Origin of the sequence: Parabacteroides sp. PFB2-10 (assembly GCF_029893085.1) — a bacterium.
In the GTDB taxonomy this organism is placed as follows: Bacteria; Bacteroidota; Bacteroidia; order Bacteroidales; family Tannerellaceae; genus QVMG01.
On record NZ_JARXWI010000004.1, the window covers coordinates 115,343 to 173,013 of the forward strand.

The following is a 57,671-nucleotide window of genomic DNA, read 5'->3' on the forward strand; positions in this document are numbered from 1 at the left end:
CATTGTCACCTACCAAACGTACTTCACGGGCACGAATGCGCTCGTTGATCTTGTACTGGTCTTTCGGACTTTCTCTCCTGGGAATTTCTCTCCTCATTAAAAAGTTTTATTCTCCTCGTTATTAGTTGTTTATAGCAGTCGACCTTTGCCAGCGATTCATCATTTCTTCTACTTCTTCAGTCAAAAGCGCTGCAAATGTAGTAATTTTCATCGAACCTTTATCACCTTCGCCCTGTTTTCTTACAGAAACCTCGCGATTTTCCATTTCTTTCTCTCCGACAATCAGCATATAAGGGATCCTTTTCAGCTCATTATCACGGATTTTGCGGCCTACCTTTTCGTTGCGATCGTCTACGACCACGCGGATATCCGACTCTTCCAATTCGCGGGCAATCTCCCAGGCGTAGTCGTTGAACTTCTCGCTGATCGGCAGGATCGCCACCTGGTCGGGTGTCAGCCATAACGGGAATTTACCACCCGTATGCTCGATCAATACCGCTACGAAACGTTCCATCGATCCGAACGGAGCGCGGTGGATCATAACCGGACGGTGTTTCTTATTATCTTCACCGGTATATTCCAGTTCGAAGCGTTCGGGCAGGTTATAGTCTACCTGGATAGTCCCCAATTGCCAACGGCGTCCCAAGGCGTCTTTCACCATAAAGTCGAGCTTCGGTCCGTAGAAGGCAGCTTCGCCCAGTTCCACGCGTGCCGGCAGTCCTTTTTCTTCGCAGGCTTCAATAATGGCGCGTTCCGCCTTTTCCCAGTTCTCGTCCGAGCCGATATATTTTTCTGTGTTATTCGGGTCGCGCAGTGAGATCTGTGCCTCGAAGTTTTCAAAGTCGAGTGCTTTGAAGATAATGGAAATGATATCCATTACTTTCAAGAACTCATCTTTCAACTGATCCGGGCGACAGAACAGGTGGGCATCGTCCTGGGTGAAACCACGTACGCGGGTCAGCCCGTGCAACTCACCGCTCTGCTCGTAGCGATAGACCGTTCCGAATTCCGCGTAACGGATAGGCAGGTCTTTGTAAGAGTGCGGCGTGAGCTTGAATATTTCGCAATGGTGCGGACAGTTCATCGGTTTCAACAGAAACTCTTCCCCTTCCTGCGGGGTGTGGATCGGCTGGAATGAGTCCTTGCCATATTTTTCGTAGTGGCCGGAGGTCATATATAGGTTCTTCCCGCCGATATGCGGCGTCATCACCTGCTGGTAGCCATATTTCTTCTGAATGCGTTTCAGGAAGTCTTCCAGTTTCAGGCGCAACTGTGTTCCGCGAGGCAACCACAAAGGAAGCCCGGCACCCACATTCTGCGAGAAGGCAAACAATTCCAGTTCTCGTCCGATCTTGCGGTGGTCGCGTTTTTTAGCCTCTTCCAATAATACTAAGTATTCGTCGAGCATCTTCTTCTTGGGGAAGGTGATACCGTAGAGACGTACCAACTGCTTGCGCTTTTCGTCGCCCCGCCAATAGGCACCGGCTACATTCAGTATTTTAGCTGCTTTGATATACGAGGTGTTCGGAAGGTGCGGTCCCCGGCAAAGATCCGTAAAAGCACCTTGTGTATAGGTGGTGATCGTACCGTCTTCCAGTTCGCCGATCAATTCTGTTTTATAGGTTTCGCCCCGGTCGCCAAACATCTTCATGGCGTCGGTTTTAGCGATATCACTGCGTTTGATCTCTTCTTTGCGGGCGATCAGTTCAGCCATCTTGGCTTCGATAGTGGGGAAGTCGCCCTCTTTGATGGTCATGCCTTCTCCCGGATCCACGTCGTAATAGAATCCGTTTTCAATCGCCGGGCCGATACCGAACTTAATCCCCGGATAGAGCTCCTGCAACGCTTCCGCCATCAGGTGAGCGCTCGAATGCCAGTAAGCATGTTTGGCCTCGTCGTCTTCCCATTTCAGTAGTCTCACGGTGGAGTCTTCCTCGATAGGACGTGTCAGGTCCCATGTTTCACCATTTACGCTGGCTGCCAATACCTCCTGGGCTAAACGGGAACTGATGCTTTCTGCGATCTGCAACGCAGTAGTCCCTTTTGCAAATTCTCTTACGGATCCGTCCGGAAAAGTAACCTTTATCATATAAATCTTGTTTTCTAAATAATCGGCAAAGGTAGTATTTTTTGGTTGAATATAAATAGTTGAATACTGAAAGTTTTTATTCTTAACCCTTTCACTTATATTTGTAAAACAGCTTCTTATTTTGGAAAAAGATAAAACCATATGAAACTTTAGATTGTTTCACCCGTCCTTTATTTGTAAATGGAGAAAGAATATTTTATAAATACCATCTTACCACTAAAGCAGAAGTTATTTAGAAAGGCGCTTTATATAACAGAATCGGAGACTGAAGCAGAAGATGTCGTCCAGGATGTTATGATGCGTTTGTGGGACAAAAGAACCGAATGGCCTCATATTGAAAACATAGAGGTATACAGTATGGTTTTGACCCGAAACATGGCTGTCGACAAGATCAGGCAAGCGAATTCACAAGGGAACAGGGTGGATATGACGCTCGCCAATTACCTGGCTTCTGAATCATTACATCCTTTGGAAAGGTTGGAAAAGACAGATGAAAAGACGCTGGTCTGGTCGGCAATACGGATGTTGCCCGAACGACAACAGGAGCTTATCCGCTTACGGGAAGTCGAAGAGTTATCTTATCAGGAAATAGCACAACAAATGAATCTGACGGAAAGCCAGGTGAAGACCAACCTCTTCCGTGCCAGACAGAAAATCAAAGAAATATATCTAAAGATCGAACAATATGGACTATAACAGAATAGAAAACTTGTTGGACAGGTATTGGTGTGGAGATACTTCCATAGAAGAAGAGCGCGAATTGAAACGTTTCTTTTCCACGCACACAGACCTGCCGGAAGCACTGGAACAACACCGGAAATGGTTTGCAGGCACATACGGCATAACATCGACTAAATTAAGTGACGATTTCGATTCCCGGATATTGGCAGCTATCGAATCGGAAGAAAATACAATGACAGAAGCGACCGGATCGGCTCGCAGATATAAGATAACCCCTCTGCGTTCCCTCTTATTCGCTGCCGTCTCCGTTGCCGCCATGTTGATTCTATATTTCAGTCTTCCAACAAAAGAAGAGTTTGTAATAAATGAAAATGAGATGACCTATACCGAAGCGCAACAAGCCTTGGAGAAAGTGAAAGAAATGCTCTATTTCACATCGGAGAAGATAAACGAAGCGGAAGAGATGACGCAAAAGAACCTGTGTAAAATAGATGTCATCAATGATTATGTAAATATTAATACCCAATAAGATCATGAGACTACTACTAATCAGTTGCCTATTGGCATTATCGACGCAAATATACGCGCAGGACTTCGTCAACGATTTCCTGAAAGATATCAGTGGGTCGAAAAAAGAGGTGGCGAAGATAAGCATCTCAGGCAAAATGCTGCAATTTGCCTCCCTGGTGAATGATGAGAGCGATGAAGAGTTCAAAGAACTTGTAAAAAACATTGATAAGATAAATATCGTAGAGGGGCTCACCCTGCAGGTGAATGAAAAGAATACCTTGGAAAAGAACTGGGGAGCGTATGACGAACTGATGACCTTTTCCGACGGAGCACAATATATCCGGATGTTCACCCGTGAGAAGCAGGGGGAGATAACCGAGTTTATTATGTGTGTCGAACAGGGAGGAGCCTATACATTATTTAATATCCTGGGAAAGATCGATCTGAAACTATTATCCAAACTCTCGTCCGGGTTGAATATGGAAGGGATGAAACACCTGGAAAAGGTAAGCGATAAAGAGAAAACGGGAAAGTAACCAATAAATACAGACACAATGAAACCATATATTCTATTTATACTGTTTTTGGCCACCTGCCAGCTACAAGCACAAAAAACAATCGAAAATTTCGTGAAACCTTCCCGGAACCAACATACGCCGGATACCTACGTGCTTTTTATTAAAAACGGCCTGTTAGGCGCAAAAAACGGAAAAGGAGAAGTGATAATCAATCCGGAGTACACCTCTATCTACCCATTGCCGGCTCATGATTTCTGGGACTATGTATTAACAGACGAAGGACTTTTTGCCAAACCGCAGTCACGGTCCATTTATGCCGACAATAACTGGCTGATTGTCGAAAAAGACAGCCTGAAAGGATTAGTGGATGATTCGGGACAGCGCATACTGGATGTCGTCTATGAAGAGATCTTCTATTCCGACCGGATGAGCCTGGCCATCATTGTCAAAAAGGACGGATTGTTCGGACTTGTCAATGCCTCCGGAAAGGTACTGGTCGATCCCCAATACAAGGATCAATATGCCTTAAAAGACTCCTACGCTTCAACGGAACAACCGGAAGATATCCCTCAGGTGATCCGAACAGAGTACTCCCATATTTCTCCATTCCGGGGTGTCGACAAAGAATATCTACAAGTCATTAAAAATGGAAAAATAGGCCTGTTGACACAAGAAGGAAACATATTCATATCTCCCAAATATTCAGCGATTGCTATATTCCGGGGGATAGAACAAAAGTATTACCAAGTGATTCAAAATGGGAAAATCGGATTGTTGGATTCCGCCGGAAAAACATTTATCCCAACTATGTATAACGCCATTAATACATTCAAGGGCATCAACCAGAAAAGGTATTACGAGGTAATCGAGAATGGGAAAATCGGATTGTTGGATTCCGACGGGAAAACATTTCTTCCAACTATGTATAACGCCATTAATACATTCAAGGGCATCAACCAGGAGAACTATTATCAGGTAATCGAAAATGGAAAAATCGGATTGTTGGATTCCGACGGGAAAACATTTCTTCCAACTATGTATAACGCCATTAATACATTCAAGGGCATCAACCAGAAAAGGTATTACCAGGTAATTGAGAATGGCAAAATCGGATTGTTGGATTCCAATGGGGAAACTGTTATCCCATCTGTTTATAGTGCTATCGCCATCTTTAAGGGTATAGATCAGAATTATTACCAGATAGTTCAAAACGGAAAAACAGGATTAATGGATGCCAAATGGAAAACATTTATTCCTCCTGTTTATAAAGCCATTGCCATATTCAAGGTTTCAAATAAAGCATATTACCAGGTCATCGCTTCAGGCAAAGTTGGCCTGATCGATGCAAAAGGTAAAGAGATATTGAAAACGGAATACAGAGCAATAAACAAGATCAACGACAAACAACTGCAACTCATCAATTCGGATGGAACTATTTCCATATTAAATCTTTAAAAACATCCTATCATGAAAAGAATAATTCAGACAACAATCCTATTCCTATTCCTTGCCACCACGCTGGTCAAAGGAGATAATTACGTAAAGCAATACCAGAAAATGCGTAAAACAGATAAGGAGTTCGTTCTAACGGAAACCATAAATGAAAAAGGGATAAAACACATGATTGACTCTATCCGGCAGGAGCTCAAGCACTCATACAATGAAGAATCAGCGGGATATCTGGATTTTCTAAAAAACACAAAAGAACTATCCTTCTTCATCGATCCGCTTTTCTCAGAAACAGAGATGGAGGAGAAAGCGAATTTAGACAAGCTGGCTAAAGGATATGAAGAACTTCTGACTGTCGAACAAGACGAATTGTATTTCAAGGCACTGGCAAAAATGCAAAAATCCAATATTAAAGAATTGGTATTGGACATGGACATGGAAGATATGAAGTTTATCGTAAGCATAGATTTTAAGAAACCCATTAAACCGGATCAATGGAAGGCTATAATGGATCAGGTTAAAGTGAACGACGAAAAACTATCTGAGGTTATTGCTGAAGACTCAGGCATCGCATGGCAATTCGATTCATTCGACAATGTGCTTTTATACAATGGAGAAAAAACAGGCATCAAGATCAAAGATGGTTCTTTTTTCATTCCCAGTCCTGAGCGAATTGAAAATATTTCGGAAGAATTTACCCCATTGATTATAAATGATAAACTCGGCTTAGTCGACAAACAATTAAACTTAATCCTTCCCTATGAGTACGATGATATAGATGTGTTCGATGCGCTTTCTGAAGAATTTATATTGCTGGAACAAAAGGACAAATACGGCCTGGCTGACAACTCCGGGAAAATCGTTATACCTGTTGAATACGACAACATAGACAGTTTCGATGAACTATCCGAAGAATTTATCCTGTTGGAGAAGAGAGATAAATATGGGCTGGCTGATAAAAATGGGATTATTGTTATACCGGCGGAATATGATGATATAAACAGTTTCGACTATCTGTCCGAAGAGTTTATCCTCTTGGAAAAGAATGAGAAATATGGATTGGCAAATATAAACGGCAAACTGGTTATCCCCGCGGAGTATGACGATATAGACAGTTTCGACTATCTGTCCGAAGAATTTATCCTGTTGGAGAAGAAAGAGAAATACGGGTTGGCTAACAAATACGGCGAACTCGTCATCCCCGCGGAGTATGACGATATAGACAGTTTCGACTATCTGTCCGAAGAGTTTATTCTGTTGGAGAAGAAAGAGAAATACGGGTTGGCTAACCTGAAAGGAAAAATAATCTTATCCGCCAAATACGATGATATTAGCTCGTTTGATGAATTACCCGATGAATATATCCTGATTGAACTGGACGAAAAGATAGGACTCGCCAATAAAAGAGGCGATATACTGATCAAACCGGCATACAGCGAAATCAATGCAATAAGCGACACAAAGCTGGAATTAGTGAAACCCAATGATTCCACCTCTATTTATACATTGAAAAAGAGATAAAACCGTATATTTTCATTGTGTTTTCATCATTTCTGCTTTGTACAATACCGAAAGTCAACATCATTTTTGGCTGAATCAATTTTGGCTGAATAGTTACGGTGTTTTTCAAAGTGTAAACAAAAGTTAATTTCACCATTTCCAACGAAACCCCCAATTTACGATTTGTAATTTCCGCCCGACTTTGCGCGCAAAAAAGCGGGACTTCGGAGACAAACTCCCGGGAGAAACACTTTTTAACGTATGGGATTGTAAGCAAAATGGCCGTTTTGCTTACAATTGAGTTTTTAACATTTCGGAGGTTGGCGTGCGAAAATGAACGGAAAGATCTTCAGATCGGAGAGAAGTTGAAGATACAAGGTATATCAGATCAGTATCTAAAAGCTCCCCTTCTTAGAAAAGAAGGGGGGGACCGCTGCTTGCAGCGGTGGGGTAATTTGAATTCTTTATAAATGTTTTTCCTATTTCTTTGATAGTCACAAATACACAAAACAGAACAAATGTGTGATTTTAAATACATCAAACTACCCCACCATCGCAAGCGATGGTCCACCCCCTTCTTTTCTAAGAAGGGGAGCCTTGGATAGTGATTTCTATAACCTTCACATATTACAATATTTGAATATCCCTTTCTCCTATTTCCCATCTCCTTCAATTATTACAATATCTGAATCCCCCACTAATCGCTAAGCACCAACCACTACTAAATCCTGTTTTTATTTGCCTATTCATTTATTATTACATATATTTATTGCCAGTTGATTGAACCCTGACCCATGCCTTGACGGAAAATGGTTATATTGCGAACAATGTGTATCATTATTACGCGAAGGATCATTTAGGTAGTAATCGAGTGGTGATGAACGGTTCGGCATCAAAGGTACAGTGGACAAATACGTATCCTTTCGGCATGAGTTATGGCGAAGGTCAATCTCTTGAGCTCCAGCCTTACAAATACACCGGTAAGGAGTATGATAATAAACATGGCTTAAACCTGTACGATTACGATGCCCGCTTCTACGACCCGGCCTTAGGCAGGTTTATGACCATGGATCCGCTGGCGGAGAAATATTACTCCATTTCGCCGTATGCGTATTGTGGGAACAACCCCATAATTCGCATTGACCCAGACGGTAGGGATTGGTACAGACATGATGAGTCTGGAGCTACTTTTTGGCAAGAAGGAAATGCTGTGTCAGTTACCACTAATAATCAGAGCTATCGAAATATTGGGGCAGAATATAGTCAATATAGTGATGGATTACAGATTAATTATCACTACTGTCCGAGTAAATTCTAATCGGATATGTTTTGTGGCATAACCAACTGATATACAGTATTGGTTTTGCCGATTTATAAAACTAACCTCCCCTCCATTAGGACTACCATTGTATTAATAACTGTCCTTTGGGTGGGGATTTCACTTTCTTCTCAATACTTCTCTTTGTTGCTCTTAGTAATTCATACACATCCAACAGACTAATCAGATGTATCCGCACCAAGGTAGCAACAATAGAGAAAGCCTTCTTTGTTCCTGCCTTCCGCTGAAGGACAGTTAGGAACAATTGCACGATCAAAGTGCACCATATCTGTATGCGTATCGCATTTTCGTTTTCACCATAGAAATAATGCAGTTGGAAGTTCTGCTTCATTTTCTTGAACAATAGCTCGATCGTCCAGCGTTTCTTGTAAAGCAAGGCTACTTCTCTGCTTCTATGCCTACCGTATTGGTCAGAAAGACATAATTTCGTTCCATTTCATCCTGGAAACACACACGACGAAGAATGACAGTTTTCACCTCAGTCTCGCCTTCTGCATTTATCTCTTTATATTCCAATTCAATCAGTTCTTCTCTAAGAACCTTTGCTTTTCCTTTTCGTCTGTTATGTTCCCGAAGGGTGGCAATCACCCTGTAAAGGGCATTACTTTTCTGACGGGTAACAAAATAGACGCTCTTCTCTGTCCAACGGGCAAATTGAACGTAGTCATTATAGCCCTTATCAAAGACAAGCATACTATAAGGCTCGGGCTTCAGCTCTTTTAGAAACTTCTGATCGTTCACTTTAGCTCCCGTGACTTTGATAAACTTTCCCACATTCTGGACAGCATCTATAAGCATATGAACCTTTAAGCCTCCTTTCTCCTTCCCATCTCCTTTAGGATCCCGACCAACTCCTTTCATAATGTCACTGAACAAACGAATGGTGGTAGAATCAACCAATAGAACCTCCTTAAAAGTCAATCCGTAGGTTCGGCTGTCCGACAAAAAACTTTGGTAATGACTGACCAAAGCAAAATAGACAGACTCAAAAAAAGAGCGATCCCTATTGCGGTTACCATCACAGGCGGTACTCTTGGCAGGAGAACTTTTCAACCCCAAATGATTAAGCTTGCCACGCATTCCCCGCATCCCTTCACAGATCTCGTGCGTCGAATCACAGCGGGAAAGGATACCGAATAACATCGTTATCAGATGCGTGTAAGAGCTATACTGCTTATAGTAGCGATCCGATTTATGCTTAGCTATTATCCCTTTCAGATCTATTACGCTTAATAAATCTACGATTTGTTTCAAAATCGGCTGTCCGACAAAATTTATTTCACTATTTTTGCTCATAAGGTAACTACAGTTTGTGGTAAAACCAAATTACCTATAAAGGGTGAAACCGCAATGGAAGTAGCCCTTTCTTTTTAAATCGAAAATTTTAGTCGGACACTAGTGAAAGGAAATATTAGAACTTACCATGTATAAATAATAAAAAGAATGAGAACTAAAACGGAAATAGATAATGTAATTGTAGAAGTGCAGAAAAAGCTTTCAGAGAATACTGAATGGATTACTCGCTATAAAGAGTATGCAACACAATTAAAGGAAGATAAAAAAGGAACAAAATATAACGAATGTAGAAAGCGATTTAGAGTTGCCAAGCCTTTATATGTTTACACAAATGTTTCGAAAGCTAAAAGTAGTACATGTGATTATGATCTTCGATTCGGTGGTCAAAGCGTAGGAACTATAAAAGTTCGAAAAGATGATGTTTTCTTTACTACTAAAGATAAGCAGCAAAACAATGAAATGTATTTTGGTTCCCCGGTATTATCCACAGATGACCACAAATGGAACTCTCCAGAGGGGAAGATGTTTAGAAAGCATTTTACGACTGAATTATTAGCTAAAAAGGGGAGTAAGAGTCCGGAACACGCTTTAGAAAATGAACTTTTAGTTGAGTTTTCAAAGAAGAAATCTGTTGATAAAAAGTTGTGCTATATTCAGCCTGTCAAACTGTTAAAAAACTTCTTTCAAATGCCTACACCATTATCCGCGAGTAAAAATGATATTAGCTATCAGCCTAAAGGGGGAGGGATTGATATATTAGCTCGGATAACAATGGATGGAGTAAATAAAAATAATGGACGATTGTCAGTAATTGAATTGAAAGATGAAAATAAAAATAATGAACCACCTGAAAAAGTAATTAAACAAGCCATTGCTTATGCTATCTTTCTCGGGAAGTTACTCTATTCGGAGTCTGGAGAAAAGTGGTATAGCTTATTTGGATTTAAAAGTAAAAGACTAGAAAAAATGACACTTAATGTTGTTGCAGCTATGCCATTTAAAGAAAATCAAAAATGTAGTTTTGAAAATCAAACGATTGATATTGACGAACATATCACATTAGAGTTACATACGCTATTTATTAAGATAGAAGCGAATGATATAAAGGGCTTTTCTGGCTCTTTGGTAAATACAATGCGAAAGAAATGAAAATCACTATTCATCGAGGAACATCCCAGATCGGAGGTTGTATAACTGAAATAGAGAGCAATGGGTACAAAGTGTTTATCGACTTTGGAGAGCAGTTGCCGGGAGCAAAAATAGAAAAAACACAACCAATTGATGGATTGACTTGTGGTGATGTTTCTAAAAGTGCATTATTTATAACTCACTATCATGGAGACCATATTGGAAAAATTGACGAAGCAATTGCTGATTTACCCATATTCGTAGGGAAAACAGCTATTGAAATATATAAATGTCTTGAAAACAGATTATCTTATATAAAAGACTCAAACGAAGCGGAAAAGCATAAGAGAATTGTAGAGCGTATTAAGACAATCAATGCCTTTGAAGCTCTACAACAAGTAACGATTGGGAAGATTACTATTACTCCTTTATTTGTTGACCATTCAGCCTTTGATGCCTATATGTTTATCGTTGAAGCGGATGGAAAACGAGTATTACACACCGGCGATTTCCGTGGACATGGTTTTAGAAGTAAAGGTCTTCTTCCGATGCTGAAAAGATTTGCTAAGAATATTGATTATATCATATCCGAAGGATCCAATGTTCAACGTCCAAAGGCTGCTATACAATCGGAACAAGATCTACAAAAAGAGTTTGAAACTCTATTCAGAGAAAAAAAATATAACTTCGTATTAGTTTCATCCACCAATATTGATCGGATATTCGCATTGTACCATGCGGCAAAAAATGCCGAACGTTGTTTTGTCTGTGATACTTATCAGGCGAAAATAATGAAGATAGTTTCTGAAAATCATAAGCAATACACCTCGTTTTACAATATAGATTATGATCAAGACACAAACCCGGCAGGACGTTTTATCGACTTAGACCGTAGAGGGAAAAGACAATATTCTTTTAAAGGAAAGTTGAAACCCTATTTAGAAGATCATGGTTTTTGTATGCTCATCCGGGCAAACGAAACATTCAAGCCACTTTTAGATGAATATGCTCCATCGCCAAAAACAAAGGTATACTATTCGATGTGGAAGGGATATCTAGACAACAAATTGCCTGCGTCTAATAAGTCTCTATCCGATTTTTTACAATCGTACAAACTCGAATATAAACACACAAGTGGGCATACTAATATAGAAACTCTAAAAGTGGTTTTTGAAACGGTTACTCCGAAAGAAGGAATTATTCCAATTCACACAGAAGCTCCTGAAAAATTTCAAGAATTATTTTCAGAACAAACTATTATCCCGTTGAGAGATGGCGAAATTCTTGAATGTAATCCTCAAAAACAATAACCAATGACTATTCTCCACCTCTCCGACACGCACAATAAACACCACTTGCTAAGAGATTTACCCCCTGCCGACATAATCATTCATTCGGGAGACGTGTCATTCTCTGGTTCGGAAGAAGAAGTTATGGATTTTATAGAGTGGTTTGGTAGCTTGCCATATAAATACAAAATCTTTATTGCCGGCAATCACGATCATTGCTTGTTTGGTACAAACATCAACGGATTGCCCGACAACTGTTTCTATTTGTGCAATTCAGGAGTTACAATTGAAGGAATAAAGTTTTATGGCGTACCTCTATTTATGGAAGACATAATAGCTGGCGATTATGATAAAAATATACAGAACATACCGATTGATATTGATATTCTTATAACTCATCAACCGCCTTATTGCATATTGGACTCTTCTGTAAATACAAACTATGGCGACCGCAATTTATTGCAAATGGTATTAAAAACGCAGCCGAGATATCACCTTTTTGGACATATTCACGATGCTTATGGATTTGAAAAAAGTAATAAGACCTCGTTTATAAATGCAGCAATACTTAACGAGTATTACGAAATATCGAACAAACCAGTCTTGTTGGAAATGCAAGTAAACTGAATTTGGACAAAGCAAGCGATTAGTATTGCTATCCAATTCAAAACTGTTCACTATCCTTGTATGTTCATTGACAATGAACAATACTTCAAAATGAACACAAACGATTAAAAAACGACATGTATGAATTACTTTATCAATCGGGCTTGGAAGGCTGGGTTTCTTTAGGAATACAAAAAGCTGCAAGTAAAGAACTTTTCTATGAAAATATTCCTTCAAAGGCACTCTTATGGCTTCGTAATCGTTCGAGAGGGAGAGAAGAACATGTGTTTTTCCTGCAGGATGAAGAACAGGTATTTGCTTATGATCTCTAAAGGAACAATAAAAATTAGATGTGTTTGCCCTGGGCATTGAATATACACCTTGTCTATTTCGCAAAATTTGTTTTTCTTTGCTGAAAATTCCGAAGGAAGTGAATCTGATCATTGAACAAGGAAATACCGCTACCAAAGTGGCTGTGTATGACAAGGGGCAGGTCAAAGCCTCTTTTATGTATAAAGACTTCAATTGTGAGCTGCTGGCGCCCTTGTTTGAGCAGTATGACTTGAAATATGGGATTCTTTCTTCTGTGATAGGGATTGATACCCGTATGGTGGCATGCCTGGAGAAGCGCTTGATCAGGCTTTTACAGTTGACGCCGGAAACGATGCTTCCCATTCGGATAGGCTACGATACGCCGAATACATTGGGGAATGACCGTTTGGCGGCTGCCGTGGGAGCCTATACCCTGCAGCCCGGAAGGACTGTTCTGGTGATTGATGCAGGAACGGCGATAACCTATGAACTGGTGGAAGCGTCGGGGCTTTATGTCGGAGGGAATATATCGCCCGGCATGGCTACCCGTTTCAAGGCGCTTCATCATTATACAAAGAAGTTACCTTTGGTATCTGAACAGGAAGAAATTCCGCTTATTGCCTCAAATACAACGGCAGCAATACAGGCGGGAGTGGTCAACGGGCTTGTGTACGAAATAGATGGCTATATCGATGCGCTTCAGGCGAAATATGCTGATCTTTTCGTTTTTTTAACAGGCGGGCATTCGTTTTATTTGCAGAGACGCCTAAAAAACCGCATCTTTGCAGACATTAATTTAGTGTTGACAGGCTTAAATAGAATCTTAGAATATAATGTTGAAAATTAGCAGGGTAGTAGTTATAAGTATTCTTATAGTCACTCAATTACAGGTGTGGGCGCAGAATAATACGAATTCGCCCTATACCCGTTTTGGGTATGGTGAGATTGCCGATCGTTCGTTTGCCGCCGGTCGTGCCATGGGCGGGTTAGGCATTGGCCTACGCTCCGGGAAACAGGTGAATCCGATGAATCCGGCTTCGTATACCGGCATTGATTCGATGACTTTCATTTTTGATATGGGGGTTCATGTGCAACGATCCTGGTTTACGGATGGTGAAAACAGCCAGGGCAATTACAATGGGAATCTGGAATATATAGCGATGTTATTTCCTGTACACAAACGGATCGCCTTCAGTGCGGGGATTCTTCCCTATTCCTTTGTGGGATATAAGTTTGGAGAGACGGTGGATAATGACGCTGAATCCAGTAACATTTTTTCAGGATCGGGCGGATTAAACGAAGTGTATGCTGGTTTGTCAATAGATATATGGAAGAAGCGTCTTTCATTGGGTGCCAATGTCGGTTACCTGTTTGGCAAGATTGAACATCAGCAAACAACCTCCTTTCCCAAAGGGAGTACGGCCTGGAGCAGCGTGAATATGCAACGGGTGAAAGTGAACGATGTGAAATTTGATTTTGGTTTGCAATATACTCATCCGCTGAGTGCTACCCAGCAAGTAGTTGTAGGAGCTGTTTATTCGCCGGCAAAGCAGTTGAATTCGACATCTTATAATATATTGCAGGTAGGATCCCTCTCGGAAGGGGGGTATGTGGAAGCCGATACGATCGTCAACCAACGCTTTGATTTGCCTAATACGTTTGGTTTCGGTGTTTCGTATACCAAAAACAATAAATTGACAATTGGCGCCGATGTGAAGTATGAAGAGTGGAGTACGGCCTACTTTTTTGACAAGAATGATTCGTTTGACAATCGATTGCGTGTAGCGGTAGGGGCAGAGATTATACCGGATTTCTACAATCGGAATATCCTGCAGAGATCACGCTATCGCGCGGGTGTCCATTACAGCAATTCGTATCGACAGGCGATGATTGAGAGTAAGCGGTATGGCTTTAGCGAGTATGGTGTAAGTGTGGGTATGGGAATTCCGATTCGTACGGGATATTCGAATGATGAGAATCGCTCTTTGATCAATGTTTCTTTTGAATATGTGAGAGTGCAGCCCGAATTACGCACGATGGTGAAAGAACAATATCTGCGTTTGACGTTAAATCTTACATTTAACGAAATGTGGTTCCTTAAACGGAAAATATAAGAAGACTGAATAACTAAAAAAAGAACAGATATGAAACTACGAGTATTTTTATCAGCTTCACTGCTCTTAATGGGAGTGTTAGGAGCAAGTGCGCAGAAAGGTGTTGACAATGGTACCCCGTTTGGCTCGGGAGAAGATAGTATTCGCTGTATTACGGCAAATAGCTTGTATTATCCCTATGCGAAGGCAGGAAATTATGCCGATGCACTTGAGCCTTGGACTACTGCTTTTACGGAATGCCCTGCGTCGAATTCGAACCTATACCTTTACGGTGTGCAGATTGTCGACTGGCAAATTGCCAATGCTACCGATGCCGCACAAAAAGAGGAATTGATTAATAAATTAATGTTTGTGTACGACCAGCGTGTTAAATACTTTGGAAATCATGCGCGTTACAGTGCCGACTGGATCCTGGCTCGTAAGGCGCAGTCTTATATCCAGCACAAGGGAGAGAATGCTGACCCACAGCAGTTGCGCGACTGGTTAGTGGTAGCTCTTGACCAATATGGAGAAAAGACAGATCCGATGGCCGTTTCTTATTTTATGTTTGCTTCCCATCGTTTGTTGATTAAGGATCCGGAAGCCAATAAAGCACAGTATATTAATGACTACCTGCGTTCGACTGCTATATTAGATGCTCAATTGCTTGAAGCGAAAGCAGCGAACAACGAGAAAGATATCACCACAGTGACTACCTATAAGACAGGTCTCGACGCTGGTTTTGCTAATAGTGGCGCTGCTGATTGCGAAACGTTGCAGAATATGTATGCAGACAAAGTGGAGCAGAATAAAGAGGATATGGAATTCCTGAAAGAAACACTGGCTCTGTTGAAACGGATGCGTTGTACGGATTCCGATGTCTATATTGCTGCTTCCCGTTATATGCACGTGAACAACCCGACAGCGGAATCGGCCGTAGGTTTGGCCAAACAGGCAGTACGTGATAATGATTTCGAATTGGCTGTTAAGTATTTTGAAGAGGCTGCCAGCCTGGATGAAGATCCGGCTTCCAGAGCAGACGATTATTATATGATCGCTGTTATTATGACCAATCAGAACAACTACTCTCGTGCCCGTCAGTATGCGAACAAAGCAATTGAATTGGTGCCCAGCTATGGGAAAGCTTATATCCTGATCGGTCGAATGTATGCTGAAACAGCCAAGTCGGTATATCCGAATGATGGTGTGTTGGCGAAGGTGGTTTATAACGCGGCTATCGACAAGTTTGAGAGAGCCCGTCAGGTGGACTCTGAAGTAGCAGGTGAAGCAAACAGTCTGATTACGGCCTATCGTGCACACCTTCCTTCTACGGAAGATGTATTTATGCATCCCGAAATTGAGAAAGGAAAACAGTTCAAGGTAGGTGGATGGATCAATGAAACAACGACTATCCGATAAGACATGACAAACGAGCGTTTTACTTGTAAAACGAATAATAAAGGCATAACAACTACCTTCGGGGTGGTTGTTATGCTTCTTTTATTATCTTTCTATCCTTCGTGCAGCCGCGATAAAGGAGAGGTCGTTACGGTGGAGTTCGATCCTGAAAATACCTATACGATGCGAACGACAGAGATCTCCTCGCTGATCTCCGATTCCGGGCTGACACGCTACCGGGTGGTTAGTCCTGAGATGCTCGTTTTCGACAAGGCCGCCGATCCCTATTATTATTTCCCGCAGGGGATTTATATCGAGCAGTTTGATACCCTGTTTAACGTGCAAGCAAGCTTCGAGGCGGATACGGCTTACTATTGGACGGAAAAGAATTTATCGAAAGCCATAGGGAATATTGTTGTTGTCAATCTGGATGGAGAACGATTCGAAACCGACACTTTGTGGTGGAATCAGGAGACGGAACGTATCTATTCCGATGCCTTTATGCATATCGTAGAGAAGAGCGGACTGGACTTGTATGGTATTGGTTTTTCCGCAGATCAGAATATGACCAACTGGGTGATACGCCGCCCGACGGGATCAGTGCCTGTAACAGAAGAACAGCCTGCTGATACGACCCAAGTCGATGACGCGGAGGTGATTGCCCTTCCGGAATTGGAAGATGAAGATTCGCCCGAATTGCCTCTGTCCGCAGATCCCCTTTTGAAAGAAATAGAATTAGAACCTGTACTCTTGATGGAGCGAGATGAGTAATCTGCTTATTTATATCATTATATCCCTTGTCTTTTCTGCCTTTTTCTCAGGCATGGAGATTGCCTTCGTCTCTTCGAATAAATTACGTTTTGAGTTAGATAAAGAGAGAAAGACCTTCTCAAGCCGTATTCTGGAGATCTTTTATCGCAATCCAGGACAGTTTATCTCCACGATGTTGGTGGGGAACAATATTGCTCTTGTTGTGTATGGGTTGCAGATGGCTATTTTGCTTGAGCCGACCATTGCCCGGTTGGTGAATAACGAGGCGTTGATTGTATTGATACAATCTATTATATCCACGTTGTTGATCCTTTTTGTGGGTGAATTTATTCCGAAAACAATATTCAAACTGAATCCGAATTTCTCTTTGAATATCTTTGCCGTCCCATTGTTGATTCTTTATGTATTGCTTTACCCGATCTCCAAATTTGCCTCTTTCATTTCCTATATCATCCTGCGGATCGCGCGTGTGAAGGATTTGAATAACTCGGTGCAGCGTGCCTTGGGTAAGGTCGATCTGGATTATTTCATACAACAGTCTATTGATGAGAGTCCACAACACCTGCCGATCGACACGGAGGTAAAGATCTTCCAGAACGCATTGGACTTCTCGAAGGTGCGCCTGCGTGACTGTATTGTGCCGCGTACAGAGATCGTTGCCTGTGATCTTACGGTTGGTGAAGAAGATATACGGGCGAAGTTTATTGAGACAGGATTGTCGAAGATCGTTGTCTATAACGAGAATATCGATGATATAGTCGGCTATATTCATTCGTCGGAACTGTTTAAACATCCGGAAGATTGGAGACAGCAGATTCAAGAGGTGTCGATCGTGCCCGAGACCATGGCGGCCAATAAGCTGATGAAAGCGTTGATGCACGATAAGAAAAGCCTGGCGGTGGTCGTGGATGAGTTTGGCGGTACCTCCGGAATCGTGACACTGGAAGACATTGTGGAAGAGATATTCGGAGAGATCGAGGACGAGCATGATATCAAATCGCATATTGCCAAAAAGGTATCGGATGACGAATACCTGCTTTCCGGGCGTCTCGAGATTGATATATTGAATGAAATGTTTCAGTTAGATATACCCGAAGCCGATGATTATGCGACTGTGGCGGGTTATATATTACATCATTATCAGAACTTCCCAAAGCTGAATGAAACGGTCGTAATCGATAAATACTCTTTTAAGATCATCAAAGTGTCGGCTACCAAGATCGAACTGGTGCGTATGACGCTGCTTTTGTGAAAAAAAAGAAGAGAAATGATGTTGCATTTTCTTTTTTTTGTATCTTCGCACCCTTAAAAGCAGAATACTAAAAAAATAAATAAAATATAATTTAAAGATACATGGCTACGCTGGAAAAAATCAGAAGCAAAGCAGGACTTCTTATTATTGTTGTAGGGGTCGCGTTGTTTGCTTTTATCATTGGTGACTTTTTGAACTCGGGTTCAACGTATTTCCGACAGACTCAGGAAGAGATTGCATCTGTAAACGGTGAAGTGATTTCAATTCAGGATTATCAGACACGCATGGATGAGATGATAGAGGTCTATAAAATGCAATCGGGTAATGCAAACCTGACAGAAGAGTTGAATGCGCAGGTTCGCGAATCTGTGTTTCAGACAATGATCCGTGAGATGGTCTTGGGAGAAGAGGCAGAGAAGCTGGGTCTGACTGTAAGCGCAGATGAGTTGTTTGATATGGTTCAGGGAGAAAATATCTCACCGATGCTTCAACAAATGCCTATGTTCATGAACGAAGCAGGCCAGTTTGACAAAACCACTTTGTTGAACTTCCTGAAGATGATCGACGACGATAATATTGCCGCCTATCCGGTAGAGCAACAAGCACAGCTTTTGTCTTTGCGCAACTTTTGGTTGTTCTGGGAAAAGAATCTTAAGAATCAACGTTTGGAAGAAAAGTATATCGCCCTGATGACAAAAGCGATTTCTGCCAATGCGTTGGACGCGAAAGACCATTTTGAAGCTAATAATACAACCAGCGACATCGAGTATGTGATGCAGCCTTACTCTTCCATTCCCGATTCAACCATCACGGTTTCTAAAGGCGAATTGGAAAAGTTGTATAACCAACGCAAGGAAACCTATAAGCAGGCTGAAGCCAAGGTGATCAACTATATTGCTGTAGATATCGTGCCGAGCGCCGAAGACTTCGAGAAAACCTCTGCCGAAATTGAAGGTATAAAAGGCGAATTCACAACTACGACCAATGTAGCGGAAGTGGTGAATGAATATTCGGATAATCCTTATCTGGATGCCTACTTCTCTGAAACAGCCTTTACGGGAGACGAAGAATTGAAGCATTTTGTGACGACTGCCGCTGTGGGTGATGTAGAAGGTCCTCTGTTTGCTGCTAATACTTATCGTATGTTCCGCTTGGTAGATAAGATTACGGCTCCGGACTCAGTGAATGTAAGCCATATTATGTTGGCAGGCATGACGGAAGAAAAAACAACTGCTTTGGCTGATAGCTTGGTGGATGTTCTGAAAAACAAAGGTGATTTTGCAGCATTAGCAGCTCAGCACTCTGTTGATCAGTCGGCTCAGGAGGGTGGCCTATTGGGATGGTTTACGGAAGCTACCGCTTTGCGTGGTATAAACGAAGACTTTAAGAATGCTGTTTTCTCAGCAAATGTAGGCGACATAAAAATCGTAAAGTCGATATACGGAACTCACCTTGTGAAAGTGAACGAAAAAACTGCCAACGTGACTAAGTATAAAGTGGCCAACATCAGCATGAGTGTTTCTCCAAGTTCTCAAACGTATAGTAACCTCTATAATAGCCTGAATCAATATATCTCGACGAATAATACACAGGCTAAGTTTGATGAAAACGCCCAGGAAGCTGGCTATAACCTGGTGAGCAATTTTAATGTTGGAAAGAACGACGAGTCACTTGGTTTTATTAAAAACTCTCGTCAGGTAATCCGTTGGGCATACCAATCCAAGAAAGGCGATATGTCGGATATCTTTGAATGTGATGATAAATTTATTGTTGCTGTTATGCTCGGAACCATACCTGAAGGCTATCGTTCGTTAGCTTCTGTTACTCCTACTTTGGAAAATGAAATCAGATCGCAGAAGAAGGGTGCTATTATTGCGGAAGAGTTGAAAGCAAAGAATCTTTCCTCGTTGGAAGATTATGCTGCTGCGATGAATGGCTCAGTGGAAGAGGTTAAGTTTGTTGGATTCAATACCAGCCGTATCTCCGGAATAGGTACGGAGCCTAAGATCAATGCTATGGTGTCTGTGTTGCCGGAAGGTAAGGTAAGTGAGCCGATCATTGGTGCGAATGGTGTGTATGTATTAAAGGTAGTTCAAAAGAATAAAGGCGAAGGTGAATACAATGAAAAAGAACAGATGAATGCTGTAAATGAAACAAATGCTTATCGCTTCAGCTACCTGGCTATCCAGGCTCTGACTGATCAAGCGGAGATTATCGATAACCGCGTTCGTTTCTATTAAACCAGACTTACTCTTTTTATATAAAAGGTCGAGATCGGAATTGTTTCCGGTCTCGATTTTTTTTTTGTGTCATAGCATTCATCTTGGGCGTTTTTCGTCGTGATTTAGGTCAGAATCGAGAAATGCAAGTGTAAGCAAAAAGGGGCATTTTTGGCTAAAACTGGACCTGTTTGCTTACACTTCAATTGTTAACAAATGTTTACTCCCGGGAGTTTTTGAAAATACTCCTGCCCTTTTGCTGAAATTCTCCCGGCAAAATATCATTTTGTCATTTTTCACTACCTTTGCACACAATACAGAATAACGTTGTTTTGTTTTTGTAATACGGAATACCATAATGAGTACAAAAAAAGCATTGCTGGGAATGACCCTGGATGAACTTTCGAAGGTCGCCCGGGAGTTTGATATGCCTTCGTTTGCTGCCCGGCAGATGGCCGACTGGCTTTATAAGAAACGTGTACTTTCTATTTCCGATATGACCAACCTTCCCAAGGCGAAGCGTCTTCTATTGGAAGAGGAATACGAGGTGGGGGCAAGCCTTCCGGTTGAATCCATGCATTCCAAAGATGGAACTATCAAGTATCTATATGCGGTAGCCAGCGGGAATTTTATCGAATCTGTATATATTCCGTCCGACGACCGGGCCACCTTATGCGTCTCTTCACAGGTGGGGTGTAAAATGAATTGCCGGTTTTGCATGACAGGCAAGCAGGGTTTCTCGGCCAATCTGAGTGCGGCTGAAATACTGAACCAGATACAGTCTCTGCCGGAATACGAACGATTAACCAATATCGTTTTTATGGGCATGGGCGAACCGTTGGACAATACGGATGAATTGTTCAAGGTATTAGAGATCCTGACAGCTCCGTATGGCTATGCCTGGAGCCCGAAGCGTATCACTGTTTCGACCATTGGCGTGGCAAAAGGATTGGAGCGTTTTCTGGCCGACAGTGATTGCCACCTGGCAGTGAGTCTTCATTCTCCCTATCCGGCGGAACGATTAGGACTTATGCCGGTTGAAAAGGCCTTTCCTATGCAGGATGTATTGCGGAAGATAAAGGCATACGACTTCTCCCATCAACGCCGTGTGTCGTTTGAATATATTGTGTTCAAAGGCTTAAATGATACTCGACAGCATGCATTGGAACTGGCTAAACTTTTGCATGGTATTCCTTGTCGGGTGAATCTGATCCGTTTTCATGCCATTCCGGGTGAATCATTCGAAACATCGGATCTCGGGCAAATGGAGCTTTTCCGGGATACCCTGAACGCGAATGGAGTCGTTTGCACGATCCGTTCTTCCCGGGGAGAGGATATAATGGCCGCCTGTGGCCTTCTCTCTACGACGAAAAAGAATCAAAATATATAGAAAAGGCTTATGGAAAAAGAGTTATATTTGCATCTTATAAAAGGAAACAATAAAAAAGAAAAGATATGAAAACAATGCCGATTATTTTCTCCCTCTTGTTTGTCCTTTTGTTAGGTGCCTGCTCTTCCGGTCCTGTCTTGCCCAACTCAACGGGGCTGGCGTATGAGGTGGTGGTTACTATGACCGAACCGCTCTGGCAAGGAGAGGTGGGCGAAGCTGTGAAAGCCGACCTGGCTTCACAAGTGCCCGGATTGCCTCAGGCAGAAAACTCCCTGCGTATCACATACGCTTCTCCTCAGAACTTTAATGGTTTATTGACATACGTGCGTAATCTGATGATTCTGCGTGTCGATGAAACAGCCTATACGCAGGTCAGCTTGAATATGGAGCGCAACCGCTGGTCGCGGGGACAGTTGATCCTTACGCTGAATGCACTGACAAAAGAGGAGGCGGTTAGCTATTTGGAGGCGAACCCCAAGATCCTTGTCAACCAGTTTGTGAAAGAGGAGATGGCTCGCGCTGTTTCCCAGTTCGAGAAGACCTATAGCATGGTGGTTTACGAAGGGGTGAAAAATAAGTTTGGAGCCGAATTGAAGGTGCCTGATAATATGACCTACTTCCGGGATACGGCCGATTTTTTCTGGGCATCTAATAATGCCGGGACAAGTCGTATGGATGTGGTGGTCTACTCTTTCCCTTACCGCGATGAAAATACCTTTACCAAAGAATACCTGGTCAATAAGCGCGATTCGATCATGAAGCTGTATATGCCGGGTTCTTTCCCTAACTCTTATATGACCACGGAGACGCGTTATGTGCAGCCTCTTTATGCTCCCATCACATTGAAAGGGAAATATTGTGGCGTGTTGCGTGGTTTGTGGCGTATGCAGGGCGATATGATGGGTGGTCCTTTTGTGAGCCATGCCCGTTTGGACGAAGTGAATAACCGGGTCGTTGTGGTCGAAGGCTTTGTCTATGCGCCTGAAACGGATAAGCGAAATATTATTCGTCGTATAGAGGCGGCCTTATATACCTTACGTCTGCCGGGCGAGGAGGAACTGCCCAATGAGGTAGTCATTATCCCCTAATGTGAAATAGAAGAATAAACAAATAAGAAGCATGAGCGAACGAATAATAAAAGTGGGTATCACGCAGGGTGATATTAATGGCATAGGATATGAGGTGATATTGAAGGCTTTTGGCGACGGGCGGTTGGCCGAGTTGTGTACGCCTGTTATTTACGGCTCATCCAAAGTGGCAGCCTTTCATCGTAAGACACTCGATCTGCCTGCTGTAAACCTGAGCCAGATATCCAGGGCGGAAGAGGCAGGAGCGAATCGGGTTAATATCATAAACTGTGTGGCGGATGATACCAAAATAGATCTGGGTCAGTCAACTGAAGTGGCCGGCAAAGCGGCCTTCGATGCGCTGGAAGCTGCCGTGAACGACCTGAAACGCGGGGCAATCGATGTGTTGTTGACGGCTCCTATCAATAAGGCCAATATTCAGAACGACCAGTTCCACTTCCCCGGACATACGGAATACCTCGAAGAACATTTTGCCCGGGAAGAGCAGAAGGCATTGATGATCCTGATGACAAATGATATCCGTGTGGCGCTGGTGACCGGCCATATCCCTTTGGCACAGGTGGCTTCTACCCTGAAGCAAGAAGATATTATCACCAAACTATTGGTATTTAACGCTGCCTTGAAGAAAGACTTCGGCATCGTGAAACCGCGTATTGCCGTGCTTTCGCTCAATCCGCATGCCGGTGATGGAGGCCTGTTAGGCAAGGAGGAGCAGGAACTGATTATTCCCGCCATGCAGGAGGCAGAGCGGAAAGGTGTTATGTCGTTTGGCCCATATCCGGCCGATGGTTTCTTCGGATCGCAGATGTATGAGTCGTTCGATGGTGTGTTGGCGATGTATCACGACCAGGGGTTGGCTCCCTTTAAGACACTGGCGATGGAGGAAGGTGTTAACTATACGGCCGGTTTATCGATCGTCCGCACCTCTCCGGCGCATGGCACGGCTTATGATATCGCCGGGCAGAACAAGGCTTCAGAAGAGTCGTTCCGCCAGGCGTTGTATGCCGCATTAGACGTTTTCCGTAATCGTAAAAGATACAAAGAGGCAACAGCCAATCCGTTGCGGAAACAATATTTCGATAAGGGAGGCGACAATGTAAAGCTCGACCTGACCAAAGACGATGCGGAAACGCTTTAATCGGGCATAGTTTTGTCCGCATTCCGCCCAATGGCGGGAGGTCTCTTTTCCCTGTTTTCTTTTCCGGATAGGAAGTTTTTCCGTATGTTTGCAAGATTAAATAAAAGTTTGGCATGTTTAGAGATAAGACAATTGTATATACTTCGGGAACATTCGATATGTTTCATTACAATCATCTGCGGATGATTAATTATGCCCGTGCATTGGCCGATATTCTGATCGTCGGTGTTAGTTCGGATGAGTTGGTCTCTTCCTATAAGGCGCCTCCTATTATCCCGTTTAACGAGCGCTTGCAGATCATCGAAGCATTGAAAACACCCGATATTGTCATTCCTCAGCATACGTTAGATCATACGGAGATCGTGAAGAAGCTCAACATCGACGCGTTTGTCGTAGGCGATGACTGGTGGGGTAAATACGATTATCTGAAAGAACTAGGAGTACAGGTGTTCTACTTCCCGTACGGCACAGGCGTCTCTTCTTCCAATCTGAAGAAAACCATTCACGACAGTTACGAGGCGACTCTCCAGTCGCAACGCCAGGCCAAGCCTGATAAGATCGAAGGATTGGGCGAGAAATAACGAATCTATGAATAACTATGTTTGTATAACCGGAGGTACCAAAGGTATTGGGAAGGCTGTGGCGTCTTGTCTGGCGCAAGCCGGCTATCCTTTGTTATTGACATACGCTTCCGACGAGGAGGCGGCTGAAAAGGCGCGGGAAGAGCTGGAAAATCAATACGGCATAAAGGTATTGACGCTGAAAGCCGACAGTACCGACAAGGCCTCTATTGAGCTGGTCGGTCAGTTTCTGGAAACAAACGATATCCTACTCGACGCGATGGTGTTTAATGCCGGTATTACCTGCCGCGATCCTTTTGAACAAATGTCTCTGGAAGAGTGGGAGCGGGTCTTCTTTGCCAACGTGCATTACCCGGTATTTCTCCTGCAACGCATCGTAGGCCGTATCCGTAAAGGTGGAAGTGTTGTCTTTACCGGATCGCTTATGGGTGTGCAGCCGCATTCCGTTTCGCTGGCTTACGGCACAACCAAGAGTGCTGTGCATGCCTTGGTGCGCAACTTAGTGAAACATCTTGTTCCCTACGATATCCGCGTGAATGGCGTGGCTCCCGGCTTTGTGGATACCGAATGGCAGAAAACCAAACCGGCGGAGATACGCCGCAATATCGAAAACAAAATCTCCCTCAATCGTTTTTGCGAACCGGAAGAACTGGCCGAGGTCTATCGCATGCTGATTGAAAACAAATACATGAACGGGGAGGTTATTGTTGTCGACGGAGGATACTCCTATAAATAACAACTGAAAATGATTGAAGATAAACGCAAAGAATACGAATCGTCGCTGAAGTCGATCGAAACAGAAAACAAAATAGACCGGATATTCTACCGTCCGATTGGTTTTTCTATTGCCCGCGCTCTCAAAGGGACAGGCATCACACCGAATACGATTACGGTTATTTCCATCTTTGTTGGCGCCGCGGCCGGCTTTTTGTTCTATTCCGAGAATATTTACTACAACTGCCTTGGTATTCTCTGCCTGGTATGTGCGAATATCTTAGACTGTGTCGACGGGCAATTGGCTCGTATGACGGGAATCAAGTCTGAAATAGGGCGCATCTTAGACGGGGTGGCAGGTGATATCTGGTTTGCCTCCATCTATATTGGCTTCGCATTGCGCTTGTCGCATCTGCACGGCACCTATTGGTTCTTCGCTTTAGCCGTATTATCCGCCTTGTCTCATCTGCTTCAGGCCAATATTACCGATTATTATAAAACGCTCCACCTCTATTTTATCAGCAAAGAAAAGGGGAAGGAGTTTCAAACCGTAGACGATGTCGATGCCATTTATGCCGCCATGAAGCCCGGTATTAATAAGGTATTTTATTTTTTCTACCGCTGGTATACGCTTGTGCAAATGAAAGCAACTCCTCAGTTGCAACGCATGCTGGCCAGCCTGAAGGCGCGTTACGGCGATGATATCCCGGAAGAGACACGCCTCTCTTTCCGCCGTCAGAGCAAACATATCATGTCACGCTATATTGACTTATTGACATTCAACGGGCGCACGATCTTCATGTTCCTGGTTGTCTTATCGGGCTTTTGGGTATCGCCAACACTTGTCTGGGTGTATTATGTGTATGAAATCATCGTTTTAAATTGTATATTAATCATTGGGATGCGTAAGCACGAGAAAATGTGTGCATCTTTTGTATAGATCATTATGAAAAAGACTGTAATAGACATCTATGACCTACAGGAAATGGTGCCGTTTTTCAAGTCTACATTCGGTACATTTCTGGGAAAAATATTTCTCAAGTGGTTTAAAATTAATAAAGTGAACAGGGTTCATGCCAACAGCTGCCATCTTCGGGGAGCTGATTTCACCTCCGCCTTGTTAAACGATCCATTGATCGACCTGCACTATAAAGTGCATAATGAAGAGCTCTTGAAAGATCTTCCGGAAGGCGCTTTTGTGACTGTTTCGAATCATCCGATCGGTTCGTTGGATGGGATTATCCTGATCGACCTCTTTGCCAAATATCGTCCCGATTTTAAAGTGATGGTAAACGGTTTTCTGACACGCATAGGGGCGATGGAAGACAATTTTATTTCCGTTGTGCCGGAATCCAGTAAACAGGACGAAAACGCGCCGGTCAATATCAATGGTGTCCGCTTATCTCTGCAACGCCTGAAGGAGGGTCATCCGATGGGCTTCTTCCCGGCAGGAGCTGTGTCGATGTATAATGAGGAAAAGAAGAAGATCGTAGATCTTTCCTGGACGCATAGTGTGATTCGCCTGATCCGTAAGTCCAAGGTGCCTATTTATCCTGTTCTCTTCGACTTTCTGAACACCCGCTTTTTTTATTGGTTGGGTACGATCGATTGGCGGATCCGTACGCTGCGAATGCCGGCAGAAGCCTTTAATAAACGTGGGCGCACCGTCGATGTTTACCTGGGTGAACCGATTACACCAGAACAAATACAAGACATGACGGATGAAGAAGTCGCAGACTTCCTTTATCAAAACACTTACGGCGCGAAGAAATAATCGTGTGAAGCATCTTGTCTTTATCCTGAATCGTTCGATATAAGCCGTTCCTTTTTTATTTTTTTCGTACCTTTGCCCTTCAAAAAAGAAAACAGATGGGCAGAATATGTCTAAAAGATAAAGAATTTGAATTGTTTATTCCGGAACAGCAGATCCGGGAGGCCATCGCGGAGATGGCGTTGGAGATCAGGAAGGATATTGAAGGGTGTGGGAATCCGTTGTTTGTAAGCATCTTGAATGGGGCATTTATGTTTACAGCCGAGCTGATGCGTCAGCTGGACGGTCCTTATGAGATGACTTTTGCCCGTTATTCCTCTTATCGGGGTACTTCTACGACAGGGAAAGTGAACGAAATCATGCCGGTGACGGTCGATGTTCGTGGCCGTTTGGTGATCCTACTGGAAGATATTGTCGATACCGGAACCACGATGCAATATGTGATGGAAAAACTAAAATCGCAGGGCGCCGCCGATGTGAAATTGGCGACGATGCTGTTTAAGCCGGATGCGATGCGGTGTGATTTGGTTCCTGATTATATCGGTTTGCGTATTCCGACTGATTTCATTGTCGGATATGGCTTGGATTACGACGAATTGGGTCGCACCTACAAAGACATTTATAAATTGGTAGGGGAATAGCGGCGACAGGTGATACCTAATTAAACTTATTATATCATGTTGAATGTAGTAATATTTGGTGCTCCCGGATCAGGAAAGGGAACACAAAGCGAAAAGATTATCAGCGAATTTGGGCTGGATCATATTTCGACCGGAGACGTATTGCGGGCAGAAATTAAGAGCGGCACCGAATTGGGAAAGATAGCGGATAGCTATATTAGTAAGGGGCAACTGGTACCGGATGAACTGATTGTGGATATTCTGGCGAAGGTATTAGATAAAAAAAAGAATGAAAAAGGGGTGATCTTCGACGGTTTCCCCCGTACGATTCCACAGGCTGAAGCGTTGAAAAGGATGCTAAACGAGCGTGGAACGGATGTTTCTGTCATGCTGAACCTGCAGGTGAAAGAATCAGAACTGATCGAGCGCCTGTTGAAAAGAGGAGAATCGTCGGGTCGTTCAGACGACAACCTGGAGACAATCCAGTCGCGCTTGCAGGTGTATCACAACCAGACAGCCCCCTTAGCCGACTATTATATAAAGGAAGGCAAGCATGTCGCCATCGAAGGCGTTGGTACGATCGATGATATTTTTGAAAAGATAAAAAACGCGCTTAATAAATTATGAATGATGAATTATGAATGATGAGGCATACGTGTCCTCTTCAATTCATAATTCATAATTCATAATTCATAATTCAAGAAGTATGGCTGAATCAAATTTTGTAGATTATGTAAAGATTTACTGCCGCTCCGGAAAGGGCGGAAGAGGATCGACTCATTTCCGTCGTGAGAAGTATATCCCCAAAGGAGGGCCTGACGGAGGAAATGGTGGACAGGGCGGCCATATTTACTTGCGGGGCAACCGCAACTACTGGACGCTGCTTCACCTGAAGTTCGAACGCCATATCATGGCAACCAACGGTGACGGAGGCAGCGCCAAGCGAAGCACCGGAAAAGACGGCGAAGACCGGATCATCGAGGTGCCTTGCGGCACGGTGGTGTATGACGCGGATACCGGCGAATTTATCTGCGATGTAACGGAAGACGGCCAACAGGTGATGCTTCTCAAAGGAGGACGCGGAGGATTGGGCAACTGGAACTTCAAAACATCGACCAACCAGGCACCCCGCTATGCCCAACCGGGCGAACCGGCAGAGGAGCGTACGGTTATTATGCAATTGAAACTATTGGCTGATGTAGGGCTGGTGGGTTTCCCGAATGCCGGGAAGTCAACATTATTGTCGGTGATTACTGCCGCCAAACCGAAGATTGCCAATTATCCGTTTACTACGCTGGAACCTAATCTTGGCATCGTCAGCTACCGCGACAACCGCTCTTTTGTAATGGCGGATATTCCGGGCATTATCGAAGGAGCCAGCGAAGGGAAAGGACTCGGATTGCGCTTCCTGCGCCATATTGAGCGTAACTCGTTGCTTCTTTTTATGGTGCCGGCCGATTCGGATGATATCCGGAAAGAGTATGAGATATTACACAACGAGTTGGTGAAATATAACCCGGATCTGTTGGATAAGCGGCGGGTATTGGCTATTACCAAAAGCGATATGCTCGATGAGGAACTGATCGAGGCGTTGACCGAAGAGCTGCCCGAAGATATTCCGTACGTGTTTATCTCCTCCGTAGCGCAGATGGGTCTGACCGAACTGAAAGATATCCTTTGGAAAGAACTCAATAAAGAGAATTTCCATGAGGTGGAACAGATTGTTCATAAGAATATCGATGTGAGCTCCTTAGTGTTCGACGACGATTTGATTATCCCTGAAATGGAAGACGACGACGATGACTGGGACGAAGATATCGAAGAGTATGACTGGGATGACGAAGAGTAATCAACCGAAGCACACGATAGAGATGTTGCAATTCGACCTGTTAAAGGAGGATTGCAACATTTCTCATTTTGTGACCACCCGTCAGGGCGGAGTCGGACGAGGGGTGTATGCTTCACTTAATCTCGGGTATTATTGCGGTGACAAACAGGAGGTGGTCGACGAAAACCGGATCCGGCTGTGTGATCAATTGGGCATTTCAACGGCTTCATTGATCGTTCCGCAGCAGACACATGGGCTGGAAGCATTGACTGTCGACAGGACATTTCTTTCTCTCCCGCCGGAAGAGCAGCAAAGGCGGCTATATGGTATCGATGCATTGATCACTGGAGAGAAGCAGGTCTGCCTGGCCGTAACAACGGCCGATTGCGTTCCGATCCTCTTGTATGCGCCCGATCGCGGGATGGTGGCAGCTATACATGCCGGTTGGAAAGGGACGGCGGGACGAATTGTGGAGCGCACGGTCGGGCTATTGAAGGATCGGTTTGATTGTGATTCGGCCTCTATGATAGCCTGTATCGGACCATCCATCAGCCCGGAGGCTTTTGAAGTGGGCGAAGAGGTAGCCGATGTATACCGGGCAGAGGGCGATGAAGAGCTGGTTTATTATTTCGATGGCGACCGAAAGCCGCATATCGATCTATGGCAGGCAAACAGAAAGCAACTGTTGCTGCAGGGTTTACAGGAAGAGCGGATCGAGGTGAGTGGCGAATGTACCTATCGGCAACCGGAATTGTTCTTCTCCGCCCGCCGGGATGGAGTAAAAAGCGGTCGGATGTTGACCGGCATTATGATAAAAAAATAAGAAGGAAAGCGATGATACGAATAACGATTTCAAAAGCGATATGGGAAGCCTGCCCGGAGCTGGAGGTGGTAGCCCTCGTGGCTAAGGTGAAAAACCGGGAGCCGGATGCGCGGTTGTGGGAAGAGATCGACCGGGTGACGACTGAGATACGCATTTCGATGCGATTGGAAGAGATCAATACATTTCCTCCGATCCGGGCAACCCGGCAGGCCTATAAGCGCTTGGGGAAAGATCCGAACCGCTACCGTCCCTCGGCAGAGGCGCTGCGACGCAGGGTGCTCAGGGATTTGCCTCTGTATCGCATCGATACATTGGTGGACATTATCAATCTGGTTTCGTTGGAAAGCGGCTTTTCGATAGGCGGCTTTGACGCAGATAAGATAGACGGCGACCTGGAACTGGGCGTAGGCCGGGCCGGTGAACCCTACGAAGCCATTGGGCGTGGCCTGTTGAATATCGAAGGATTACCTGTCTACAGAGACCGACGGGGAGGCATCGGCACCCCGACCAGCGATGAGGAACGCACCAAAATAGATATCGATACCTCCTGTCTGTTAATGATCATTAATGGCTATTCCGGCTCGGAAGGGATGGAAACTGCAACGCTATCAGCAGCCAAACTCTTGAGGGAATATGCATTAGCGAATGATTTTGAAGCGGAGAAGATAACGGCTTCCGGTCGCGTTAATATAATTCTTTGATTTGTTAAAACAAGAAAACAAAAGTAAAATAATCTGTTTTTTATGCTAAAAAGCATGATTTTCTTTGCCTGTCTATTCGTAAATCTTTAATTTTGCTGCCGTTAAACATAATTTACAACCAAAATGATTGAATTGATTGGAACAAATGCAGGCCTCGTGTGGAATGTATTAAACGAAGAAGGCAAACAAAACGTAAAAGCAGTAAAGAAAGCAACCAAAATCAAAGCTGACAAAGATTTGTATGCTGCTTTAGGCTGGTTGGCCAAAGAAGGTAAGTTGTCTTTCGAAGAGATTGAAGGTGAAGTATTCGTAGCGTTGGTGTAACCGACCCCTGCGAAGGAAGAGATTGAAAAGGCTGTTCAATGTGATTGAACGGCCTTTATTGTTTTCTGACTATTCGTTTCTGAATTTGACTAACTGTCGGGGTGGAAATGTTAAAATATCGATTGTAAGTAAAATGGCCGTTTTACTTATAATTCGGTATGTTAAAAAGTGTTTCTCCCGGGAGTTTGCAAAAATACTCCTGCTTTTTTGCACGCAAAGTCGGGCGGAAATTACAAATCGTAAATTGGGCATTTTGAAAAAACGAAGCGAATTAACATGTATTAACTATAAATCATTCAAGTGGAACCCTCTTTTCAGGAATTGATCTCCCGCTATTTCCCGAATGGAATATGCTCTTGAAGGAATCCGTTCCTTTCCGGGGCGATTCAATTTGGATTACTTCTTCATTATTAACCCCTTCTTTGTTGTTTATTTCATTTCTTAGTGCTACTTTTGTGTAAGATTTGGCGTGAAATGAGCGAAGATCATAAAAGATTGTTAGCAGTAATAGAGGTTAGAGTTCGTGATTTGATGGCATTATGTGACAAGCAAAAGCAACGGATCGACGAACTTGCTGGTATTATAGATCAGAAAGATACAGAAATACTGCAGGCAAAAGAAAAGATCAGTGAATTGAATGCCAAATGTGACAATATGCTGACGGCGCGCGTTGTCTCGGTAAGCGATGGCGACTTGAAAAGTGCCCGGACGCGGTTGTCGAAGTTAGTGCGGGAAGTGGATAAGTGCATTGCATTATTAAACGAATAGCGTGATGGACGATAAATTTCTTATACACGTAGAAATAGCCGATAAGAGTTATGGTCTTTGGATTCGTAGAGACGAAGAGTTGATTGTGCGCGAAGCCGCGAAGCAACTACGCAAGAAGATCAATCTGTACAGGCAAGAATATACGAAATCCGATTTGGATATTAAAGATTTGTTAGCCATGGTTGCTTTGCAGTTTTCCGTACAGAAGCTGCAACAGGAAGAGAGGAACGATACCGATCCGTTTACGGAGAAGATAGAGCAACTGACCAGCGAATTAGAAATGTATTTAGAGGGTAAGTAATTTATTTCTCTTGTTAAGATAAGAAACAGTTTTTCCGCACTGCTTTACATGGAATAGCCATGCAAAGGAGTGCTTTTTTTATAACTATATATGAACTTAATTAATTGTTAAAATGGAAATGTATATAATCATATCGATCATCACCTTTATTGCGGGCGGTGTACTGACATGGATAACGATGCGTTACCTTTTGAAGTCCAAGCACGCCAGCATTCTGGCTGAGGCGGAGAAAGAGGCGGAAGTAATCAAGAAGAATAAACTCTTGGAAGTAAAAGAGAAGTTCCTCAACCTGAAAACAGACTTGGAAAAACAGGTTTCTCAACGGAATGCCAAGATCCAGTCGACCGAAGCGAAACTGAAACAACGTGAGATGACGCTCAACCAGCGTCAGGAAGATTTGCAACGCAAGAACAGCGAAGTAGAGGCCGTGAAAGAAAACCTGCAGACGCAGCTCGAAGTAATTGAGAAAAAGAAGGTGGAACTGGATAAGATCCACCAACGCGAAATAGAACACCTGGAAGCTATCTCCGGCCTTTCTGCCGAAGATGCAAAGAATCGCCTGATCGAATCACTGAAAGACGTAGCGAAAACCGATGCGGCTTCGTATGTGAACGAGATCATCGAAGAGGCCAAGATGACGGCCAATAAGGAGGCGAAGAAGATTGTTATTCAGTCGATCCAGCGGGTAGCCACCGAGACGGCGATCGAGAACTCAATCACCGTGTTCCATATCGATTCGGATGAAATCAAAGGACGTATTATCGGACGCGAAGGACGTAATATACGGGCGTTGGAAGCTGCAACCGGTATCGAGATCGTAGTAGACGATACACCGGAAGCGATTGTACTATCAGGCTTCGACCCGGTTCGCCGTGAAGTAGCACGTCTGGCGTTGCATCAATTAGTGCAGGACGGACGTATTCACCCGGCACGTATCGAAGAGGTGGTAAGCAAAGTGCGCAAGCAGGTGGAAGAAGAGGTGATCGAAACCGGGAAACGTACGGCTATCGACCTGGGTATCCACGGTCTGCATCCGGAACTGATCCGCTTGATCGGTAAAATGAAATACCGTTCGTCTTACGGACAAAACCTGTTGCAGCATGCACGCGAAACAGCCAATCTCTGTGCTGTGATGGCTTCCGAACTGGGTTTGAACCCAAAGAAAGCAAAGCGTGCCGGTCTGTTGCATGATATTGGTAAGGTGCCAGACGACGAACCGGAATTGCCACATGCCGTATTAGGTATGAAACTCTGTGAGAAATACAAAGAAAAACCGGATATCTGCAATGCCGTAGGTGCCCATCACGATGAAACCGAGATGCAGACATTGTTGGCACCTATCGTACAGGTGTGCGACGCTATCTCCGGAGCCCGTCCGGGTGCCCGCCGTGAGATTGTGGAGGCCTATATCAAACGTCTGAACGACCTCGAGCAATTGGCGCTCTCTTATCCGGGTGTTGTGAAAACATATGCTATTCAGGCTGGTCGTGAACTGCGCGTGATCGTTGGAGCCGATAAGATCGACGATAAGGATACGGAGAACCTCTCTACCGAAATCGCCAAGAAGATCCAGGACGAAATGACCTATCCGGGTCAGGTGAAGATCACGGTAATTCGTGAAACCCGCGCGGTAAGCTATGCGAAGTAAATTGAAAATAGAAACATCGTTCGCTTAGCGAAGCGTAAAGCTATTGAAATGATAAAAGAAAGACCATCCGGGTTACTCCCGGATGGTCTTTCTTTTTATTTGTTTGATAGAAGTTCTTAAGGACTTAAAGACCTTAAAACTTCCCCTATCCCTTATTTATAAAGCTTCTCCCTCAGCTCGGCCACCATCGGGTCGGTGATATAATCGTCGTAGTCCATCATCTTGTCGATGATGCCGTTGGGCGTCAGTTCGATGATGCGGTTGGCTACGGTTTGGATCATTTCGTGGTCATGACTAGCGAAAATGATGTTGCCGCGGAATGTCTTCAATGTGTTGTTGAACGCCTGGATTGATTCCAGGTCTAGGTGGTTGGTTGGGGTATCCAGGATCAATACATTGGCATCGGTCAACATCATGCGCGAGATCATGCAGCGTTGTTTTTCACCTCCGGAGAGCACACCAACCTTTTTCAATAACTCTTCGCCCGAGAACAACATTCTACCCAGGAAACCTTTCAGGAATACCTCGTTGGTGTCGGGCGAGAATTGGGTCAGCCAGTCGATCAGGGTGTAATCGGAATTAAAGAAATCCGAATTATCGAGCGGCAGATAAGAGGTAGTAATGGTCTGTCCCCACTGATAGGTGCCTTCGTCGGGTGTCTCCTCGCCGTTGATAATCTGGAAAAGAGCCGTCATGGCACGCGGGTCACGACTAAGGAATACCACCTTATCGTCTTTCTCAATGTTGAGATTCAAATCCCGGAACAATGTTTTCCCTTCGACAGTTTTCGTAAGTCCTTTGATCTCCAGTATCTGGTTGCCCGGTTCGCGGTTGGGGGTAAACAAAATACCCGGATAACGGCGCGAAGAGGGTTTGATCTCTTCGATATTGAGTTTCTCCAACATCTTCTTGCGGCTGGTGGTCTGCTTTGATTTGGCCACGTTGGCACTGAAGCGGCGGATAAATTCTTCCAATTCTTTCTTTTTCTCTTCCGCTTTCTTATTTTGATTTTGTTGCTGGCGAAGCGCTAACTGGCTCGATTCGTACCAGAAGCTGTAGTTGCCGGCAAACATCTGCAGTTTACCAAAGTCGATATCGACCGTATGGGTGCTGACGGAGTCTAAGAAGTGACGGTCGTGGCTCACGACCAACACGGTGTTTTCGAAGTTCGACAGGTAGTTTTCCAACCAGTTCACCGTTTCCAGGTCGAGGTCGTTGGTCGGCTCATCGAGCAGTAGGTTGTCGGGCTTGCCAAACAACGCCCGCGCCAACAAGACACGCACCTTCTGTTTCCCGCTCAGGTCTTTCATCAGGCTATAATGGATCTCTTCCGAAACGCCCAAGCCGCTCAACAAACTGGCGGCATCGCTCTCGGCGTTCCACCCTTCCATCTCGGCGAATTTATCCTCCAACTCGGAGACGCGGATTCCATCAGCATCCGAGAAATCCTCTTTCATATACAACGCGTTCTTCTCGCTCATCACCTCCCACAAGGTGGTATGCCCCATAAGCACCGTATCCAATACGGTATACTCATCGAAAGCGAAGTGGTCCTGGCTTAATACCGAGAGGCGCTCGCCCGGCCCCAGCGATACGGTTCCGCGGGTAGGGTCAAGTTGTTTGCTGACCACCCGGAGAAAGGTAGACTTTCCGGCGCCATTCGCCCCGATAATGCCATAGCAGTTGCCCGGAGTAAATTTCATATTCACATCCTGAAACAGGATTCTTTTCCCAAACTGTACGTCCAGATTGTTGACTGTAATCATTTTTATATATGCGTGTTAAATAGTTTTCGAGGGTGCAAAGGTACGATTTCTAATGGACAATTGCCAATGGATAATTGATAATTCAGCCGGGGCAGACGGGGAAGGGCGGAATTTAGGGGAGAAAGCAAATCTATAAACACAAAAAAAGAGCCACATTTTTGCGACTCTTTCGGTTTAGTTGCGGAGGCAAGACTCGAACTTACGACCTTTGGGTTATGAGCCCAACGAGCTACCACTGCTCCACTCCGCGATATTGTAGCAACCATTCCTGATTGCGAGTGCAAAGATAGGCCTATTTTTATAGAATACAAAATTATCGTAAGTTTTTTTCATTTGGCTTGCTTATTCGCTCGTGAATACATACTTTTGCGCACATATTTAAACAAAATGTGCAATTTTACCCTATGACTGTATCAAAGACACGTGATATGTTGGTGGATGTCGCTCGACAATTGTTTGCCCGTATGGGGGTGGATAACACGACGATGAACGATATTGCACACGCTTCGAAAAAAGGGCGTCGCACCCTTTATACCTATTTTAAAAATAAGAACGAAGTTTATCTGGCCGTTGTCGAGTCGGAATTGAACAAGCTGTACATGATGCTGCTCGATGTAGCCGGAAAAGATCTGCCGGCCGACGAGAAATTAATCAATTTCATCTACACACGTTTAGATACAATCAAATCCCTTGTTTTTCGGAATGGAACACTCCGTGCCACCTTCTTCCGCGATATATGGCGGGTGGAGAAGGTACGTAAGAACTTTGACCTGCGTGAAATCGATATCATCAAGAATATCCTGGACGACGGGGTACGGGAAGGTGTTTTCCAGATGCCGGATACCGACGTGACAGCCCTGGTGCTTCACCACAGCCTGAAAGGGTTGGAGGTGCCTTATATCCGGGGCGTGATGGGCGACACGATTCAGCAGCGGATCAAGCGGCGCGACAATGTAATCAATTTGGTTTTTAACGGAATTAAGATTTAAAAATACCGATTTATAACAGGATAAAGCAGACTCTATGGCTTACCGGATATAAATCTAATTCACAATGTAAGTAGAATGTTTATAAATGCGAGCGGTTATTACATCCCTGAGGAACGGGTGGATAACCAACATTTCTTAGAATTAAACGGGTTGACCAGTGAGTGGATTGAACAACGCACCGGAATTAGGACCCGATCGAAAGCCAAGCCTGAAGAGAATATCAACACGATGAGTATGGAGGCGTTGAAACAAGCCTTACCGGATCTTTCCTATGATATTACAGAGGTAGACTTAATTATTCAGGCGTCTTATTCGCCTTACGATACGGTGGCAACCGGCGCCCACGTGGTGCAGCGGGAATACAATATAGCGGGTGCGAAAGCCCTCTATCTTTCTTCTGCCTGTTCCTCTTTCGTGAATGCCCTGGAGGTGGTCGAAGGCTACTTTTGTATGGGGAAAGCGACTAAGGCGCTGATCCTATCCGCCGATAAGAACTCAGCTTACTACAACGAAACGGATCCGAAATCGGGACACTTATGGGGGGATGCGGCAGCAGCCTTCTTTATCTCAAAGGAGAGAATGAGTGAAAAAGATGTGGAAATCCTCGAGGTAGTGACACAAGGCTTGGGACATATCGGAAAAGGACCCGAAGGGGTGCAGCTGCGTCCGCGCGACGGCGGTATTATGATGCCGGAGGGACGGGATGTGTTTATCCAGGCCTGTACCTATATGCCGAAGAATGCGCTCTATCTTTTAGAGAACAACGGATACACGCTGAACGACCTGACCTATTTCATCGGGCACCAGGCCAATATGCGCATCATGTCGAATATTGCCAAGCAGTTGGAATTGCCGGAAGAAAAGTTCCTCAGCAACATCGAGGAATTGGGAAATACCGGTTCTGTCAGCTCCGCGTTGGTGTATGCACAATATGCGAAGAGTTTTAAGAAAGGGGATGTCGTTTGCATCACCGTGTTCGGAGGAGGTTATTCTGCCGGTGCGGCATTGATGAAGGTGTAAAGGAGCCCCTCCCACCTCCCCGAAGGGGGAGGCTTTAGAAAAGGACTATTGATAAATAAATTATAACCGCCTATCCAAGTTTTCTTTCGAGGGAGACTGGTAAGGCTAAGAATGAGTATTATGAAGTTATTAGAAGGTAAAGTAGCTATCGTAACTGGTGCCGCACGTGGTATCGGCAAAGCGATCGCATTGAAATTCGCAGCCGAAGGCGCTGCTGTTGCATTTACTGATTTAGCCATTGATGATAATGCGTTGGCAACTCAGAAAGAGCTGGAAGCGTTTGGCGTGAAAGCAAAAGGCTATGCCTCGAACGCGGCTAACTTTGAAGACACACATGCGGTAGTCGCTGAAATCGTAAAGGAATTCGGACGCGTAGACATTCTGGTGAACAATGCCGGTATTACCCGCGACGGTCTGATGATGCGCATGAGCGAACAACAATGGGATATGGTGATCAATGTGAATCTGAAATCAGCATTCAACTTTGTTCACGCCTTGACGCCGGTAATGATGAAACAGAAAGCCGGTAGCATCATCAATATGGCCTCGGTAGTAGGTGTATCCGGAAACGCCGGACAAGCCAACTATTCTGCTTCCAAAGCAGGTATGATCGGGCTGGCCAAGAGCATTGCCAAAGAATTGGGTTCACGCGGTATCCGTGCCAATGCCATCGCTCCGGGCTTTATCATCACGGAAATGACCGATGTATTATCCGAAGAGGTGAAAGCCGAATGGGCAAAACAGATCCCGTTGCGCCGTGGCGGTACGCCGGAAGATGTGGCTAATGTGGCTACTTTCCTTGCATCCGATATGTCATCCTATGTAACCGGACAGGTTATTCTGGTTGACGGAGGAATGAACTAAATAAAGAAGAATTGATAATGGAGAATTGATAGTTGATAATTATATAAGTTCTTCATTATCAATTATCATTTTTCAATTATCCATTAAATGGACGTTGTTTACGAAGACAACCACCTGATTGCGGTCAGTAAGACCGGCAATGAGATTGTACAGGGTGATAAGACAGGCGATATGCCGCTGTCCGAACAATTGAAATCCTGGCTGAAAGAGAAATATCAGAAGCCGGGTAATGTGTTCGTAGGGGTGGCGCACCGATTGGATCGTCCGGTAAGTGGGGTGGTGTTGTTTGCCAAAACCAGCAAGGCGCTTGCGCGACTGAACGAGATGTTTCGCAACGGGGAGGTGAAGAAAACCTATTGGGCTATTGTCAAGAACCGCCCGCCCGCTGAAGAAGGTGAACTGGTGAACTGGCTGGTGCGCAATGAGAAACAAAACAAAAGCTACGCCTACGACACCGAAAAACCAAACAGCAAAAAGGCCATTCTCCACTACAAACTAATCGCTGCCTCCGACAACTATTACCTCTTAGAGATCGATCTGAAGACAGGACGTCACCACCAGATACGCGTTCAGCTGGCCAACATGGGATGCCCCATCAAGGGAGATCTGAAATACGGCTTCGACCGCTCCAACAAAGACGGAGGCATCAGCCTGCATGCCCGCAACGCTTCGTTTATCCATCCGGTATCCAAAGAGCCGATTAGTATTACAGCTCCTGTCCCTCAAGATACACTTTGGCAGGCATTAAGCCAGAACGCATAAAAAAAGCTCCGCGACCAAAGTCGCAGAGCCTGTTTATATCTTCGGATTATTATCCGGTTATTCCACTATTTCTACCTGCTCAATCACGATATTCTCCAACGGACGATCCTGACTGTTGGTCTTAGCCTGTTCAATCTTCTCGACCACTTCCATGCCTGCTACCACCTCTCCGTAAACCGTATAGTCACCATCTAAGAAAGGCGTGCCACCAACCGTTTGATATGCCTTGCGCACCTCTTCCGGCAGGGCGAAGTCGGCGACCTGTTTCTCTGCTTCCAATTGCGCCTTCCCGATAAGGGTATCACGCAAGATCATCAGTTCTTCTTTCTCTCCACTTTGGTAAAGCTCTTTGATTTTCGGTCTGTATTCCGTTTGCAGGCGGTTGAATATCTGCTGTATCAATTGGCTTTGTTTTTGCTTTTCTAATTGTTTGGTCTCCGCGTCGGAGTAGACTTTCCCGGTAACGATATAGAACTGCGAAGCCGAAGAGGCCTTCTCCGGATTCACCGCATCGCCGGTACGGGCAGCGCTTAAGGCGCCTTTCTTATGAAAGTATTTGGGATAGTTGAATTCCGCCGGTACCGTATATCCCAGGTCGCCAGCACCCAATTGTTTGTTGATCGGTGCATCCTTGGAGGTCACATCGCCCCCCTGTATCATAAACTCCCGGATCACCCGATGAAACAACAAGCCGTTGTAGGTGCCCTCCTTGGCTAATTTCAGGAAATTATCGCGATGTTGCGGCGTTTCATTATATAATGTAAGCGTGATAGCCCCCAGGGAGGTATGCAAAATCACCTTAGGTTCCGATTGATTATTCTCCATTTCGTATAGTAATTAATTGGTAATAGTCATTGACTTGATCTTGATATTCTTCAGCGGACGATCCTCTTCGTTGGTTTCGACAAACTGCATCTTCTCCACCACCTTAATACCGCTGACCACTTCGCCGAACACCGTGTATCCGCCATCCAGGTGCGGCGTGCCACCTTCATGCATATAGGCATGCCGTTGCTCCGGTGTCAGGGTCTTTCCTTCGTTCTTTTCAATCTTATCCAGTTCCATTTCCGTGAAATGCTTTCCGGTAACGATATAAAACTGGGAGGCGGAAGAGGCCTTTTCCGGATTTTCGTCGTCGCCAACACGGGCAGCACACAACGCTCCCCGCTTATGGAAGTATTGTGGATAGACAATCTCCGCCGGAACAGTGTAGCCCGGATCGCCATCGCCCAGATGGGTTTCAAGCGGTGCATTCCGTGAATTGATATCGCCTCCCTGCACCATAAACTGGCGGATTATGCGATGAAACAACAGACCCTGATACAGGTTTTCATTCACATTCTTCAGGAAATTATCCCGATGCTGTGGTGTTTCGTTATAAAGCTTCACCTTGATCTTCCCCATATCCGTATCGATCAATACCATGACCTCTTTCTCACTTTGCGCATGAACCGCGGAACATGCCAACACACATAACAACACAATAGCTAATACACGTTTCATCATCGATTTTTTTATGTGAATAATGGGCAAAAATAAGCATAAATAATAAGAATAAGGCAGACCTTTTTGGAAGTCTGCCTTATTGCGTTTGCGATTATACACTTTTTTCGATGTCTGCACCCGATTGTAATTGATCGGATGGCCATGATTCTCGATCTCAGCCTCCCGGCTGCCTCTACGGTTCGCTTTGATATAATCGAGCTGACCGTAGACCTTTTTCTTCTTTTTCATCATACATAAAATTAAAAATTCAACCCTTCTTTTCTTTATCCCAGGGATAGGTGCGCCTGGGATTCCTTGGAAACCAGCCTTTCCGTATGCGTTCTTCCTGCTCGAATACCTCTTTGATCGACCAGAAAGAAGAAAAGGCAAACACACCGCATATAGCCGACCACATCACCTGCTCGATGAAAAGAGCTGCCACAACGCCCGCGATCCCAAAGGCAAGAAAGAGCCACCAGCAGCGTGTGCCCCAGTAATATTCTGCCTTTACCACAACAGGATGAAACAATCCGATCACCAGAAAGGTGGCTATTCCTATGATCAATCCTTCAAAGTGAATCATACATTTACTGTTCTTATAGAGACAACAAAGGCATCTTGCCTTCACAAGATGCCTCCGTCTATATTGTTAGAAATCTATCTGTTTTATTCAACTGGAGCCTCCTCTTGTGCCGGAGCTTCTGTTGGTTGAGCCGTTCCGAAGTCAGGAGCGATAATGCTCGGGTCAATTGTAACCGCATCATTTACCTGTTGACGAATCTCAGACTGAGCCGCTTGCTGTCCACGTGGAATAAAAGCTGTGATCAGGATACTTAATACAATAACCGTTCCGGCTAATCCCCAAGTTGCTTTTTCTAAGAAATCGGTGGTTTTGCGAACACCCATAATCTGGTTCGAAGAAGAAAATCCTGCTGCCAGACCTCCGCCTTTCGAATTCTGAATCAACACGATCAATATCAGAAGTACTGCTGCTATCAAGATCAATACGGCAATAAATTCATACATGTTAGTTATCTTTTTTAGTGTTAATAATCAATTTTTCCAAAAATCTAATTTGGTCTGCAAAGTAAATACTTTTTTCCGGATAATTCAAGCGTAACGTTTTAATTATTTGTAAAGCTTTCTCATAACGCTTCTGTTTAACGTAGATCCGGGCCAGTGTTTCGGTGAAATAGGAATCATCCAATACCTCGTCGCCCTCCCCGTTTTCTGCCGGATCGACGGGTTGATCTGCCTCCTCTTTATCCGGTTCTTCCGGCAAAAAACGGCGGTTTGTTTCGCGTGTCTCCTCCTCCCTGATAAAAGAATCGATCAATTCCTGGTGTTGCAATGGCTTGGCGCCGGAGACCTCTTTCAACATACCCTCTTCGGTCATCGCCCAGAAAACATAATCGGAAGAGACCGATGGCTGAAACAGCAAGGTCGACTTCTGCCGATCGCTCTGTTGCTCGAAAGAGGAGAGAAACGAATCGATCAGGGAGAAATCGTCTCCCTTGTCCTCCGGTTGGTAAGCCGCCTGGGGCAATAATCCATAGCGTTCTCCTTCTATATATAGGAATAGTTTTTTTCTGTCCGGCAGATAGACCGACATCCGTTGCAACTCTTGTCCGAAACGAATATCTTCCGTCATAGCCAGGTTCTTCAGGTAAAGCGCCCGCGCGGTCTGAAACCAGGGAAAATCTTCGATAATCGCTTTCCACTCCGCGAGCGTCGTTTCCGAAAGCGGCGAAGCATCCTGCATAAACCGGTATATATCCTCTGTTTTCATGCCGATAAAGAAGTGGGGAAGTGATTACCAGTTGGCCACCGTGGCGTTAAAGATCTGGTCGTTGATCTCTTCAATGATCTCCGCGTTCAGGCTCTCTTCCACATCGTTGAGCATTTGGGTCGCCGGATATTCGCGGTAGGCAGAGAATGTCTGTTCGAAATCCTTGTCCGGCTCATGCTTGTTCGTATAACGCACCCGCACCGTCACCGTCAATTTCGAACTGGAGGCAAAAGCATCTTCCTGCACTGCCATAGGGGTTTCATCGTATCCGACAATCTCCCCTTCGATCTCCAAATCACCATTCTGTTGCACCTGCTGCAAGCGTGTTTTCCGGTTGTAGAGGTCTTTCATCTCCTCCGTCAATGTCTGTGAAAGAGGCGGATACACGCGGGGTGCCTGATTGGGGAACTCATGGATCGTGATGGTCTTGATCACATCGTAGTTGATCGACGCCGCGTTGAACTTATAGGAGATCGTGCAAGCCGTCACCAACAAAAGAGCCAGGACAACCGTTATAGCCGTTATACGTTTGATTTGCATATTTATTCGAGGTTATATTCTTTGATTTTCCGATAGAGCGTGCGTTCCGATATTCTCAGGTCGGCCGCGGCGTTTTTACGGCGACCGCTATGACGCTCCAACGCTTTGCGTATCATATCTTTCTCTACATCTTCCAATGAAAGCGCCTCCTCTTCCACCTCTTCCGCCTCCTCGATCGGCGCCTGACGCACCGCCACCGGATGGGCAGTAGGGATCGGATGCGCACTGTATTCTTCATGCTGAACAGCGGGCGGCACACTGCCTGCCATGATATCGTGTACCAGCTTTTTGAGCTCGGTCACATCCTTCTTCATGTCGAACAATACCTGGTAAAGAATCTCCCGTTCGCTATTGAACGTGCGCTGTTCGTTCTCCTGGCGCACCAATACAGGCAACTTCTGAACCGACAGATCGGGCAGGTATTCGCGCAACACCTTGGCGGTAACATCCCGGTTCTCTTCGATCACCGATAGGCGCTCGGTGATGTTTTTCAACTCGCGCACATTGCCCGGCCAGCGATAAGAGGTAAGGATATGCTTGGCCTCCTCATCCAACCGGATGGAGGGCATGTGGTATTTTTCGGCACAATCGCCGGCAAACTTACGAAACAACAACAAAATATCTTCCGCCCCGCGCTCGCGCAACGGAGGCACCTGCACAGGAACTGTGTTTAAGCGGTAATACAGGTCTTCCCGGAACTTTCCTTCGCTAACAGCCTGAATCAGGTTTACATTCGTAGCAGCTACGATACGCACATTGGTCTTCAATACCTTGGAAGAACCCACCTTGATAAATTCACCACTCTCCAACACGCGAAGCAGGCGTGCCTGGGTCGGCGTAGGCAACTCGCCTACCTCATCCAGAAAGATCGTACCGCCGTCGGCCACCTCAAAATAACCCTTTCGATCGGCCAAGGCACCGGTGAAAGAGCCTTTTTCGTGTCCGAAAAGCTCCGAATCGATTGTCCCCTCCGGAATAGCCCCGCAGTTCACAGCTATATATGCGCCATGTTTACGGGGACTGTTCTGATGGATAATCTGTGGAAAGGTTTCTTTTCCCACCCCGCTTTCCCCGCTGATCAACACGGATAGATCGGTCGGAGCCACCTGAAGAGCCACGTCGATAGCACGGAGCAACCCGGGAGCATTTCCGATAATGCCAAAACGTTGTTTTATCTGTTGTACCTCTACTTTCATACTAATTTCGATAAATGAAACTGCAATCGAAGATCGGCCTTAGCCAATTATTTCAGTTCAACTGACAAAATTACAAATTTTAGTCGGATGCCGATGGTCTCAAATGCAAAATCATTCGTATTGAATGAGTATTTATGCTTTTTAAGCAAGGTTTAGCTATTGAAATAAGGGGCTATTTGAAGGCGCAGGGCTGTTTGAGTAATCACTCTTTTTTCAACTATGCGGATATTATTTCATTCATCTCAATTAAACCTTTCGAAATTCCTCCTGTCAATATATGCAAAGCGCTTTTAAGGTAAAAAAATGTTGAATATTTTAATAGGTATTAGTTTTATGAAAAAGGTAATAGGATTGTGTTTGGTTATCTTATTGAGTGCTGTGTCGGTTTTTGCACAGGAGAAACAGCAGCGGAGAGGACCGGAACGGATGAGAGACGGAAACAGGCGCGTGGAACGCATAGAAGAAAGGTTGAAACTGGATGAGCAGCAGGCCGCTGCCTATCAGAAGCTCCAGGAGTCGATGAAAGAGAAGAGGTTGGCAGAACAAGAGAATCAAAAGGCGGAACGCGAGCAGATGAAAGCCCTGCGGGAAAAACAACACAGCCGGATGTTGGCCATGCGAAACGAATGCGACGAAGAGATGAAAAAGATACTGACGGAGGAACAATTCAAGCAGTATCAGGCAATGCAGAGGCCAAGGTTTGAGAAACAACGCCCACCCCACGAAGGGGAAATGCGTAGAGCTCCCCAGGGGGAACGGCCTCCTCACCGGAAAGAGTTCCGACACAATCGGAACATGGAAAAAGGATAATCGTTTTGTGGGTAAGAGTTATGTAAGGGGCTGTCCGAATAGGACAGCCCCTTTTTATGGTTTCAATACAACGCCTAAGCTTTTCTTTCCGTTCATCTTGGCAACAATCGGTTTTTCGAACCGCACATGCCGGAGGAAATCCGATTCATAAACGGCCGGTTGCTCGTTGAGGAAGGCCTCATCAAACCAACCATCGCCCCGGAAGGGGTTGATCGTGAAGTAACCGACGCCGAACGAAGTGAGGTTCTGGAAGAAGTGAGTGCCCTGGCTCGGATCGATCCGGTAGTTTTCCAATCCACATTCCACAATCACACGGGCATTGCTGATATGGGGCCATTTCACCGGGATGCCCAACCAATGGTCACTGCTCCCCCAACGACCGGGTCCTACCAATACATAGCCATGCTCTTTATCGGTGAACTGCCGGTTCATCTTTTCTATTTCGTAGGCGATCAACTGGTTGTTTGCCGAATTGAACGCGCTTGTTTTTACATAGACTACGTCGTACACATCGGGTATGATACCATGTCCCAACACGCTTGTCGAGAAGATAATCGTATCTTCCTGGGGAACAAACGTGAGATCCTCTTCCATGATCTCTTTGTTGTCCACGGTGGGGCGTATCTGCAACAGGTAGAAGGTCGCCTTGGAAGGATCGTTCGGGTGAATATTGACCGCAAACTCGATCTCGATCGGGCGCGCCATCTCCGCCTGTCCGATATGCAGAATCTCATCCAATGTCTGAGCCAAAGGGAATACATCGTGTTGCAGGATATTGACAAAAGAGAGGATTTTCCGCCCTCCGTCGTAGTAGCCGTCGCGGATGATCTGGTCGTACGGATCGTAGGTCGAGACAATATAGCGCAGCGACCCGTCGGTATCGGCTTCTTTTAGGGAGAGACGCAATAGGTTGAAGGCGTCGTCGACCGAGAAATGCTCCGCCAGGTTATCCAGGTCGAGCGCATAGAAGCGTGTTTGTGTTTCGCGCAAGGCGAAATCCATGGTGCTCATCTGAAGAATATTGTGCGGATGGCGGGGAGAGAAGCGGAGGGTTTGTCCCCCGTCGACAATATATTTCCCCAAGCCAAGGGCGATATTGACAATGCCGTCTTCCGCCGTTTCGTTGCCGATCGGGTAGAAGTTGAGCGAACGCCCAACGCCGGAAATCGTCGGATAGAAATGGTTGTTATAGCGTGTTCCAACGACCTCCTGCAAGACAATGGCCATTTTCTCCTGGTCGATCAGGTTGGAAGTGGCGGTCATATAGGCTTTACTGTCATTATAAAAAACAGAGGCATAGACCGCTTTGATCGCATCGCTCACCGTGCGCAGCATATCATATTTATCTTCGGTCTTGGGAACCATATAGGTCGAATAGATCCCGGCAAACGGTTGGTAGTGGGAGTCCTCGAGCAGACTGGAGGAACGCACCGCTAACGGTCCCTTCACTACGTCGAAGAAAGCCATCAAATCCTCGATCAATTCAGTCGGCAGGCTGGCACGTAGGAAATGATTCAGAATCACTTCGTCATTGTCCTCATGCAGGGCAATCGGATAAAGATCGTTGGATTCCATGAAATCGTCGAACACATCCGTACAGATCACCACCGTTTTGGGAATGGTCACGCTGAAATTCTCCCTGTCTAATTCGGGATAACGCTTCACCATCGCCCCGATAAACGCCAGACCTCTCCCTTTTCCTCCCAGCGAACCGTTGCCGATACGGGCAAAGTTACTGTATTCGTCGAAACGCTCCTTCTGGTAGACAGCGACTACCCCGGAGTTTTTCATGCGGCGGTATTGCACGATCAGGTCGAAGATCAATTGACGCGCTTCATCCATGTCTTTATAATCGCTGACATCCACATTCTTTAATACCTCCGCAGGAGGGAACATGGCGCGTGAATAGAAGAAGCGCGAGAAGTGATTGCGCGACAGGTGGTAGATCAATGACTCGTCGGGTATATCGAATATCTTCTTCTGCAAATCCTTCAGATCCTTGATGCGCATGATCTCCTCTTTGGTTTGTGGGTTGAGGATCACGAAATCACCAAAGCCGAAGTGGCGCATGATCTTCTTTTTCAGGTCCTGCGGATAGCTCTTCGAATTCTTATCGATGAAAGAGGCTTGCAGTTCTTTGGCGTATACACTGTTGGACGATTCGGACGATTCCAGGATGATGGGGATCACTAAGCCCGATTTGCGCACATAATGGCCGAACTTAAACCCGGCAAGCGGGTCTTTCATGCCGTCGTTCGTGAAGCTCATATCGGAGATAATACCCAGAATATGATTGCGGTATTGGTCGAAAATACGGACAGCCTCTTCATAGGTACGTGCCAGTTTGATCTTCGGACGACCACGCATACGCAGCGTTCGCTGGTGGTCGTTGAGCGCCTCTTTGGCAAACTCCCGGCTCTGTTCCAATACGAAACGATACAAATGCGGCAGGGCGGACGAATAGAAACGAATCGAATCTTCGACTAAGAGTATGATCTGCACACCCACACTTTCGACATCATCGGGCGCGTTCATCTTATCCTCTATCAGTTTGATGATGGCAAGCAGCAACTCCGCGTTACCCAACCAGCTGAAGATATAATCGATCGCCTCCATATCTTCGCTGGCCACGCGCTTGGAGACCTCTTTGGAAAAGGGGGTAAGCACCACGATCGGGATGGCGGGATAATGGCGTTTGATCTCTTTAGCAGCGGCAAAGATGTCCTTGTCGTCCATGTTCGGCATGCAGATGATCAATTCGAAGTTACGATCGGCCAATTCCGCCAGCGCCTCCGCTTCGGTAGTTACCTGCGTAAACCGCGGAGGGTAGCGCAGGCTGAGGGAGGTATATTCGTTGAATAGCTGTTCGTCGATGCGACCATCGTCTTCCAGCATAAAAGCATCGTATTTGGTTGCGATCAACAATACATTAAAAATACGCTTGTTCATCAGGTTCGCAAACGAGGTGTCGCGAAAAACTAAATTTTTGAAGTCTGGTATACCACTCATAGGAATTTTAACACTTTTAGTATCCAAAAGTAAGCAAAAATGTTTGCCAATCCACAAAATTGCATACATTTGTGAACATATTGTTATTCCTTTAAAACATTAAACACTATGAAGACAGATGTATTCATGAACGCCTTAGAAGCAAAGCATCCGGGAGAAAAGGAGTATTTGCAGGCAGTAAAGGAGGTTTTAATCTCCATCGAAGAAGTTTATAACCAACACCCTGAATTTGAAAAAGCGAAGATTATTGAACGCCTTGTAGAACCCGACCGTATCTTCACGTTCCGGGTGGCTTGGGTAGACGACAAAGGAGAGGTTCAGGTAAACCTGGGCTATCGTGTGCAATTCAATAACTCCATTGGCCCGTACAAGGGAGGTATTCGTTTCCATCCTTCTGTAAACCTGTCTATCTTGAAATTCTTAGGTTTTGAGCAAACATTCAAGAACGCTCTTACTACATTGCCTATGGGTGGTGGTAAAGGTGGATCGGATTTTGCACCACGCGGCAAAAGCGATGCAGAGATTATGCGTTTCTGCCAGGCCTTTATGCTGGAGTTATGGCGCGATGTAGGCCCTGATACCGATGTGCCTGCCGGAGATATCGGCGTAGGTGGTCGTGAAGTAGCTTATATGTATGGTATGTATAAGAAATTGGCACGCGAAAACACCGGTACGATGACCGGTAAAGGCATGGAGTTCGGAGGTTCTATCCTTCGTCCCGAAGCAACCGGTTTCGGCGCGCTCTATTTCGTAAAACAGATGCTCGAAGCGAATAATATCGACATAAAGGGCAAGACAGTGGCTTTGTCCGGATTCGGAAACGTAGCCTGGGGCGCCGCTCTGAAGGCCACCGAGATGGGAGCAAAGGTGGTAACTATCTCCGGTCCCGACGGATATGTGTATGATCCCGACGGCATTTCCGGTGAAAAGATCGATTATATGCTGGAACTGCGCAACTCAGGAAACGACATTGTTGAACCTTACGTGCAAGAATTCCCGAACGCACAGTTCTTTGCAGGCAAACGTCCCTGGGGGCAAAAGGTGGACATTGCGCTTCCTTGTGCTACCCAAAACGAATTGGCTGAAGAGGATGCCCGTATGCTGATCGAGAACAAGACGCTTTGCGTAGCCGAAGTATCCAATATGGGATGTACGGCAGAAGCAGCCGATCTGTTCGTAGAGCATAAGGTGTTGTTTGGCCCCGGCAAAGCAGTAAACGCAGGGGGTGTGGCTACTTCCGGTCTGGAAATGACACAGAACGCCATGCATATCTCCTGGACAGCCGAAGAGGTAGATGCTAAATTGCAGCAGATCATGACCGCTATCCACAACCAATGTGTGATGTATGGTCGCGAAGGCGAATATGTAAACTACGTGAAAGGCGCCAATGTGGCCGGCTTCATGAAGGTAGCCAAAGCGATGATGGCACAGGGTGTAATTTAATAGCGAATAAAAGCATAAGAATCATAAGGGGCGTGCCGAAAGGCAGGCCCCTTTTTGTTTGACCATACTGAAAAACACAAGTGTAAGCAGAAAAGGCTGTTTTTAGTTAAAATAGCGGCTGTTTGCTTACACTTCGCTTTGTTAAAAAATGTTTCTCCCGGGAGTTTGTGAAAATAGTCCCGGGTTTTTGCGAAAATTCTCCTGCCGAAATATCATTTTGTCATTTTGCCCTTCCCGGGAATGCCTTTCCGGGTGCCCATGGCAGGAAGGGAGAAAAAGAAGATAAATCCTTTTGTATTTACTGGAAAAACCGTACCTTTGCAAGCCGATTATTATCCGAAAATGTACTAAGAGTTTAATTCTTAATACGTTATTGTGTCAAATGTGTCCGAGCGATAACGTGAGATCAAGAAGGAGACTCGATCGAAAAATGTTTTATTAATTAATTATTTTAAAAGCAGTGGATACTTTAAGTTACAAGACCATTTCTGCAAACAAAGCAACTGTAAACAAAGAATGGGTGGTTGTAGACGCAGCCGATCAGACTTTGGGACGTCTTTGCTCAAAAGTTGCGAAACTTTTGCGCGGTAAGTACAAACCCAATTTCACCCCGCACGTTGATTGTGGTGATAATGTGATTATCATCAATGCAGAGAAAATCGTTCTGACAGGAAACAAATGGAACGATCGTATTTATTTGAGATATACCGGTTATCCCGGTGGACAGCGTGAGTTTACTCCTCAGGATCTGATGGACAAGGGAGCAGACCGTTTGTTCCGTAAAGTAGTAAAAGGTATGTTGCCTAAGAACCGTCTGGGTGCCAAGATCCTGAAAAACCTCTATGTATATGAAGGAGGCGAACATCCGCACGAAGCACAACAACCTAAGTCAATTGATATAAATTTATATAAATAATACCTATGGAAGTTGTAAATGCAATAGGAAGACGTAAAGCGGCTGTGGCTCGCGTATACGTTAGCGAAGGTACCGGAAAAATAACAATCAACAAGCGTGATCTGGAAAACTACTTCCCATCCAGCATCCTGCAGTTTGTGGTGAAACAGCCGTTAAGCAAACTGGATGTAGTTGAAAAGTATGATATCAGAATCAACCTCGACGGAGGTGGCTTCAAAGGACAATCCGAAGCAGCTCGCCTGGCAATCGCCCGCGCATTGATCAAGATCAATCCGGAAGACAAACCAGCTTTGAGAGCAGAAGGTTTCGTAACACGTGACCCACGCGAAGTGGAACGTAAGAAACCGGGACGTCCGAAAGCACGTAAGAGATTCCAGTTCAGTAAGCGTTAATGTTATTGTGAGTATCTCTTACAAAAAACAATGCGTTTAGTATCTAAATCGACAGGATTTCTTTTACATGTTGATATGTGGGAGGACTACCTGGGGATTGAACGAAACAAAGAATGTAAACGATTAAAAAACAAACCATGTCAAGAGTAAATTTTGATCAGTTATTAGAAGCCGGAGTTCACTTCGGACACTTAAAAAGAAAGTGGAACCCTGCAATGGCTCCTTATATATTCATGGAGCGCAATGGTATTCATATCATTGATTTATATAAAACAGTTGCTAAAGTAGATGAAGCTGCCGAAGTAATGAAAAACCTGGCTCGTCAGGGCAAGAAGGTGCTTTTCGTTGCTACGAAAAAACAAGCGAAACAAATCGTCGCCGATCAGGCATCAGCCGTTGGTATGCCTTACGTAATCGAACGTTGGCCGGGTGGTATGTTGACCAACTTCCCGACAATCCGTAAAGCGATCAAGAAGATGACAACGATCGACAAGATGACGAAAGATGGTACATTCGATAATCTGTCTAAGAGAGAAAAACTGCAAATCACCCGCCAGCGTGCGAAATTGGAAAAGACATTGGGCTCTATCGTAGACCTGACTCGTCTGCCTTCCGCTTTGTTCGTAGTGGACGTGATGAAAGAACATATTGCCGTACGCGAAGCAAACCGTCTGGGTATTCCCGTATTTGCTATGGTAGATACCAACTCGGATCCGCATAACATTGACTATGTGATCCCGGCAAACGACGATGCTTCTAAATCGGTAGAGGTAATCGTAGGCGCTATCTGTCAGGCTATGAAAGAAGGGCTGGAAGAACGCAAAGCGGAAAAAGTAGATACGGAAGCTGCCGGTGAAGGGGAAGCTCCACGCAGAGAACGTCGTACACGTGCTGCCGTGAAGAAAAACCCGAAAGCGGAAGGTGAAGTAGAAGAGGAAGTGGAAGAAGAAGTGGTTGAAGCACCGGAAGCTGCAGTAGAAGAAGCACCGGAAGTAGCCGCTGAAGCTGAAGCAAAAGAAGAAGAATAATAAACCCGTAAATTAGAAAGGAATAAATACTATGGCTGTTACTATGGCTGACATTTCCAAACTGCGCAAAATGAGCGGAGCTGGAATGATGGATTGTAAAAATGCTTTAGCAGAATCAGAAGGTGATTTCGACAAAGCAATGGAGATCATTCGTAAGAAAGGACAAGCTGTGGCTGCAAAACGTTCTGACCGCGAAGCGGCTGAAGGTTGTGTATTGGCACAGGATAATGGTGAATTTGCCGCTATTGTTGCCCTGAAGTGTGAAACTGACTTCGTTGCCAAAGGGGAAGAATTCATCGGGCTGACACAGACTATTCTGAACGTTGCCGCAGACAAGAAGCCGGCTTCTCTGGAAGAGTTGACCGCTGCTCCGTTGGCTGACGGACGTGCTATCCAGGATCATATCACAGACCGTATCGGGGTAACCGGCGAAAAAATGGAACTTGGTTTCTATGAATTCGTGAAAGGTGCTTATACGGTATCTTATATCCACCCGGGAAACAAGTTGGCTACCATCGTTGCTTTCAACCAAGTGGTAGACCGTCAGGTAGCTCGCGACGTGGCTATGCAGGTGGCTGCTATGAATCCGGTGGCTGTTGCTCCGGCGGAAGTAAGCCAGAAGATCATCGATCAGGAAATGGAAATTGCCCGCGACAAAGCTCGTCAGGCTGGTAAAGCTGAAAACCTGTTGGATCGTATCGCAGAAGGCGCTATGCAGAAATTCTACAAAGAGAATACGCTGTTGCAGCAGGAATTCGTGAAAGATAACAAACTGACTATCGACCAGTATCTGAAACAACAGAACAAAGAGTTGACAGTTGTTGCTTTCAAACGCGTAACATTGAATGTAGATTAATTCTATTTCGATTATAAAAAAGAAAAAGCCGGATCATGTCCGGCTTTTTTTATGCGAAATGGTTTGTTGTATGACCGAATTACCAGACGAAGTCATGGGTGTAATGGCTCTCATTGCCGGCGCCGTCTTTTACGGTAAGCGTTAGTGTGTGGGCGCCGCGGGTGAGTTTTTCTTTATCGAAGCGATAGGTGAGCACGGAGCGGTTGTTCATTTCAAACAGGATGTACTGCCCGTCTATCTCGCCTCGGTAGCTGTTGATCCCGCTCAGGCTGTCGGAGAGGCGGAAGTTGAATTGTTGCTTCCGGATCCAATTGGCCGGGTCGAGGGGGGTGATGGTGGGCGGTTGATTGTCGATGTCGATGGAGTAGTTGCCCAGTTCGTGGATGGTTGCGTCGATCCAACCGTTGCGGTAGCTGCCGCCAACCCACGAACGGCGTCCTTTCTGGATGCGCACGATACCGTATTGTTGTTTGTTTTCCAAGGTGTCTTTGTCTAACCGCAGGGAGAGTTGTGCCTGTTGATGGAAGGCAAGCGGCTTGTCGTGCAGCTGATGGATGGGTGCCAACGCCGAACTGTCTTCTTTCGCTTCGTATTTGAAATAAAAGGTGTCGTACAGGTTGCCCCGGGGAATAGTCAGGCGGATGCCTTTGGCTCCGAAACGGTTGTCGGATCCCCAGAAGAAGAGTTCGCGGCCGGTGGTTTCCGGGGCGGGGATGTCCTGTTCTTTCCCTTCCACCCGGATGGCAAGGCGCGTTTGATTGCCCATACCGTCGGTCAGGATATATTCCAGGTGGTAGGTGCGTTCCTCCTGGATCGTCAGATAGCCCCGGTTGCGGCTCCCGATAAAGCGCAATTTATTCCCCGGCTCTACAAAACTTTTCATATAGAACGAACGACGGTCGATCCACTCTTCGTAGTCGATAAAACTGTTTATATAGCGCGACTCATCGAAGGCATACCGGTCGATATAGCTCCGGTAGAGGGTGTCGCCATCGGCTTTTAATACAATCTCTTTGACGCCATACACGTTGTGGGTGTTATCCATATAATCGTAGGCTTTGACAGCTATGCCAATCTTTCCCCAGGCCTGAATCGTGCCGACAAGGGTTTGCGCACCGTCCCGAGGGGTGAACTGTTTGTATTCCCGTTTGCGTTTACTATCGTTGATCACTCCTTCTCCTTCGACCGGATAAAACATAACGCCCTGAATACGCGGCGGGCGCTTGTCGGTCAGTTGCCTGCTGAAATAGGGTAGGGGGTCGAGTATCTCTTCCGACTTGGTATCGCGCACTTCGAAATGGAGGTGGGGACCGCCCGAACTGCCGGTGTTTCCGCTCAGGGCGATCACCTCTCCCCGGCGCACCGGAAACCGGTCGGCAGCCGGATGCAGGTTGACATTAAAACGTTCCTGTTCGTATTGTTGCTCTTTGACGTAGGCGGCAATCGAATCGGTAAAGCGGAGTAGGTGGCCATAGACCGTGGTCGTGCCATCGGGATGATCCAGGTAGAGAGCATTTCCATACCCACCGGGACTCACCGAGATGCGCGATACATAGCCCTCTTTCACGGCGTGTGTCGGTTTCCCTTCGGCCCCCTGCGTCTTGAAATCGATCCCCGCATGGAAATGATTCGAACGCAGCTCTCCGAAATTGCCACTCAATAGGATCGGGAAATTGAACGGATTGGGTAACTCCTGCGCACGCACTTGATGGATGAACGTCGTGGCACATACTAAACACACGAAAAGGATGGCCTGTTTTCTTGTTTTCATATCTACAGGCAAAAGTAGGGAATTTTTATTCTTTCTTGTTGTGACTATCACATTTGTAACATTTTTTGCACATTTGTCGCATAGGGTACAAATGGGATAGTCGGGGTATTTTATATGCTTCAAAACATGTTTTAATGTTAAATAATGCAAATAATATTCATTTTATGTCGGAAAGTTATGTTTTGTAACATAAAAGGCTTTATATTTGCACTGTGTTTTTCATGGTATTAGATTTAAGGTTAACAATGAAGATTGGGCTGTCGGGATGACAGTCTTTTCTGTTTTATAGGGGTAGGGTTCGTTCTTCCCCTTTTTTTATGCCTGTTTTCTCCCTTAAATCTTACACAAATTGAATCGACTTGTGATGTAATGATTCAAGAATCCAACGGTAATGTGAATAAAAGTTAACACGTCCATTCTCGGTGAACCTCTCAATTTACGATTTGTAATTTCCGCACGACTTTGCGCGCAAAAAAGCGGGACTTTGGAGACAAACTCCCGGGAGAAACACTTTTTAACGTATGGATTTGTAAGCAAAACGGGCGTTTTGCTTACAATCGCTATTTTAACATTTCAGGAGTTGGGGTGCGAAAATGAACGGTGGGATCTTCAAATGGGAAAGAAATTGAAGATACAAGGTATATCAGATCAGTATCTAAAAGCTCCCCTTCTTAGAAAAGAAGGGGGGACCGCTGCTTGCAGCGGTGGGGTAATTTGAATTCTTTATAAATGTTTTTCCTATTTCTTTGATAGTCACAAATACACAAAACAGAACAAATGTATGATTTTAAATACATCAAACTACCCCACCATCGCAAGCGATGGTCCACCCCCTTCTTTTCTAAGAAGGGGAGCCTTGGATAGTGATTTCTATAACCTTCACATTTTCCCATACTTGAATCCCCCCCATCTTCAAACATACATTATATAAATAGGCAAATCGGTCGCAACAATAGAAAATGAAAATCTTATCCAGCGTGAGAATAAATTGGCAATGTGCCGAGAGTGCGAAAATGTCCATAGTGTTTCTTTGTGTTCTCCGCATTTGACCTTTTCCGTTTCTCCGTGTTTTATATACATTATATATTACTATGACCCTCACCTCTGAGGGGATTCTTTCGGATTTTTTTCTTAGAAACAGGGTAAGTAACGATTAGAAACTTCTGAAAACGAGGATTTCATGCCGCTTTCCGAGATTTTTTTAAAGAATTTAACAAAATAATGCGCTAAAATATTTATTTAAACAAAAAATTATTATTTTTGCGATAGTTGCCGGCAGTCCGGAGAGGATTTTCAAGGTTAACATAAGGGATAAATATCTGTTTAATCACACATATAAAAGATGTTTATACCCACAGTACAAACCATAAGGAGTTCTTATAAGACTATGTTAGAATCACAGAGAGAGAGATTATCTATATATAAGTTTAATAAAAAGAGTGTATTTATGATGAAAAAATTGACTTATTTACTCCTATGCCTCGTGATGGGGATAGGAATTACAAACGCTCAGACTACCAGAGTAACCGGTACGGTATTATCTGCTGAAGATAATGAGCCTATTATCGGAGCTTCGGTTAGCGTTAAAGGAACTACCGTTGGTAATGTTACAGACTTTGACGGGAAATTTGAATTAAATGTTCCGGCAAATGCTAAAACATTGGTTATTTCATATATTGGTATGAAAACCATTGAAGTTGCTGTAAAACCAACACTGACAGTACATATGAGTTCGGATACTCAGCTGCTGGATGAAGTGATGGTGGTTGCTTATGGTACTGCAACAAAGAGATCTTTTACCGGATCGGCTGCGCAGGTGTCAGGAGAAAAAATATCCAACAAAAATGCTTCTGATCTAACAAAAGCCCTCCAAGGAGAGGTTGCAGGTGTCCAGGTGTATACTACGACAGGACAACCCGGTCAAACTTCAGCCATACGAATCAGAGGTATTAGCGGAATAAACTCCAGTCAAGCTCCGTTGTATGTAGTGGACGGAGTTCCTTATGGAGCAGAAATCAGTGGTATCAATCCTTCGGATATTGAATCGACAACAGTCTTGAAAGATGCGACAGCAGCAGCTCTCTATGGTTCGCGTGCGGCAAATGGCGTTGTCCTTATTACGACCAAAAAAGGGAATAAGGGTAAAACAAGAGTAGAAGCAGAGGTGAAATATGGTGTTAATACCCGTATCATACCTTTGTATGATATGCTGGAAGATCCGGAACGATTCATTGAGATAACCTGGGAAGGTATTAAAAACAAATATATGTATAGAAATGCCAATCCGAAAGATGAGGCAACCGCTATCGAATGGGCTGGTGATGATCTTTTCGATATGGATTATGGGATTGACCCACATTATAATATGTGGAACGCTGATGGCAATAAGCTAATTGATCCGGCAACAGGTAAATTCATGAGTGGCGTTCAACGCAAATACACTCCGGAAAAATGGTCTGACCATATCTTCCGTACCGGTCAAAAGATGGAAGCTGACGTTAGGATTTCCGGTGGGTCAGACAAAACTACCTATTTCACATCCTTGGGATACTTAAAAGACGAAGGTTATTATATCGAATCAGATTTCGAAAGATTCTCTGCCAGAGGAAATGTTAATACAGATGTTACATCCTGGTTGAAACACGCTATGAACCTTTCCTATTCTTACATGAATACAAACAACCCGGGTCAGTCTGATAGTCAGATGAACAACGGATTCCAGTTTGTGAATTATATGCCGTCGCTTTATCCTGTATTTTATAGAGATGAAAACGGTGAAAAGGTTGTTGATGATGTGGTTGGAGGATACTTGTATGATTATGGGATGACAGCAGGATCTGGTCGTTCGTATGCTTCAGGGATTAATCCTGTTGGAGCTCTTAAATTGGAT

General features: G+C 44.9%; 57 protein-coding genes and 1 tRNA gene (2 of these 58 running past the window's edge). 43 read left to right on the forward strand and 15 right to left on the reverse strand.

The features are described 5' to 3' along the window. Both infC and thrS read right to left on the reverse strand, forming a co-directional pair. Window positions 1-97, reverse strand: partial view of a translation initiation factor IF-3 gene (gene infC, locus M2137_RS04925; protein ID WP_280765354.1) — the 5' end (the start) only. 539 nt of this gene lie to the left of the window's left edge; the window shows 97 of its 636 coding nt (coding positions 1-97); the start codon lies at window positions 95-97; the stop codon falls past the left edge of the window. Window positions 98-121: 24 nt separating this feature from the next. After that, window positions 122-2,089, reverse strand: a complete 1,968-nt coding sequence (gene thrS / locus M2137_RS04930; protein ID WP_280765355.1) for a threonine--tRNA ligase — start codon at window positions 2,087-2,089, stop codon at window positions 122-124. 180 nt (window positions 2,090-2,269) lie between these two features. On the opposite strand from thrS, the gene M2137_RS04935 reads away from it, so the two are divergent. The 6 genes from M2137_RS04935 (at window position 2,270) to M2137_RS04960 (ending at window position 8,065) form a co-directional block, all read left to right on the forward strand. Continuing rightward, window positions 2,270-2,785, forward strand: coding sequence for an RNA polymerase sigma factor (locus M2137_RS04935; RefSeq protein WP_280765356.1), 516 nt, complete (start codon window positions 2,270-2,272; stop codon window positions 2,783-2,785). Next, window positions 2,775-3,299 carry a hypothetical protein gene (locus M2137_RS04940; RefSeq protein WP_280765357.1) on the forward strand — a complete coding sequence of 175 codons (525 nt, stop codon included), beginning with the start codon at window positions 2,775-2,777 and terminating at the stop codon, window positions 3,297-3,299. Before M2137_RS04935 ends, M2137_RS04940 begins: the two co-directional genes overlap by 11 nt. Before the next feature lie 4 nt (window positions 3,300-3,303). Beyond that, window positions 3,304-3,816: a DUF4252 domain-containing protein gene (locus tag M2137_RS04945; RefSeq protein ID WP_280765358.1), complete on the forward strand. Its 513-nt coding sequence runs from the start codon at window positions 3,304-3,306 to the stop codon at window positions 3,814-3,816. Between the two features lie 18 nt (window positions 3,817-3,834). Next, window positions 3,835-5,253 carry a WG repeat-containing protein gene (locus M2137_RS04950; RefSeq protein WP_280765359.1) on the forward strand — a complete coding sequence of 473 codons (1,419 nt, stop codon included), beginning with the start codon at window positions 3,835-3,837 and terminating at the stop codon, window positions 5,251-5,253. A gap of 12 nt (window positions 5,254-5,265) precedes the next feature. Continuing rightward, the gene (locus M2137_RS04955; protein ID WP_280765360.1) at window positions 5,266-6,768 is read left to right on the forward strand and encodes a WG repeat-containing protein; all 1,503 of its coding nucleotides are present in this window, start codon (window positions 5,266-5,268) and stop codon (window positions 6,766-6,768) included. 856 nt (window positions 6,769-7,624) lie between these two features. Continuing rightward, entirely contained in the window at window positions 7,625-8,065 is a 441-nt protein-coding gene (locus M2137_RS04960; RefSeq protein ID WP_280765361.1) for an RHS repeat-associated core domain-containing protein, read from the forward strand. Between the two features lie 82 nt (window positions 8,066-8,147). Here the strand turns inward: M2137_RS04960 and M2137_RS04965 are convergent, their stop codons facing one another. Together M2137_RS04965 and M2137_RS04970 are read right to left on the reverse strand one after the other, a co-directional pair. After that, entirely contained in the window at window positions 8,148-8,462 is a 315-nt protein-coding gene (locus M2137_RS04965) for a transposase (RefSeq protein ID WP_280765362.1), read from the reverse strand. Window positions 8,463-8,464: 2 nt separating this feature from the next. After that, window positions 8,465-9,382 carry an IS4 family transposase gene (locus M2137_RS04970; RefSeq protein ID WP_280765363.1) on the reverse strand — a complete coding sequence of 306 codons (918 nt, stop codon included), beginning with the start codon at window positions 9,380-9,382 and terminating at the stop codon, window positions 8,465-8,467. Between the two features lie 147 nt (window positions 9,383-9,529). Between M2137_RS04970 and M2137_RS04975 the strand changes: the two genes are divergently transcribed. From M2137_RS04975 to rny, 26 genes are all read left to right on the forward strand, one after another. Beyond that, a complete protein-coding gene (locus M2137_RS04975) occupies window positions 9,530-10,531 on the forward strand; it encodes a hypothetical protein (RefSeq protein ID WP_280765364.1) in 1,002 nt (333 codons plus the stop codon). Continuing rightward, entirely contained in the window at window positions 10,528-11,820 is a 1,293-nt protein-coding gene (locus M2137_RS04980) for an MBL fold metallo-hydrolase (protein WP_280765365.1), read from the forward strand. The genes M2137_RS04975 and M2137_RS04980 overlap by 4 nt, the downstream gene beginning before the upstream one ends. 3 nt (window positions 11,821-11,823) lie before the next feature. After that, complete coding sequence (locus M2137_RS04985) at window positions 11,824-12,426, forward strand: metallophosphatase domain-containing protein (RefSeq protein WP_280765366.1); 603 nt, start codon at window positions 11,824-11,826, stop codon at window positions 12,424-12,426. Between the two features lie 116 nt (window positions 12,427-12,542). Beyond that, complete coding sequence (locus M2137_RS04990; RefSeq protein WP_280765367.1) at window positions 12,543-12,737, forward strand: hypothetical protein; 195 nt, start codon at window positions 12,543-12,545, stop codon at window positions 12,735-12,737. Window positions 12,738-12,835: 98 nt separating this feature from the next. Further along, entirely contained in the window at window positions 12,836-13,564 is a 729-nt protein-coding gene (locus M2137_RS04995; RefSeq protein ID WP_280765368.1) for a type III pantothenate kinase, read from the forward strand. Then, the gene (locus M2137_RS05000) at window positions 13,551-14,831 is read left to right on the forward strand and encodes a hypothetical protein (protein WP_280765369.1); all 1,281 of its coding nucleotides are present in this window, start codon (window positions 13,551-13,553) and stop codon (window positions 14,829-14,831) included. The genes M2137_RS04995 and M2137_RS05000 overlap by 14 nt, the downstream gene beginning before the upstream one ends. 30 nt (window positions 14,832-14,861) lie before the next feature. Next, on the forward strand, window positions 14,862-16,229 hold the full coding sequence (locus M2137_RS05005; protein WP_280765370.1) for a hypothetical protein: 1,368 nt from the start codon (window positions 14,862-14,864) through the stop codon (window positions 16,227-16,229). A 3-nt stretch (window positions 16,230-16,232) separates the two neighbouring features. After that, window positions 16,233-16,979, forward strand: coding sequence for an LPS export ABC transporter periplasmic protein LptC (locus tag M2137_RS05010; protein WP_280765371.1), 747 nt, complete (start codon window positions 16,233-16,235; stop codon window positions 16,977-16,979). Beyond that, window positions 16,972-18,231, forward strand: a complete 1,260-nt coding sequence (locus tag M2137_RS05015; RefSeq protein ID WP_280765372.1) for a hemolysin family protein — start codon at window positions 16,972-16,974, stop codon at window positions 18,229-18,231. Before M2137_RS05010 ends, M2137_RS05015 begins: the two co-directional genes overlap by 8 nt. Window positions 18,232-18,332: 101 nt before the next feature. Beyond that, window positions 18,333-20,471, forward strand: a complete 2,139-nt coding sequence (locus tag M2137_RS05020; RefSeq protein WP_280765373.1) for a SurA N-terminal domain-containing protein — start codon at window positions 18,333-18,335, stop codon at window positions 20,469-20,471. 337 nt (window positions 20,472-20,808) lie between these two features. Further along, a complete protein-coding gene (gene rlmN / locus M2137_RS05025) occupies window positions 20,809-21,840 on the forward strand; it encodes a 23S rRNA (adenine(2503)-C(2))-methyltransferase RlmN (RefSeq protein ID WP_280765374.1) in 1,032 nt (343 codons plus the stop codon). Window positions 21,841-21,905: 65 nt separating this feature from the next. Continuing rightward, window positions 21,906-22,928, forward strand: coding sequence for a DUF4837 family protein (locus M2137_RS05030; protein WP_280765375.1), 1,023 nt, complete (start codon window positions 21,906-21,908; stop codon window positions 22,926-22,928). A 31-nt stretch (window positions 22,929-22,959) separates the two neighbouring features. After that, a complete protein-coding gene (pdxA, locus tag M2137_RS05035) occupies window positions 22,960-24,066 on the forward strand; it encodes a 4-hydroxythreonine-4-phosphate dehydrogenase PdxA (RefSeq protein WP_280765376.1) in 1,107 nt (368 codons plus the stop codon). Between the two features lie 113 nt (window positions 24,067-24,179). Further along, window positions 24,180-24,647 carry an adenylyltransferase/cytidyltransferase family protein gene (locus tag M2137_RS05040; RefSeq protein ID WP_280765377.1) on the forward strand — a complete coding sequence of 156 codons (468 nt, stop codon included), beginning with the start codon at window positions 24,180-24,182 and terminating at the stop codon, window positions 24,645-24,647. Window positions 24,648-24,654: 7 nt separating this feature from the next. Beyond that, window positions 24,655-25,383, forward strand: coding sequence for an SDR family oxidoreductase (locus M2137_RS05045; RefSeq protein ID WP_280765378.1), 729 nt, complete (start codon window positions 24,655-24,657; stop codon window positions 25,381-25,383). 12 nt (window positions 25,384-25,395) lie between these two features. Next, entirely contained in the window at window positions 25,396-26,301 is a 906-nt protein-coding gene (locus M2137_RS05050) for a CDP-alcohol phosphatidyltransferase family protein (protein ID WP_280765497.1), read from the forward strand. 6 nt (window positions 26,302-26,307) lie between these two features. Continuing rightward, the gene (locus tag M2137_RS05055; RefSeq protein ID WP_280765379.1) at window positions 26,308-27,135 is read left to right on the forward strand and encodes a lysophospholipid acyltransferase family protein; all 828 of its coding nucleotides are present in this window, start codon (window positions 26,308-26,310) and stop codon (window positions 27,133-27,135) included. 95 nt (window positions 27,136-27,230) lie between these two features. After that, window positions 27,231-27,773 (forward strand): phosphoribosyltransferase family protein, encoded by a 543-nt coding sequence (locus M2137_RS05060; protein WP_280765380.1) that lies wholly within the window; start codon window positions 27,231-27,233, stop codon window positions 27,771-27,773. 36 nt (window positions 27,774-27,809) lie between these two features. After that, complete coding sequence (locus M2137_RS05065; RefSeq protein ID WP_280765381.1) at window positions 27,810-28,379, forward strand: adenylate kinase; 570 nt, start codon at window positions 27,810-27,812, stop codon at window positions 28,377-28,379. Window positions 28,380-28,458: 79 nt separating this feature from the next. After that, window positions 28,459-29,601 (forward strand): GTPase ObgE, encoded by a 1,143-nt coding sequence (gene obgE / locus M2137_RS05070; RefSeq protein WP_280765382.1) that lies wholly within the window; start codon window positions 28,459-28,461, stop codon window positions 29,599-29,601. Continuing rightward, on the forward strand, window positions 29,588-30,403 hold the full coding sequence (pgeF, locus tag M2137_RS05075) for a peptidoglycan editing factor PgeF (protein ID WP_280765383.1): 816 nt from the start codon (window positions 29,588-29,590) through the stop codon (window positions 30,401-30,403). Before obgE ends, pgeF begins: the two co-directional genes overlap by 14 nt. Window positions 30,404-30,414: 11 nt before the next feature. Further along, a complete protein-coding gene (locus M2137_RS05080) occupies window positions 30,415-31,104 on the forward strand; it encodes a phenylalanine--tRNA ligase beta subunit-related protein (RefSeq protein ID WP_280765384.1) in 690 nt (229 codons plus the stop codon). Between the two features lie 123 nt (window positions 31,105-31,227). Continuing rightward, window positions 31,228-31,428, forward strand: a complete 201-nt coding sequence (locus M2137_RS05085) for a winged helix-turn-helix domain-containing protein (protein WP_280765385.1) — start codon at window positions 31,228-31,230, stop codon at window positions 31,426-31,428. A gap of 531 nt (window positions 31,429-31,959) precedes the next feature. Next, on the forward strand, window positions 31,960-32,196 hold the full coding sequence (locus tag M2137_RS05090; protein ID WP_280765386.1) for a hypothetical protein: 237 nt from the start codon (window positions 31,960-31,962) through the stop codon (window positions 32,194-32,196). Between the two features lie 4 nt (window positions 32,197-32,200). Beyond that, window positions 32,201-32,497 carry a cell division protein ZapA gene (locus M2137_RS05095; RefSeq protein WP_280765387.1) on the forward strand — a complete coding sequence of 99 codons (297 nt, stop codon included), beginning with the start codon at window positions 32,201-32,203 and terminating at the stop codon, window positions 32,495-32,497. Window positions 32,498-32,609: 112 nt separating this feature from the next. Continuing rightward, window positions 32,610-34,145, forward strand: a complete 1,536-nt coding sequence (gene rny / locus M2137_RS05100) for a ribonuclease Y (protein WP_280765388.1) — start codon at window positions 32,610-32,612, stop codon at window positions 34,143-34,145. Between the two features lie 152 nt (window positions 34,146-34,297). Here the strand turns inward: rny and M2137_RS05105 are convergent, their stop codons facing one another. Further along, window positions 34,298-35,911: an ATP-binding cassette domain-containing protein gene (locus M2137_RS05105; RefSeq protein WP_280765389.1), complete on the reverse strand. Its 1,614-nt coding sequence runs from the start codon at window positions 35,909-35,911 to the stop codon at window positions 34,298-34,300. 178 nt (window positions 35,912-36,089) lie between these two features. After that, window positions 36,090-36,161 (reverse strand) — tRNA-Met (locus M2137_RS05110). A gap of 154 nt (window positions 36,162-36,315) precedes the next feature. Between M2137_RS05110 and M2137_RS05115 the strand changes: the two genes are divergently transcribed. The 4 genes from M2137_RS05115 (at window position 36,316) to M2137_RS05130 (ending at window position 39,546) form a co-directional block, all read left to right on the forward strand. Continuing rightward, window positions 36,316-36,900, forward strand: a complete 585-nt coding sequence (locus M2137_RS05115) for a TetR/AcrR family transcriptional regulator (RefSeq protein WP_280765390.1) — start codon at window positions 36,316-36,318, stop codon at window positions 36,898-36,900. Between the two features lie 75 nt (window positions 36,901-36,975). Next, window positions 36,976-37,920, forward strand: coding sequence for a ketoacyl-ACP synthase III (locus tag M2137_RS05120; protein ID WP_280765391.1), 945 nt, complete (start codon window positions 36,976-36,978; stop codon window positions 37,918-37,920). Window positions 37,921-38,040: 120 nt separating this feature from the next. Continuing rightward, entirely contained in the window at window positions 38,041-38,784 is a 744-nt protein-coding gene (fabG, locus tag M2137_RS05125) for a 3-oxoacyl-[acyl-carrier-protein] reductase (protein WP_280765392.1), read from the forward strand. Window positions 38,785-38,871: 87 nt separating this feature from the next. Then, window positions 38,872-39,546: an RluA family pseudouridine synthase gene (locus M2137_RS05130; protein ID WP_280765393.1), complete on the forward strand. Its 675-nt coding sequence runs from the start codon at window positions 38,872-38,874 to the stop codon at window positions 39,544-39,546. A gap of 57 nt (window positions 39,547-39,603) precedes the next feature. On the opposite strand, the gene M2137_RS05135 is transcribed toward M2137_RS05130, so the two are convergent. The 7 genes from M2137_RS05135 to M2137_RS05165 all read right to left on the reverse strand — a co-directional run bounded on the left by M2137_RS05135 (window position 39,604) and on the right by M2137_RS05165 (window position 44,556). After that, on the reverse strand, window positions 39,604-40,371 hold the full coding sequence (locus M2137_RS05135; protein WP_280765394.1) for a peptidylprolyl isomerase: 768 nt from the start codon (window positions 40,369-40,371) through the stop codon (window positions 39,604-39,606). 12 nt (window positions 40,372-40,383) lie between these two features. Continuing rightward, window positions 40,384-41,049 carry a peptidylprolyl isomerase gene (locus M2137_RS05140; protein ID WP_280765498.1) on the reverse strand — a complete coding sequence of 222 codons (666 nt, stop codon included), beginning with the start codon at window positions 41,047-41,049 and terminating at the stop codon, window positions 40,384-40,386. 250 nt (window positions 41,050-41,299) lie between these two features. Further along, window positions 41,300-41,614 (reverse strand): DUF4491 family protein, encoded by a 315-nt coding sequence (locus M2137_RS05145; protein ID WP_280765395.1) that lies wholly within the window; start codon window positions 41,612-41,614, stop codon window positions 41,300-41,302. An 83-nt stretch (window positions 41,615-41,697) separates the two neighbouring features. Further along, the gene (secG, locus tag M2137_RS05150) at window positions 41,698-42,057 is read right to left on the reverse strand and encodes a preprotein translocase subunit SecG (protein WP_280765396.1); all 360 of its coding nucleotides are present in this window, start codon (window positions 42,055-42,057) and stop codon (window positions 41,698-41,700) included. Between the two features lies 1 nt (window position 42,058). Then, window positions 42,059-42,820, reverse strand: coding sequence for a hypothetical protein (locus tag M2137_RS05155; RefSeq protein WP_280765397.1), 762 nt, complete (start codon window positions 42,818-42,820; stop codon window positions 42,059-42,061). Between the two features lie 24 nt (window positions 42,821-42,844). Next, the gene (locus M2137_RS05160) at window positions 42,845-43,360 is read right to left on the reverse strand and encodes an LptE family protein (protein ID WP_280765398.1); all 516 of its coding nucleotides are present in this window, start codon (window positions 43,358-43,360) and stop codon (window positions 42,845-42,847) included. A gap of 2 nt (window positions 43,361-43,362) precedes the next feature. Then, window positions 43,363-44,556 carry a sigma-54 dependent transcriptional regulator gene (locus tag M2137_RS05165; RefSeq protein WP_280765399.1) on the reverse strand — a complete coding sequence of 398 codons (1,194 nt, stop codon included), beginning with the start codon at window positions 44,554-44,556 and terminating at the stop codon, window positions 43,363-43,365. A 333-nt stretch (window positions 44,557-44,889) separates the two neighbouring features. Between M2137_RS05165 and M2137_RS05170 the strand changes: the two genes are divergently transcribed. Continuing rightward, a complete protein-coding gene (locus tag M2137_RS05170; RefSeq protein ID WP_280765400.1) occupies window positions 44,890-45,366 on the forward strand; it encodes a hypothetical protein in 477 nt (158 codons plus the stop codon). A gap of 54 nt (window positions 45,367-45,420) precedes the next feature. On the opposite strand, the gene M2137_RS05175 is transcribed toward M2137_RS05170, so the two are convergent. Beyond that, entirely contained in the window at window positions 45,421-48,375 is a 2,955-nt protein-coding gene (locus tag M2137_RS05175) for a PEP/pyruvate-binding domain-containing protein (protein ID WP_280765401.1), read from the reverse strand. A 108-nt stretch (window positions 48,376-48,483) separates the two neighbouring features. On the opposite strand from M2137_RS05175, the gene gdhA reads away from it, so the two are divergent. The 5 genes from gdhA to tsf all read left to right on the forward strand — a co-directional run bounded on the left by gdhA (window position 48,484) and on the right by tsf (window position 53,010). Next, window positions 48,484-49,818: an NADP-specific glutamate dehydrogenase gene (gdhA, locus tag M2137_RS05180; protein WP_280765402.1), complete on the forward strand. Its 1,335-nt coding sequence runs from the start codon at window positions 48,484-48,486 to the stop codon at window positions 49,816-49,818. A 460-nt stretch (window positions 49,819-50,278) separates the two neighbouring features. Further along, window positions 50,279-50,734, forward strand: a complete 456-nt coding sequence (rplM, locus tag M2137_RS05185) for a 50S ribosomal protein L13 (RefSeq protein ID WP_280765403.1) — start codon at window positions 50,279-50,281, stop codon at window positions 50,732-50,734. A 5-nt stretch (window positions 50,735-50,739) separates the two neighbouring features. After that, window positions 50,740-51,126 (forward strand): 30S ribosomal protein S9, encoded by a 387-nt coding sequence (gene rpsI, locus M2137_RS05190; protein WP_280765404.1) that lies wholly within the window; start codon window positions 50,740-50,742, stop codon window positions 51,124-51,126. Window positions 51,127-51,263: 137 nt separating this feature from the next. Continuing rightward, a complete protein-coding gene (gene rpsB / locus M2137_RS05195; protein WP_280765405.1) occupies window positions 51,264-52,154 on the forward strand; it encodes a 30S ribosomal protein S2 in 891 nt (296 codons plus the stop codon). Window positions 52,155-52,185: 31 nt separating this feature from the next. Continuing rightward, complete coding sequence (gene tsf / locus M2137_RS05200; protein WP_280765406.1) at window positions 52,186-53,010, forward strand: translation elongation factor Ts; 825 nt, start codon at window positions 52,186-52,188, stop codon at window positions 53,008-53,010. A gap of 79 nt (window positions 53,011-53,089) precedes the next feature. On the opposite strand, the gene M2137_RS05205 is transcribed toward tsf, so the two are convergent. Then, the gene (locus tag M2137_RS05205) at window positions 53,090-54,781 is read right to left on the reverse strand and encodes a M23 family metallopeptidase (RefSeq protein ID WP_280765407.1); all 1,692 of its coding nucleotides are present in this window, start codon (window positions 54,779-54,781) and stop codon (window positions 53,090-53,092) included. 1,447 nt (window positions 54,782-56,228) lie between these two features. Between M2137_RS05205 and M2137_RS05210 the strand changes: the two genes are divergently transcribed. Beyond that, on the forward strand, window positions 56,229-57,671 hold the start of the coding sequence (locus tag M2137_RS05210; RefSeq protein WP_280765408.1) for a TonB-dependent receptor. 1,794 nt of this gene lie beyond the right edge of the window; only the first 1,443 of its 3,237 coding nucleotides appear in the window; its start codon is at window positions 56,229-56,231; its stop codon lies off the right edge, out of view.

Bases quoted from the DNA above. Each gene is read 5' to 3' on its own strand.
- thrS (WP_280765355.1), bottom strand. From the start codon at position 2,089: ATGATAAAGGTTACTTTTCCGGACGGATCCGTAAGAGAATTTGCAAAA.
- M2137_RS04935 (WP_280765356.1), top strand. From the start codon at position 2,270: ATGGAGAAAGAATATTTTATAAATACCATCTTACCACTAAAGCAGAAG.
- M2137_RS04940 (WP_280765357.1), top strand. From the start codon at position 2,775: ATGGACTATAACAGAATAGAAAACTTGTTGGACAGGTATTGGTGTGGA.
- M2137_RS04945 (WP_280765358.1), top strand. From the start codon at position 3,304: ATGAGACTACTACTAATCAGTTGCCTATTGGCATTATCGACGCAAATA.
- M2137_RS04950 (WP_280765359.1), top strand. From the start codon at position 3,835: ATGAAACCATATATTCTATTTATACTGTTTTTGGCCACCTGCCAGCTA.
- M2137_RS04955 (WP_280765360.1), top strand. From the start codon at position 5,266: ATGAAAAGAATAATTCAGACAACAATCCTATTCCTATTCCTTGCCACC.
- M2137_RS04960 (WP_280765361.1), top strand. From the start codon at position 7,625: ATGAACGGTTCGGCATCAAAGGTACAGTGGACAAATACGTATCCTTTC.
- M2137_RS04970 (WP_280765363.1), bottom strand. From the start codon at position 9,382: ATGAGCAAAAATAGTGAAATAAATTTTGTCGGACAGCCGATTTTGAAA.
- M2137_RS04975 (WP_280765364.1), top strand. From the start codon at position 9,530: ATGAGAACTAAAACGGAAATAGATAATGTAATTGTAGAAGTGCAGAAA.
- M2137_RS04980 (WP_280765365.1), top strand. From the start codon at position 10,528: ATGAAAATCACTATTCATCGAGGAACATCCCAGATCGGAGGTTGTATA.
- M2137_RS04985 (WP_280765366.1), top strand. From the start codon at position 11,824: ATGACTATTCTCCACCTCTCCGACACGCACAATAAACACCACTTGCTA.
- M2137_RS04990 (WP_280765367.1), top strand. From the start codon at position 12,543: ATGTATGAATTACTTTATCAATCGGGCTTGGAAGGCTGGGTTTCTTTA.
- M2137_RS05000 (WP_280765369.1), top strand. From the start codon at position 13,551: ATGTTGAAAATTAGCAGGGTAGTAGTTATAAGTATTCTTATAGTCACT.
- M2137_RS05005 (WP_280765370.1), top strand. From the start codon at position 14,862: ATGAAACTACGAGTATTTTTATCAGCTTCACTGCTCTTAATGGGAGTG.
- M2137_RS05010 (WP_280765371.1), top strand. From the start codon at position 16,233: ATGACAAACGAGCGTTTTACTTGTAAAACGAATAATAAAGGCATAACA.
- M2137_RS05015 (WP_280765372.1), top strand. From the start codon at position 16,972: ATGAGTAATCTGCTTATTTATATCATTATATCCCTTGTCTTTTCTGCC.
- M2137_RS05020 (WP_280765373.1), top strand. From the start codon at position 18,333: ATGGCTACGCTGGAAAAAATCAGAAGCAAAGCAGGACTTCTTATTATT.
- rlmN (WP_280765374.1), top strand. From the start codon at position 20,809: ATGAGTACAAAAAAAGCATTGCTGGGAATGACCCTGGATGAACTTTCG.
- M2137_RS05030 (WP_280765375.1), top strand. From the start codon at position 21,906: ATGAAAACAATGCCGATTATTTTCTCCCTCTTGTTTGTCCTTTTGTTA.
- pdxA (WP_280765376.1), top strand. From the start codon at position 22,960: ATGAGCGAACGAATAATAAAAGTGGGTATCACGCAGGGTGATATTAAT.
- M2137_RS05040 (WP_280765377.1), top strand. From the start codon at position 24,180: ATGTTTAGAGATAAGACAATTGTATATACTTCGGGAACATTCGATATG.
- M2137_RS05045 (WP_280765378.1), top strand. From the start codon at position 24,655: ATGAATAACTATGTTTGTATAACCGGAGGTACCAAAGGTATTGGGAAG.
- M2137_RS05055 (WP_280765379.1), top strand. From the start codon at position 26,308: ATGAAAAAGACTGTAATAGACATCTATGACCTACAGGAAATGGTGCCG.
- M2137_RS05060 (WP_280765380.1), top strand. From the start codon at position 27,231: ATGGGCAGAATATGTCTAAAAGATAAAGAATTTGAATTGTTTATTCCG.
- M2137_RS05065 (WP_280765381.1), top strand. From the start codon at position 27,810: ATGTTGAATGTAGTAATATTTGGTGCTCCCGGATCAGGAAAGGGAACA.
- obgE (WP_280765382.1), top strand. From the start codon at position 28,459: ATGGCTGAATCAAATTTTGTAGATTATGTAAAGATTTACTGCCGCTCC.
- pgeF (WP_280765383.1), top strand. From the start codon at position 29,588: ATGACGAAGAGTAATCAACCGAAGCACACGATAGAGATGTTGCAATTC.
- M2137_RS05080 (WP_280765384.1), top strand. From the start codon at position 30,415: ATGATACGAATAACGATTTCAAAAGCGATATGGGAAGCCTGCCCGGAG.
- M2137_RS05085 (WP_280765385.1), top strand. From the start codon at position 31,228: ATGATTGAATTGATTGGAACAAATGCAGGCCTCGTGTGGAATGTATTA.
- M2137_RS05090 (WP_280765386.1), top strand. From the start codon at position 31,960: ATGGCATTATGTGACAAGCAAAAGCAACGGATCGACGAACTTGCTGGT.
- M2137_RS05095 (WP_280765387.1), top strand. From the start codon at position 32,201: ATGGACGATAAATTTCTTATACACGTAGAAATAGCCGATAAGAGTTAT.
- rny (WP_280765388.1), top strand. From the start codon at position 32,610: ATGGAAATGTATATAATCATATCGATCATCACCTTTATTGCGGGCGGT.
- M2137_RS05105 (WP_280765389.1), bottom strand. From the start codon at position 35,911: ATGATTACAGTCAACAATCTGGACGTACAGTTTGGGAAAAGAATCCTG.
- M2137_RS05115 (WP_280765390.1), top strand. From the start codon at position 36,316: ATGACTGTATCAAAGACACGTGATATGTTGGTGGATGTCGCTCGACAA.
- M2137_RS05120 (WP_280765391.1), top strand. From the start codon at position 36,976: ATGTTTATAAATGCGAGCGGTTATTACATCCCTGAGGAACGGGTGGAT.
- fabG (WP_280765392.1), top strand. From the start codon at position 38,041: ATGAAGTTATTAGAAGGTAAAGTAGCTATCGTAACTGGTGCCGCACGT.
- M2137_RS05130 (WP_280765393.1), top strand. From the start codon at position 38,872: ATGGACGTTGTTTACGAAGACAACCACCTGATTGCGGTCAGTAAGACC.
- M2137_RS05135 (WP_280765394.1), bottom strand. From the start codon at position 40,371: ATGGAGAATAATCAATCGGAACCTAAGGTGATTTTGCATACCTCCCTG.
- M2137_RS05140 (WP_280765498.1), bottom strand. From the start codon at position 41,049: ATGAAACGTGTATTAGCTATTGTGTTGTTATGTGTGTTGGCATGTTCC.
- M2137_RS05145 (WP_280765395.1), bottom strand. From the start codon at position 41,614: ATGATTCACTTTGAAGGATTGATCATAGGAATAGCCACCTTTCTGGTG.
- secG (WP_280765396.1), bottom strand. From the start codon at position 42,057: ATGTATGAATTTATTGCCGTATTGATCTTGATAGCAGCAGTACTTCTG.
- M2137_RS05155 (WP_280765397.1), bottom strand. From the start codon at position 42,820: ATGAAAACAGAGGATATATACCGGTTTATGCAGGATGCTTCGCCGCTT.
- M2137_RS05160 (WP_280765398.1), bottom strand. From the start codon at position 43,360: ATGCAAATCAAACGTATAACGGCTATAACGGTTGTCCTGGCTCTTTTG.
- M2137_RS05165 (WP_280765399.1), bottom strand. From the start codon at position 44,556: ATGAAAGTAGAGGTACAACAGATAAAACAACGTTTTGGCATTATCGGA.
- M2137_RS05170 (WP_280765400.1), top strand. From the start codon at position 44,890: ATGAAAAAGGTAATAGGATTGTGTTTGGTTATCTTATTGAGTGCTGTG.
- M2137_RS05175 (WP_280765401.1), bottom strand. From the start codon at position 48,375: ATGAGTGGTATACCAGACTTCAAAAATTTAGTTTTTCGCGACACCTCG.
- gdhA (WP_280765402.1), top strand. From the start codon at position 48,484: ATGAAGACAGATGTATTCATGAACGCCTTAGAAGCAAAGCATCCGGGA.
- rpsI (WP_280765404.1), top strand. From the start codon at position 50,740: ATGGAAGTTGTAAATGCAATAGGAAGACGTAAAGCGGCTGTGGCTCGC.
- rpsB (WP_280765405.1), top strand. From the start codon at position 51,264: ATGTCAAGAGTAAATTTTGATCAGTTATTAGAAGCCGGAGTTCACTTC.
- tsf (WP_280765406.1), top strand. From the start codon at position 52,186: ATGGCTGTTACTATGGCTGACATTTCCAAACTGCGCAAAATGAGCGGA.
- M2137_RS05205 (WP_280765407.1), bottom strand. From the start codon at position 54,781: ATGAAAACAAGAAAACAGGCCATCCTTTTCGTGTGTTTAGTATGTGCC.